The organism is Nonomuraea sp. NPDC052634 (assembly GCF_040678535.1).
Classification (GTDB): Bacteria; Actinomycetota; Actinomycetes; order Streptosporangiales; family Streptosporangiaceae; genus Nonomuraea; species Nonomuraea fastidiosa.
This window is the reverse complement of record NZ_JBFATY010000021.1, coordinates 1-53,951: the sequence shown is the minus strand read 5'-3', so window position 1 is coordinate 53,951 and position 53,951 is coordinate 1. Positions and strand designations below refer to the sequence as shown.

59 protein-coding genes (1 of these 59 running past the window's edge) are annotated in these 53,951 nt (G+C 72.4%); 34 read left to right on the top strand and 25 right to left on the bottom strand.

Annotation, left to right across the window (positions count from 1 at the left end; translation table 11 throughout):
• From murF to AB0K67_RS40090, 4 genes are all read right to left on the bottom strand, one after another.
• On the bottom strand, positions 1–1,421 hold the 5' portion of the coding sequence (gene murF, locus AB0K67_RS40105; protein WP_364070773.1) for a UDP-N-acetylmuramoyl-tripeptide--D-alanyl-D-alanine ligase. 49 nt of this gene lie to the left of the window's left edge; only the first 1,421 of its 1,470 coding nucleotides appear in the window; the start codon lies at positions 1,419–1,421; the stop codon falls past the left edge of the window.
• Between the two features lie 34 nt (positions 1,422–1,455).
• Complete coding sequence (locus AB0K67_RS40100; protein WP_364070770.1) at positions 1,456–2,412, bottom strand: D-alanine--D-alanine ligase family protein; 957 nt, start codon at positions 2,410–2,412, stop codon at positions 1,456–1,458.
• A 117-nt stretch (positions 2,413–2,529) separates the two neighbouring features.
• Positions 2,530–3,195 carry a response regulator transcription factor gene (locus tag AB0K67_RS40095; protein WP_364070768.1) on the bottom strand — a complete coding sequence of 222 codons (666 nt, stop codon included), beginning with the start codon at positions 3,193–3,195 and terminating at the stop codon, positions 2,530–2,532.
• Positions 3,192–4,313, bottom strand: a complete 1,122-nt coding sequence (locus tag AB0K67_RS40090; RefSeq protein WP_364070766.1) for a histidine kinase — start codon at positions 4,311–4,313, stop codon at positions 3,192–3,194. Before AB0K67_RS40090 ends, AB0K67_RS40095 begins: the two co-directional genes overlap by 4 nt.
• Positions 4,314–4,430: 117 nt before the next feature.
• Here AB0K67_RS40090 and AB0K67_RS40085 point away from each other — a divergent pair, with 117 nt between their 5' ends.
• The 6 genes from AB0K67_RS40085 to AB0K67_RS40060 all read left to right on the top strand — a co-directional run bounded on the left by AB0K67_RS40085 (position 4,431) and on the right by AB0K67_RS40060 (position 11,701).
• A complete protein-coding gene (locus tag AB0K67_RS40085) occupies positions 4,431–5,129 on the top strand; it encodes an ABC transporter ATP-binding protein (RefSeq protein WP_364070763.1) in 699 nt (232 codons plus the stop codon).
• Complete coding sequence (locus AB0K67_RS40080) at positions 5,126–7,429, top strand: FtsX-like permease family protein (RefSeq protein WP_364070761.1); 2,304 nt, start codon at positions 5,126–5,128, stop codon at positions 7,427–7,429. The genes AB0K67_RS40085 and AB0K67_RS40080 overlap by 4 nt, the downstream gene beginning before the upstream one ends.
• Positions 7,430–7,573: 144 nt before the next feature.
• Positions 7,574–8,296 (top strand): polyprenyl diphosphate synthase, encoded by a 723-nt coding sequence (gene uppS, locus AB0K67_RS40075; RefSeq protein WP_364070759.1) that lies wholly within the window; start codon positions 7,574–7,576, stop codon positions 8,294–8,296.
• Positions 8,293–9,705 carry an oxygenase MpaB family protein gene (locus tag AB0K67_RS40070; RefSeq protein ID WP_364070756.1) on the top strand — a complete coding sequence of 471 codons (1,413 nt, stop codon included), beginning with the start codon at positions 8,293–8,295 and terminating at the stop codon, positions 9,703–9,705. The genes uppS and AB0K67_RS40070 overlap by 4 nt, the downstream gene beginning before the upstream one ends.
• Positions 9,706–10,069: 364 nt before the next feature.
• The gene (nhaA, locus tag AB0K67_RS40065; protein ID WP_364070753.1) at positions 10,070–11,317 is read left to right on the top strand and encodes a Na+/H+ antiporter NhaA; all 1,248 of its coding nucleotides are present in this window, start codon (positions 10,070–10,072) and stop codon (positions 11,315–11,317) included.
• Between the two features lie 27 nt (positions 11,318–11,344).
• Positions 11,345–11,701, top strand: a complete 357-nt coding sequence (locus AB0K67_RS40060) for a metalloregulator ArsR/SmtB family transcription factor (protein WP_364070751.1) — start codon at positions 11,345–11,347, stop codon at positions 11,699–11,701.
• A gap of 100 nt (positions 11,702–11,801) precedes the next feature.
• On the opposite strand, the gene AB0K67_RS40055 is transcribed toward AB0K67_RS40060, so the two are convergent.
• The gene (locus AB0K67_RS40055; protein WP_364070749.1) at positions 11,802–13,181 is read right to left on the bottom strand and encodes a pyridoxal-dependent decarboxylase; all 1,380 of its coding nucleotides are present in this window, start codon (positions 13,179–13,181) and stop codon (positions 11,802–11,804) included.
• 96 nt (positions 13,182–13,277) lie between these two features.
• Positions 13,278–13,652, bottom strand: a complete 375-nt coding sequence (locus AB0K67_RS40050) for a VOC family protein (RefSeq protein WP_364070747.1) — start codon at positions 13,650–13,652, stop codon at positions 13,278–13,280.
• 126 nt (positions 13,653–13,778) lie between these two features.
• On the opposite strand from AB0K67_RS40050, the gene chrA reads away from it, so the two are divergent.
• The 4 genes from chrA (at position 13,779) to AB0K67_RS40030 (ending at position 16,864) form a co-directional block, all read left to right on the top strand.
• Entirely contained in the window at positions 13,779–14,933 is a 1,155-nt protein-coding gene (gene chrA / locus AB0K67_RS40045; RefSeq protein WP_364070745.1) for a chromate efflux transporter, read from the top strand.
• 36 nt (positions 14,934–14,969) lie between these two features.
• The gene (locus AB0K67_RS40040) at positions 14,970–15,716 is read left to right on the top strand and encodes a MarR family transcriptional regulator (protein WP_364070743.1); all 747 of its coding nucleotides are present in this window, start codon (positions 14,970–14,972) and stop codon (positions 15,714–15,716) included.
• Between the two features lie 34 nt (positions 15,717–15,750).
• Entirely contained in the window at positions 15,751–16,107 is a 357-nt protein-coding gene (locus tag AB0K67_RS40035; RefSeq protein WP_364070740.1) for a MerR family transcriptional regulator, read from the top strand.
• A 142-nt stretch (positions 16,108–16,249) separates the two neighbouring features.
• The gene (locus AB0K67_RS40030; protein WP_364070738.1) at positions 16,250–16,864 is read left to right on the top strand and encodes a TetR family transcriptional regulator; all 615 of its coding nucleotides are present in this window, start codon (positions 16,250–16,252) and stop codon (positions 16,862–16,864) included.
• A 133-nt stretch (positions 16,865–16,997) separates the two neighbouring features.
• On the opposite strand, the gene AB0K67_RS40025 is transcribed toward AB0K67_RS40030, so the two are convergent.
• From AB0K67_RS40025 to AB0K67_RS40010, 4 genes are read right to left on the bottom strand one after another with little or no spacing between them, the layout of a single operon-like run.
• Positions 16,998–18,266: a phosphotransferase gene (locus AB0K67_RS40025; RefSeq protein WP_364070736.1), complete on the bottom strand. Its 1,269-nt coding sequence runs from the start codon at positions 18,264–18,266 to the stop codon at positions 16,998–17,000.
• 28 nt (positions 18,267–18,294) lie between these two features.
• The gene (locus AB0K67_RS40020; protein WP_364070734.1) at positions 18,295–18,546 is read right to left on the bottom strand and encodes a hypothetical protein; all 252 of its coding nucleotides are present in this window, start codon (positions 18,544–18,546) and stop codon (positions 18,295–18,297) included.
• Between the two features lie 56 nt (positions 18,547–18,602).
• Positions 18,603–19,262, bottom strand: coding sequence for a response regulator transcription factor (locus AB0K67_RS40015; protein WP_364070731.1), 660 nt, complete (start codon positions 19,260–19,262; stop codon positions 18,603–18,605).
• The gene (locus AB0K67_RS40010; RefSeq protein ID WP_364070729.1) at positions 19,259–20,452 is read right to left on the bottom strand and encodes a sensor histidine kinase; all 1,194 of its coding nucleotides are present in this window, start codon (positions 20,450–20,452) and stop codon (positions 19,259–19,261) included. Before AB0K67_RS40010 ends, AB0K67_RS40015 begins: the two co-directional genes overlap by 4 nt.
• Here AB0K67_RS40010 and AB0K67_RS40005 point away from each other — a divergent pair.
• Genes AB0K67_RS40005 through AB0K67_RS39995 form a run of 3 tightly spaced genes read left to right on the top strand, consistent with a single transcriptional unit; the run spans position 20,451 to position 21,447 of the window.
• A complete protein-coding gene (locus AB0K67_RS40005; RefSeq protein ID WP_364070727.1) occupies positions 20,451–20,621 on the top strand; it encodes a hypothetical protein in 171 nt (56 codons plus the stop codon). The two genes, AB0K67_RS40010 and AB0K67_RS40005, sit on opposite strands and share 2 nt — an antisense overlap.
• A gap of 50 nt (positions 20,622–20,671) precedes the next feature.
• Entirely contained in the window at positions 20,672–21,052 is a 381-nt protein-coding gene (locus AB0K67_RS40000) for a DUF6223 family protein (protein WP_364070724.1), read from the top strand.
• Positions 21,053–21,093: 41 nt separating this feature from the next.
• Positions 21,094–21,447, top strand: a complete 354-nt coding sequence (locus AB0K67_RS39995) for a DUF6223 family protein (protein WP_364070722.1) — start codon at positions 21,094–21,096, stop codon at positions 21,445–21,447.
• Between the two features lie 71 nt (positions 21,448–21,518).
• Here the strand turns inward: AB0K67_RS39995 and AB0K67_RS39990 are convergent, their stop codons facing one another.
• Positions 21,519–22,103, bottom strand: coding sequence for a hypothetical protein (locus AB0K67_RS39990; protein WP_364070721.1), 585 nt, complete (start codon positions 22,101–22,103; stop codon positions 21,519–21,521).
• On the bottom strand, positions 22,100–22,444 hold the full coding sequence (locus tag AB0K67_RS39985) for a helix-turn-helix domain-containing protein (RefSeq protein WP_364070719.1): 345 nt from the start codon (positions 22,442–22,444) through the stop codon (positions 22,100–22,102). The genes AB0K67_RS39990 and AB0K67_RS39985 overlap by 4 nt, the downstream gene beginning before the upstream one ends.
• Before the next feature lie 85 nt (positions 22,445–22,529).
• Here AB0K67_RS39985 and AB0K67_RS39980 point away from each other — a divergent pair, with 85 nt between their 5' ends.
• Entirely contained in the window at positions 22,530–23,714 is a 1,185-nt protein-coding gene (locus AB0K67_RS39980; protein WP_364070717.1) for an MFS transporter, read from the top strand.
• Between the two features lie 14 nt (positions 23,715–23,728).
• Positions 23,729–24,187: a hypothetical protein gene (locus AB0K67_RS39975; RefSeq protein WP_364070714.1), complete on the top strand. Its 459-nt coding sequence runs from the start codon at positions 23,729–23,731 to the stop codon at positions 24,185–24,187.
• 185 nt (positions 24,188–24,372) lie between these two features.
• Here AB0K67_RS39975 and AB0K67_RS39970 read toward each other — a convergent pair whose 3' ends face one another.
• Positions 24,373–25,458, bottom strand: coding sequence for a bifunctional NAD(P)H-dependent oxidoreductase/GNAT family N-acetyltransferase (locus tag AB0K67_RS39970; protein WP_364070797.1), 1,086 nt, complete (start codon positions 25,456–25,458; stop codon positions 24,373–24,375).
• A gap of 37 nt (positions 25,459–25,495) precedes the next feature.
• Here AB0K67_RS39970 and AB0K67_RS39965 point away from each other — a divergent pair, with 37 nt between their 5' ends.
• Positions 25,496–25,960 (top strand): MarR family transcriptional regulator, encoded by a 465-nt coding sequence (locus AB0K67_RS39965; protein ID WP_364070712.1) that lies wholly within the window; start codon positions 25,496–25,498, stop codon positions 25,958–25,960.
• A 5-nt stretch (positions 25,961–25,965) separates the two neighbouring features.
• On the opposite strand, the gene AB0K67_RS39960 is transcribed toward AB0K67_RS39965, so the two are convergent.
• Together AB0K67_RS39960 and AB0K67_RS39955 are read right to left on the bottom strand one after the other, a co-directional pair.
• A complete protein-coding gene (locus AB0K67_RS39960) occupies positions 25,966–26,670 on the bottom strand; it encodes a YoaK family protein (RefSeq protein WP_364070710.1) in 705 nt (234 codons plus the stop codon).
• 79 nt (positions 26,671–26,749) lie between these two features.
• The gene (locus AB0K67_RS39955; RefSeq protein ID WP_364070707.1) at positions 26,750–27,214 is read right to left on the bottom strand and encodes a hypothetical protein; all 465 of its coding nucleotides are present in this window, start codon (positions 27,212–27,214) and stop codon (positions 26,750–26,752) included.
• Positions 27,215–27,355: 141 nt separating this feature from the next.
• On the opposite strand from AB0K67_RS39955, the gene AB0K67_RS39950 reads away from it, so the two are divergent.
• Positions 27,356–27,670 (top strand): hypothetical protein, encoded by a 315-nt coding sequence (locus AB0K67_RS39950; RefSeq protein ID WP_364070705.1) that lies wholly within the window; start codon positions 27,356–27,358, stop codon positions 27,668–27,670.
• 30 nt (positions 27,671–27,700) lie between these two features.
• Here AB0K67_RS39950 and AB0K67_RS39945 read toward each other — a convergent pair whose 3' ends face one another.
• Complete coding sequence (locus AB0K67_RS39945; RefSeq protein ID WP_364070703.1) at positions 27,701–28,309, bottom strand: helix-turn-helix domain-containing protein; 609 nt, start codon at positions 28,307–28,309, stop codon at positions 27,701–27,703.
• 219 nt (positions 28,310–28,528) lie between these two features.
• Here AB0K67_RS39945 and AB0K67_RS39940 point away from each other — a divergent pair, with 219 nt between their 5' ends.
• Complete coding sequence (locus AB0K67_RS39940; RefSeq protein WP_364070701.1) at positions 28,529–28,753, top strand: hypothetical protein; 225 nt, start codon at positions 28,529–28,531, stop codon at positions 28,751–28,753.
• Between the two features lie 11 nt (positions 28,754–28,764).
• Positions 28,765–29,721, top strand: a complete 957-nt coding sequence (locus AB0K67_RS39935; RefSeq protein WP_364070699.1) for a DJ-1/PfpI family protein — start codon at positions 28,765–28,767, stop codon at positions 29,719–29,721.
• A gap of 12 nt (positions 29,722–29,733) precedes the next feature.
• Here AB0K67_RS39935 and AB0K67_RS39930 read toward each other — a convergent pair whose 3' ends face one another.
• The 3 genes from AB0K67_RS39930 to AB0K67_RS39920 all read right to left on the bottom strand — a co-directional run bounded on the left by AB0K67_RS39930 (position 29,734) and on the right by AB0K67_RS39920 (position 31,844).
• Positions 29,734–30,291: a hypothetical protein gene (locus AB0K67_RS39930; protein WP_364070698.1), complete on the bottom strand. Its 558-nt coding sequence runs from the start codon at positions 30,289–30,291 to the stop codon at positions 29,734–29,736.
• A 441-nt stretch (positions 30,292–30,732) separates the two neighbouring features.
• On the bottom strand, positions 30,733–31,020 hold the full coding sequence (locus AB0K67_RS39925; protein ID WP_364070695.1) for a hypothetical protein: 288 nt from the start codon (positions 31,018–31,020) through the stop codon (positions 30,733–30,735).
• Positions 31,021–31,094: 74 nt separating this feature from the next.
• Positions 31,095–31,844, bottom strand: a complete 750-nt coding sequence (locus AB0K67_RS39920) for a hypothetical protein (protein ID WP_364070693.1) — start codon at positions 31,842–31,844, stop codon at positions 31,095–31,097.
• Here AB0K67_RS39920 and AB0K67_RS39915 point away from each other — a divergent pair.
• On the top strand, positions 31,837–32,343 hold the full coding sequence (locus tag AB0K67_RS39915; protein ID WP_364070690.1) for a hypothetical protein: 507 nt from the start codon (positions 31,837–31,839) through the stop codon (positions 32,341–32,343). The genes AB0K67_RS39920 and AB0K67_RS39915 overlap by 8 nt on opposite strands.
• Before the next feature lie 22 nt (positions 32,344–32,365).
• On the opposite strand, the gene AB0K67_RS39910 is transcribed toward AB0K67_RS39915, so the two are convergent.
• Complete coding sequence (locus AB0K67_RS39910; RefSeq protein ID WP_364070688.1) at positions 32,366–33,871, bottom strand: MFS transporter; 1,506 nt, start codon at positions 33,869–33,871, stop codon at positions 32,366–32,368.
• A 105-nt stretch (positions 33,872–33,976) separates the two neighbouring features.
• On the opposite strand from AB0K67_RS39910, the gene AB0K67_RS39905 reads away from it, so the two are divergent.
• Positions 33,977–34,840, top strand: a complete 864-nt coding sequence (locus AB0K67_RS39905; protein ID WP_364070686.1) for a helix-turn-helix transcriptional regulator — start codon at positions 33,977–33,979, stop codon at positions 34,838–34,840.
• A gap of 6 nt (positions 34,841–34,846) precedes the next feature.
• On the opposite strand, the gene AB0K67_RS39900 is transcribed toward AB0K67_RS39905, so the two are convergent.
• Complete coding sequence (locus AB0K67_RS39900) at positions 34,847–35,446, bottom strand: DUF1707 domain-containing protein (RefSeq protein ID WP_364070683.1); 600 nt, start codon at positions 35,444–35,446, stop codon at positions 34,847–34,849.
• Positions 35,447–35,597: 151 nt separating this feature from the next.
• Here AB0K67_RS39900 and AB0K67_RS39895 point away from each other — a divergent pair, with 151 nt between their 5' ends.
• The 8 genes from AB0K67_RS39895 to AB0K67_RS39860 all read left to right on the top strand — a co-directional run bounded on the left by AB0K67_RS39895 (position 35,598) and on the right by AB0K67_RS39860 (position 41,694).
• Entirely contained in the window at positions 35,598–36,806 is a 1,209-nt protein-coding gene (locus AB0K67_RS39895) for a cytochrome P450 (protein ID WP_364070680.1), read from the top strand.
• A 221-nt stretch (positions 36,807–37,027) separates the two neighbouring features.
• Positions 37,028–37,708, top strand: coding sequence for a CBS domain-containing protein (locus tag AB0K67_RS39890; protein WP_364070678.1), 681 nt, complete (start codon positions 37,028–37,030; stop codon positions 37,706–37,708).
• 5 nt (positions 37,709–37,713) lie between these two features.
• Complete coding sequence (locus AB0K67_RS39885) at positions 37,714–38,319, top strand: CBS domain-containing protein (RefSeq protein WP_364070794.1); 606 nt, start codon at positions 37,714–37,716, stop codon at positions 38,317–38,319.
• Positions 38,316–38,999, top strand: coding sequence for a CBS domain-containing protein (locus AB0K67_RS39880; protein ID WP_364070676.1), 684 nt, complete (start codon positions 38,316–38,318; stop codon positions 38,997–38,999). The genes AB0K67_RS39885 and AB0K67_RS39880 overlap by 4 nt, the downstream gene beginning before the upstream one ends.
• 41 nt (positions 39,000–39,040) lie before the next feature.
• Positions 39,041–39,931 carry a phosphotransferase gene (locus AB0K67_RS39875; protein WP_364070674.1) on the top strand — a complete coding sequence of 297 codons (891 nt, stop codon included), beginning with the start codon at positions 39,041–39,043 and terminating at the stop codon, positions 39,929–39,931.
• A gap of 113 nt (positions 39,932–40,044) precedes the next feature.
• Positions 40,045–40,464, top strand: a complete 420-nt coding sequence (locus AB0K67_RS39870) for a hypothetical protein (RefSeq protein ID WP_364070671.1) — start codon at positions 40,045–40,047, stop codon at positions 40,462–40,464.
• A gap of 54 nt (positions 40,465–40,518) precedes the next feature.
• A complete protein-coding gene (locus AB0K67_RS39865) occupies positions 40,519–40,905 on the top strand; it encodes an SHOCT domain-containing protein (protein ID WP_364070668.1) in 387 nt (128 codons plus the stop codon).
• Between the two features lie 147 nt (positions 40,906–41,052).
• Positions 41,053–41,694 (top strand): response regulator transcription factor, encoded by a 642-nt coding sequence (locus AB0K67_RS39860; RefSeq protein WP_364070666.1) that lies wholly within the window; start codon positions 41,053–41,055, stop codon positions 41,692–41,694.
• Between the two features lie 75 nt (positions 41,695–41,769).
• Here AB0K67_RS39860 and cydB read toward each other — a convergent pair whose 3' ends face one another.
• Together cydB and AB0K67_RS39850 are read right to left on the bottom strand one after the other, a co-directional pair.
• Positions 41,770–42,762 carry a cytochrome d ubiquinol oxidase subunit II gene (cydB, locus tag AB0K67_RS39855; protein ID WP_364070664.1) on the bottom strand — a complete coding sequence of 331 codons (993 nt, stop codon included), beginning with the start codon at positions 42,760–42,762 and terminating at the stop codon, positions 41,770–41,772.
• Positions 42,763–42,778: 16 nt separating this feature from the next.
• Entirely contained in the window at positions 42,779–44,152 is a 1,374-nt protein-coding gene (locus AB0K67_RS39850) for a cytochrome ubiquinol oxidase subunit I (RefSeq protein WP_364070661.1), read from the bottom strand.
• 225 nt (positions 44,153–44,377) lie between these two features.
• On the opposite strand from AB0K67_RS39850, the gene AB0K67_RS39845 reads away from it, so the two are divergent.
• Genes AB0K67_RS39845 through narI form a run of 4 tightly spaced genes read left to right on the top strand, consistent with a single transcriptional unit; the run spans position 44,378 to position 50,974 of the window.
• On the top strand, positions 44,378–48,022 hold the full coding sequence (locus tag AB0K67_RS39845) for a nitrate reductase subunit alpha (protein ID WP_364070658.1): 3,645 nt from the start codon (positions 44,378–44,380) through the stop codon (positions 48,020–48,022).
• Positions 48,022–49,659 (top strand): nitrate reductase subunit beta, encoded by a 1,638-nt coding sequence (narH, locus tag AB0K67_RS39840; protein ID WP_364070655.1) that lies wholly within the window; start codon positions 48,022–48,024, stop codon positions 49,657–49,659. Before AB0K67_RS39845 ends, narH begins: the two co-directional genes overlap by 1 nt.
• Positions 49,656–50,264: a nitrate reductase molybdenum cofactor assembly chaperone gene (narJ, locus tag AB0K67_RS39835; protein ID WP_364070653.1), complete on the top strand. Its 609-nt coding sequence runs from the start codon at positions 49,656–49,658 to the stop codon at positions 50,262–50,264. Before narH ends, narJ begins: the two co-directional genes overlap by 4 nt.
• Positions 50,261–50,974 (top strand): respiratory nitrate reductase subunit gamma, encoded by a 714-nt coding sequence (narI, locus tag AB0K67_RS39830; protein WP_364070651.1) that lies wholly within the window; start codon positions 50,261–50,263, stop codon positions 50,972–50,974. Before narJ ends, narI begins: the two co-directional genes overlap by 4 nt.
• 47 nt (positions 50,975–51,021) lie before the next feature.
• Here narI and AB0K67_RS39825 read toward each other — a convergent pair whose 3' ends face one another.
• Complete coding sequence (locus AB0K67_RS39825) at positions 51,022–52,221, bottom strand: MFS transporter (RefSeq protein ID WP_364070649.1); 1,200 nt, start codon at positions 52,219–52,221, stop codon at positions 51,022–51,024.
• A gap of 693 nt (positions 52,222–52,914) precedes the next feature.
• Between AB0K67_RS39825 and AB0K67_RS39820 the strand changes: the two genes are divergently transcribed.
• On the top strand, positions 52,915–53,673 hold the full coding sequence (locus AB0K67_RS39820) for a peptidase inhibitor family I36 protein (protein WP_364070646.1): 759 nt from the start codon (positions 52,915–52,917) through the stop codon (positions 53,671–53,673).
• 55 nt (positions 53,674–53,728) lie between these two features.
• Here AB0K67_RS39820 and AB0K67_RS39815 read toward each other — a convergent pair.
• Positions 53,729–53,951: hypothetical protein (locus AB0K67_RS39815; RefSeq protein WP_364070643.1), on the bottom strand; the 223-nt coding region annotated here is incomplete at its 5' end.

Here is a 53,951-nt window from a genome sequence, read left to right as displayed (position 1 = left end):
AGATTGTCTGATGCGGTGGCGAGGGCCCGGGCGCAGGCGCCGAGCCCGTACTCGCTGGACGCCTTGACGAAGACCACGTCTCCCGGGTGCAGCAGCGCACGGGCCAGCTCGGCGGCGGCGCTCGGGTCGGCGGCGGTGCGGACGCATGCGCCGCCCGCCCGCGCGGCCTCGGCCATCGCGTGCACGTCGCCGCTCGCCGCCCGCGCGACCTCCTCGGTGACGCGCGCGCCGCCGGGGCCGACCGCGATGAGCAGGTCGAAGCCAAGCTCGGCGACGAGCGCGCCGATCTCGGCGTGCCGGGCGCGGGAGGCGCCGGCCTGCTGCCCCATGCCGCCGAGCACGGCGACGGTACGGCGGGCGCCCGCCAGCGCCCGCGCCGCCCGCAGCCCGGCCCGCATGGAGTCGGGGTTGGCGTTGTAGGAGTCGTCCACGACGGTGACGCCGTCGGGGCGTTCGACGATCTCCAGGCGTCCGGCGGAGCGCCGCCTGGCCTCGGTCAGCCCCGCGGCGATCTGCGAAACGTCCAGGCCGAGCGCGGTGGCGACCGCGGCGGCGGCCAGCGCGTTCGACACCTGATGCGCGCCGATGAGGCTCAGCCTGACCGGGGCCCGGCCGGACGGCGTGACCAGCTCGAACGCCGCCCGCGCCGCCTCCATGCGCACGTTCTCGGCCCGCACCCGCGCCTGCGGCGAGCGCCCGTACAGCAGCACATGCGCCTTGGTGCGGGCGGACATGGCGAGCACGTGCGGGTCGTCGGCGTTGAGCAGCGCGTGCCCGTCCGGCGGGAGCGCCTCGACCAGCTCGCCCTTGGCCTCGGCGACGTCGGCGATGCCGCCGCCCATGCGCTCGACGTGCGCGACGCCGACGTTCAGCACCAGCCCGAGCCGGGGCGGCGCGATGCCGGTCAGGTACGTCAGGTCGCCCTTCCTGGTCGCGCCCATCTCCAGCACCAGGTAGCGGGTGCCGGCGTCGGCGTGCAGCACGGTGAGCGGCAGGCCCAGCTCGTTGTTGAACGACTTGGCGGTGGCGACCGTCGTCCCCTGCCGTTCGAGCACCTGGGCCAGCAGGTCCTTGGTCGTGGTCTTGCCGACCGAGCCGGTCATGCCGATCACGGCCGGGCCGATCCGCCGCAGTACGTGCCCGGCGAGCAGGCCGATCGCGTGCTGGACGTCGTCCACGACGAGGGCGGGCACGCCGACCGGCCGCGACGCCAGCACGGCGGCGGCGCCGCCCGCGACGGCCGAGGCCGCGAAGTCGTGACCGTCGACGTTGGCACCCGCCGTCGCGACGAACAGCCCTCCCCGCGGCACCTCGCGGGAGTCCACGGCGGCTGGTGCGGTCACCAGGGCCTCCGGGTCGTCCGCGTCGTGCAGGCGCGCGCCGACGACCTCGGCGATCTCGCGCAGCGTCATGGGGATCATGCGGCGCTCCTGGCGAGCGCGAGGTCGATGCGGATCATGCGGCGCTCCTGATGAGCGCGAGGTCGATGAGGCGGCGCAGCAGCTCCGGGTACGCCACCCCGCTCGCCTCCCACACCCTGGCGTAGACGGAACGCGCGGTGAAACCGGGCATGGTGTTGATCTCGCCCACGTACAGGCGGCCCTCCTGCTCGTCGTAGAAGAAGTCGACCCGGGCGAGCCCGTAGCCGCCGATCGCGCGGAAGGCGCGCAGAGCCAGCTCGCGCACGTCCTCGGCGATGCGTTCCGGCAGTTCGGCGGGGATGGCGGCGATCTCCGCCCGGCCGAGGTATTTGGCCTCGTAGTCGAGCCACTCGCCGGGCACGATCAGCTCGCCCGGCACCGACGCCTCCGGCGTGTCATGGTCGCCGAGCACCCCGCAGACGATCTCGCGCGCCGTCACGCCCTGCTCGACGACCACCACCCGGTCGTAGGTGAGCGCGAGCTCCACGCCGGCGCGCAGCTCGTCCATGGTCGTGACGCGCGAGACGCCGATGGAGGAGCCCATGTTGGCCGGTTTGACGTACATCGGCCAGTCGAGCGGCTTCACCAGCGCCCACGGGTCGGTGGTGGCGCGCCACTCGTGGGCGGTGAACCACACGTGCGGGGTGACCGGCAGCCCCTCGGCGATGAACGCGCGCCGCATCGCCACCTTGTCCATCGCCACGGCCGAGGCCAGCACGCCGCACCCCACGTACGGCAGGCCCAGCGTCTGCAGGTGCCCCTGGACGACGCCGTCCTCGCCGAACGGCCCGTGCAGCGCGGGGAAGACGACGTCCACCAGGTCACGCCGCAGCTCCACCGGCCACCGGCCGTGCCGGTCGATGATCACGGGCACGGGCTCGTACAGGTCGGCGGGCAGCGCGTCGAGCACGGCCTGGGCCGACTGCAGCGACACCTCGTGCTCGGCGGACGGCCCGCCTCCCAGCACGGCCACGCGCAGGCGTTTCGTCACGATCCATCAGCCTTCTTCTCAGCGGTACGAGGCCGGCACTCGAGCCGGCTGCGTCCACTGTGGTGCGGCGATGTCCGCGGGACGTCAGCGTGATGTCATGAGCGTGTCACGGCGCCGCTAGCCGGATCCTGGTGTGACCAGGCCGGTCTCGTACGCGACCACGACCGCCTGGGCCCGGTCGCGCAGGCCGAGCTTGGTGAAGATGCGGGCCACGTGCGTCTTGACCGTCGCCTCGCTCAGCGTCAGCGCCTCGGCCAGCTCGGCGTTGGACAGCCCGCGGCCCACTAGCGTCAGCACCTCGATCTCGCGTGCCGTCAGCGCGCTCAGGTCGGCGGGCACGCGGGTGGCGGGCGGGCCCGCGTACCGCTCGACGAGGCGGCGGGTGATCGACGGGGCGAGCAGGGCGTCGCCGGTGGTGACCAGCCGCACGGCGCTGGCGAGGTGCTCGGCGGTGACGTCTTTGAGCAGGAAGCCGCTCGCGCCGAGCGCCAGCGCGGCGTAGACGTACCGGTCGAGGTCGAACGTGGTGAGCATGAGCACGCGGCAGTCCGGGTCCTGCGCGAGCACCCGCCTGGCCGCCTCCAGGCCGTCGAGCCTCGGCATGCGGATGTCCATCAAGACGACGTCAGGGCGCAGCTCCCGCGCCGCCGCCACCGCCTCCAGGCCGTCGGCCGCCTCGCCCACCACGTCGATGCCGCGCGTGGTGAGGATCAGCCGGAATCCGGTCCTGATGAGCCGCTGGTCGTCGACGATCAGGACGCGCGGCGCGGGCTCGGCGCTCATCGTCCGCCCTGCCGGAGCCGGGAGCCGGGGTCGGAGGGGGACGGCTCGGGTGGGCGGGGCGGATCGCCCGCAAGCGGGCCGGACGGGTCGGCGGCGCGCGGGACGGCGTCAGGCGTGCTGGACGGGCCGGCGGCGGTGCCGGTCGGGCCGGACGGGTCGGGCGGGTCGGGCGGTGGGAGGGGGATGCGGGCGCGGACGCGGTAGCCGCCGCCCAGGCGCCGCCGGGCGTCCAGGTGCCCGCCATAGACGGCGACCCTTTCGCGCAGCCCGAGCAGGCCGCGCCCGGCCCCGCCGGCACGCCGCTCCCTCAGAACAGGGCTCGCGTCGTCGCGCCGCTCCCCCGGAACAGGGCTCGCCTCGTCACGCCGCTCCCCCGGAACAGGGGGCCCGCCGGCACGCCGCTCCATCGGAGCGGAGGTCCCGTCGGAGGTGAGCACGCTGGGTCCGGTGTTGAGCACCTCCACCCGTACGTGGTTACCGGCGTACCGGATCGTCACCTCGGCCTTCGTGTCGGGCTCGGCGTGTTTGAGCGCGTTGGTCAGCGCTTCCTGGACGATCCGGTAGACGGTCGCGCCGATGCCGGGCGGCAGCGGGCGCGGCTCGCCCAGGATGCGGCTCTCCACGTTCAGCCCGGCGAACGCGAACCGGTCGATCAGCCGGTCGAGGCCGCTGAGGTCGGGCGACGGGGCGAGGCCGGCGCCGGCGGGTTCGGCGGGTCCGGCGGGTTCGTCGGTGCCGTCAGGTGAGGGCGCCAGCAGTCCCAGCAGGTGGCGCAGCTCGGACATCGCGGAGCGACCGGCGTTCTCGACCTCTTTGAGCGCCTCGGCGCACTCCTCGGGCTGGACGGTCATCACCTCGCGTGCCGCGCTCGCCTGGACGACCATGAGGCTGACGTTGTGGCTGACGATGTCGTGCAGCTCCCTGGCGATCCTGGCCCGCTCGGCGTCCACCGCCGCCCGCGCCGCCCTGGCGGACTCCCGTTCCAGCATGCGGCCGCGTTCTTCGACGACCGCGCGGTAGCGGCGGTGTGCCCGTACGAGTGCGGCGCCGAGTGCCAGCGCGGCTGCGAGCAGCACCACGACGATGGCGACCAAGCCGTACGTCCACTCCGCACCCACCCCTCTACCTTGGCGCAAGCGCGTGCGGGCCCGCACTACCTCCTGAGGATGACATCGGGGCCGGATTACATCCGCAGGCCGATGCCCGCCCGGCCGGGCCGTTTGTAGCCTCCTGCCATGACAGCCGGACGCGAGGTCGTCGTAGAACTCGACCAGGTACGCAAGCACTACGGCGAGACGGTGGCGCTGGACGGCGTCTCGCTGGAGATCCGCGCCGGTGAGGCGGTCGCGGTGATGGGACCGTCCGGCTGCGGCAAGTCGACGCTGCTCAACCTTATCGCCGGGCTCGACCGGCCCAGCTCGGGCCGGGTCGTCGTGCACGGCGAGGACCTGGGCGCCATGAACGAGACCGGCCTGGCGCTGTTCCGGCGCCGCCGGGTCGGCATGATCTTCCAGTTCTTCAACCTGATCGACGACCTGTCCGCGCTGGACAACGTGGCGCTGGCCGCCCAGCTCACCGGCACGACCGCCGCCCAGGCGCGGCGGCGGGCGCTCGACCTGCTGGACGAGCTGGGCATCGCGGGCCGGGCCCGGATGTATCCGGCGGTGCTGAGCGGCGGCGAGCGCCAGCGGGTGGCCGTGGCGCGCGCCCTGATGAACCGCCCGGCCGTGCTGCTGGCCGACGAGCCGACCGGCGCGCTGGACAGCCACTCCGGCGAGCAGGTCATGGACCTGCTGCTCGACCTGCACCAGATCGGCCAGACCCTGCTGCTGGTGACCCATGACGAACGGCTGGCCGAGCGGTGCGCGAGCCGGGTGGTCGAGCTGGCCGACGGCAGGGTCACCGCCGAGCGGACGCTGGAGTCGTCCCGGTGAGCGCGGTCTGGGGCATCGCGCTTGCGGCGGTGCGGCGGCGCAGGTTGCAGAGCGCGATCCTGGCCGTGGTGGTGCTGTGCTCCACGGTGGCGATCGTGGTGGCGCTCGGCCTGCTGGAGGCGTCGTCGGGGCCGTTCGACCGGACGTTCGCCGCGCAGCGCGGGCCGCACGTCGTGGCGACCTTCGACCGGGCGGCGGTCTCCGACGCACTGCTCGCGGAGACGGCGCGCAGGCCGGGGGTCGAGGCGGCGGCGGGGCCGTACGGGCAGAGCGTGGTAACGGTCGCGGACACCCGGCAGAGCCTGCCGCCTGGACCGCTCACGGTGGTCGGACGTCCGGGGCCGGGCGGCCCGGTGGACCGGGTCGAGCTGTGGGCGGGCCGGTGGGCCGAGCGGCCCGGCGAGATCGTGGTGAACCGGCCGGTCGATCCGGTCTTCGGCGACCTCGTCGGCGCCGCCGTCCAGACCGTCGAGGGGCTGCGCTTCACCGTCGTCGGCCTGGCCTCCAGCGTCACCAGGACGGCCGAGGCGTGGGTCGCGCCCGCGCAGATGGAGGCGATGAAGCCCGCGTCCGCCCAGATGCTGTACCGGTTCGTCGCGGCGGAGACGGCGGCCGAGGTGCGCGCGGCCACGGCGGCCGTCACCGCGGGGCTGCCGCCGTCCGGTGTGCTCGGCACGCAGTCGTATCTCACGGTCAAGCGGGACGTCTCGCGCGCGGCCGAGGCGTACCTGCCGTTCCTGGCGGGGTTCGGCCTGCTGGGGCTGCTGGTGGCGGTGCTGATCGTGGCCAACGTCATCAGCGGCGCGGTCGTCGCCGGGCAGCGGCAGATCGGCGTGCTCAAATCCCTGGGGTTCACCCCCGACCAGGTCATGGCCGGCTTCCTGATGATGGTGCTGCTGCCGGCGTTCGCCGGATGCCTCGCCGGAACGGTGCTCGGGGCGCTGGTCTCGCAGAAGCTGCTTGACCTCGTGTTCGCCGGGATCGGCGCGGCCATCGGGCTCGGCATCGGCTGGCCGGTGTACGTAGCAGCGCTGCTCGGCGTGCCGGCCGTGGTCGTGCTGGCCGCGCTCGTGCCCGCCTCCCGCGCCCACCGGCTGCCGGCCGCCGAGACCATCCGCGCCGGCAGCGCGCCCAGGCCGGGACGCGGGCAGGCGGTCCAGCGCCTGCTGTCCGGCAGCCGGCTGCCCCGGCCGGTGAGCCTGGGCCTGGGCCTGCCGTTCGCCCGTCCGGGCCGTTCGGCGATGACGCTGGCCGCGATCGTGCTCGGGGTGGCGGCCGTGACGCTCGCCACCGGGCTGTTCCAGACGATGACCGCGTACGGCGACACCGCGCAGCGCGTCGGCCGCGTCCACTCCATCGTCCATGTCGGACGCCCCGGCCAGGTCAGGCCCACGCTGGACGACGCCGCCATCGAGGCGCTGCTGCGCTCCCGGCCCGGCGTCCGCCACGTCACCGCCAACGCCTGGATCGACGTGCGGCTCCCCGGCCTGACCAGCCGCAGCATGGCCCAGTTCCTGCGCGGCGACGCCGCGAGCCGGGGCGACGTGGTGGTGGCGGGCCGCTACGTAGCCGGACCGGGCGAGGTCGCCGCGCCCTCGGCGTTCATGAGGCGCTTCGGGCTGCGCGTCGGCGACCGGCTCACGCTCGCGCTCGGCGGCGCCCGCACCCAGGCCACGATCGTGGGCGAGGTCATGGACGCCGCCGACGACCTGATCATCGCGAGCTGGTCCACGCTGACCGCGCTCGACCCCGCGGGCCGCGCCACCCAGTACGAGGTGGGGCTCGCCCCCGGCACCGACGTCGAGCGGTTCAACGCCGCGGTCAAGGCGGCCGAGCCCGGCCTGTATCCGCGGGCGAAGTCGCAGGCCGATCAGCACAGCGTGGCCGTCATCGGCGCGGCGGCCCTGTTCACCGTGCTGCTGGGCACGGTGGCGACGCTGGGTGTCTTCAACACCGTCGTGCTCACCACCCGCGAGCGCCGCCGCGACCTGGCCATGCTGAAGTCGATCGGGATGACGCCGCGCCAGGTGACGCTGATGACGGTGACGTCCATGGCACTGCTGGGCGTCGTGGGCGGCCTGGCCGGCCTGCCGATCGGTGTGGCCTCGCATCGGGTCGTCGTGCTGGCCATGCTGGATGCGGCCGGGCTGGGCGCGCCCGCGATGCTGCTCGACGTGTGGCGGGTCGCGGCGCTGGCCGCGCTGCTGGTGGCGGGCGTGGCGATCGCGGTGCTGGGCGCGTTCCTGCCCGCCCGGCGGGCGGCCCGGCTCACCATCGCCGGCGCGCTGCGTACCGAATGAGCGGGGCCGGCTTCCCTGCTCGGTTGCGCGGCACGGCGGCCAGGACTCGCCGATACCACCTTCCCGGCCGGGATCGAGGATATGCCGGACCCCCGCCGAACACATACAGTATTGGCGAGGTAACGTTCGGCTATAGGGGTGGTCATGGGTGTGCCGCGTCACGTGACGTGCGTGATGGATGGGAACGGCCGCTGGGCCGAGCAGCGTTCGCTGCCGCGCACCGCCGGTCACGAGGCCGCCGAGGCGGCCGTGATGGACGTCATCGAGGCGGCCCGCGCCGCCGGTGTCGGCTGGCTCAGCCTGTACGCGTTCTCCACGGAGAACTGGCGGCGGCCCGCCGGTGAGATCGACACGCTGATGCGGCTCGTCCGCCGCGCCATCCGCAAGCACGCGCCGGCGCTGCACGCGCGCGGCATCCGCTGCCGGTTCCTCGGCATGACAGATCCGCGCATCCCGGCCCCGCTGGTGGCCGACATCGCCGACCTGATGACGCTCACCCGCGACAACAGGAGCATGACGCTGACCGTCGCCTTCGACCACGGCGGCCGCCGCGACATCGTGCAGGCAGCCCGTTCGCTGATCAGGTCCGCGACGCCCGCCGACGAGGTCACCGAGGCGAGCTTCGCCGCGCACCTGCCCTACCCCGACACCCCCGACGTCGATCTCGTCATCCGCACCTCCGGCGAGCAGCGCATCTCCAACTTCATGCTCTGGCAGGTGGCCTACGCCGAGTGGGTCTTCCCCCAGGTGCTCTGGCCCGACTTCCGCGCCGCCCACTTCTCCGAGTGCCTCGACGTCTACATGCGCCGCCGGCGCCGCTTCGGCGACGTCCGCCCCGCCACCATGACAGGAAAGGACCCGCGATGAGCCACACCTCCACGCGGCGGGACGCCGACGTCTTCGGCCCAGACTCCCTGCTGCGCCCCCTGGTCCACGAGGCGCGCTGGGGCCTCGCGGTGCTCAGGGCCACCCTGCTGGAGGCCGCCCATCCGCAGATCGGCGCCGCGCTGATGGAGAACTCCACGTTCCTCACCCATCCGTGGCGGCGGCTGCGCAACACCGCGATGAGCGCGCGGCGGCTGCTCGACCCCGACCCGCGCGTACGCGACCGCGAGGCGGCCAGGATCAACCGCCTGCACGCCCGCATCGCCGGCACCGACGCTCAGGGCCGCCCCTACGACGCCTCCGACCGCGACGCGCGCGCCTGGGTGGTGGCCACCCTGTTCGACTCGACGGTGACGATGTGCAGGCTGAGCGGCGACGCGCTCGACGCCGATGCGATGCGGCGGCTCTACGACGAGCACCGCACGTTCCTCGCGCTGATCGACGGCACCGCCGACCACCTGCCCGCGACGCTGCGGGAGTTCTGGCCCTACTACGATCACGTGGTCGAGCACGTCCTGGAGAACAACGAAGCGGTGGGCGTCATCCTCTACCGCCTGTTCACCGGCATGCCCGCGCCTCCCGTGCTGCGCGGCCATCCGGCGATCTGGGCGGCGGGCCGGGCCGTGGCGAGCCCGCTGGCCACCGCGATCACCATCGCGTCGCTGCCCGAGGCGTTCAGCCGCCGTGTCGCGCTGCCCGACCTGCCCGGGGCCCGCACGCTCATGCAGACCACCTACCTCGGGGCCGCGCTCGCCACCCGGCACCTGCCGCAGAGCTGGACGCGGGTCGACTTCCTCATGGGGCTGCTCGACCCCTCCCACGACGGGCCGTGGGAGACGCTCCGGCGGCAGGCGGGCAAGGCCGCCGCGCTCGTCCGGCTGCTCACCCCGGCCGGCGACGACGGCGGCTCCCAGGCGACCAGGTCGGCCGACCGGTTCTTCACCGAAGTCCTCGATCAGACCGGCGACGGCTGCCTGCGCTGGCCCGACCTCGCCGCCATGGCGCGCGAGATCGCCACCCGGCTCGACCTGGGCGAGCGGGACGAGGAGCGGCTGTTCCAGGCGTACGCGGCGTGGTGGAGCGAGCTGCAGGCGGCGCTCGACAGCGACGGCGACGGCCGGATCACCCGCGACGAGTACGCCGCAGCGGCGGCCCGCCTGCCCGGCACCGGCCTCATCAAGATCGCCGACGTGCTGTTCGACGTCACCGACACCGACGACGAGACGATCGATGCCGAGGAGTACCGCGCTCTGTTCCGCACGGCCTTCCACCGCGACCTCGAGGGCGGCGGCGACGGCTGTTCGCGCAGCGCGTTCGTCCGGCGGTTCGTCTCCTTCATGTCCGGCCAGCAGCACTCGATCGCCTACACGTCGCTGCTCGCCTCGGGCTGATCAGGGAGGGGTGGAGAAAGGCCCGGCGCGGGCGGATCTGGGCGATCCCCGCACCGGGCAGCCGGTGACCACGGCCGGTGCCGCGGCCCGGGGTGGATCGGCGCGGGCCGGACGCGGCCGAGGCTCGCGCGCGGTGGTCACCGGCTGCCCGGTGCTGCGGCCCGGGTGGATCGGCGCGGGCCGGAGGCGTCTCAGGCTCGCTCGCGCGCGGTGGCCGGGGCAGCGGCCGGTTCACCGGCGGGCGTGCTCGCCCGGGAGCCGACCTGATGTTTACGTTTTGCGCGCTTTGGTAGGTTCTTGGGTGGTGTGCCGGGAAGCCTGGTCGGCGATTGTCCGACCTGTCCCCTGCCACGAGCGGAGTTTCATGCCCGGCACCCCGACCACGTCATCCCGCCCTGCCCGCAAACTGCTCGACCGCAGCACCTGGCCCGAAGCCCGTCGCATCGCCGCCATCCTCCGCAAGGAGACCATCGGCGGCGCGCTGCTGCTGGTGGCCGCCCTCGCGGCGCTCGTCCTGGCCAACTCTCCGTGGGCGCGAACCTACGAGGAGCTGCGCGCGTTCGAGGTGGGCCCCGCCGCGCTGCACCTGCGGCTCGACCTGGCCACCTGGGCCGCCGACGGGCTGCTGGCGATCTTCTTCTTCGTGGCGGGGCTGGAGCTGAAACGCGAGTTCGTCGCGGGCGACCTGCGCGACGCGCGGCGGGCCGCGGTGCCGGTGGCCGCCGCCTTCGGCGGCGTGCTGCTGCCCGCGCTGGTCTACCTGGCGATCGCCGGCGGCGCGGGCGGCGCTCAGGGCTGGGCCATCCCGACCGCCACCGACATCGCGTTCGCGCTCGCGGTGCTGGCCGTGATCGGGCGTTCCCTGCCGGAGGCGCTGCGGACGTTCCTGCTGACGCTGGCCGTGGTGGACGACCTGATCGCCATCGTGGTCATCGCCCTCTTCTACACCTCGCACCTCGCGGTGCTGCCGCTGCTCGCGGCCCTGGTGCCGCTGGCGGTCTTCGCGCTGCTGGTACGGCGCGGGGTGCGGGCCTGGTGGCTGCTGCTGCCGGCGGCGTTCGCCACGTGGGCGCTGGTGCACGCCTCGGGGGTGCACGCCACCGTGGCCGGGGTGCTGCTGGCGCTGACCGTCCCCGTCGCGGCACGTGACGGAGCCGAGGCGACCGGGCCCGCCGAGCATTTCGAGCACCGCTTCCGGCCGATATCGGCGGGCGTCGCCGTGCCGGTCTTCGCGTTCTTCTCCGCCGGGGTGTCGCTCGGCGGGCTCTCCGGGCTCGCGGACACGCTGACCGAGCCGATCGCCCTCGGCATTCTGGCCGGCCTGCTGGTCGGCAAGCCGCTCGGCATCCTGGGCGCGACGTGGCTGGTGTCCCGCTTCACCCGTGCCACGCTGGACGAAGGGCTCGGCTGGATCGACATGGCGGGGCTCGCCGTGCTGTCCGGCATCGGGTTCACCGTGTCGCTGCTGATCGGGGAGCTGGCCTTCGGCGCGGCCGGGGCCGAGCAGGTGAAGGTCGCGGTGCTGACCGGGTCGCTGGCGGCTGCGGTGGTGGCCATGGTGATCCTGCGGTTGCGGGCCCGCGTTCACGCCGCCGCGTCTCCTATCATTTAGACCGTCATCGAAACAGAGGGGGGAGCCATGACCGCGTGCTGCGCGCCCATCACCCGCGAGCCGATCTCGGAGGGTGCGGCCGCCGAGGCCGCGGTCCTGCTCAAGGCCGTCGCCGACCCCGTACGGCTGCGTCTGCTGTCGATGATCGGCTGCCATCCGGGCGGCGAGGCGTGCGTGTGCGATCTCACCGGCGCCTTCGATCTGACAGCGCCGACGATCTCGCACCACCTCAAGGTGCTGCGCACCGCCGGGCTCATCGATGGTGAGCGGCGCGGCACCTGGGTCTACTACCGGATCGCGCCCGAGACGGTGAGCAAGCTGGGGGCGCTGTTCACTCCGCTGGCCGAAGCCGCTCAAGCACGAACGGAAGCCGCCCCGGCCTGAGCCAGGCCGGCCCCGCTTGAGCCGGGTCCCCGTCCTGGCGCGAGGTCGCCTCCGCCCGAGCTGATACCTGCTCGGGCCCAGTCCGCTCACGTCCGAGCGGTCAGCCCGCCGCGCGTTCCAGGGCCTTGGCCACGCGGTCCACGTCGGCCTCGGTCGTCCGCCAGTTGGAGAACGCCGCCCGCAGCGCGGGGACGCCCGCGTACTCGGTGGTGGTGAGCAGCGCCTCGCCGGTTTCGGCGACCGCGCGCGCCACCTCCGCGATGCGCTCCGGGGCGGAGGCGAGCGTGAAGCAGACGACGTTCAGCCGGACCGGGGCGAGCAGCCGGTAGGCGGGCATGGCGGCCAGCCGTTCGCCGAGCCGGGCGGCGAGCGCGATGTCCCGCCGGACGATCTCCGCGTGCCCCTCCCGCCCGTACGCGGCCAGCGTGAACCAGGCGGGCAGCGCCCGCAGCCGGCGGGAGTTCTCCGGCGTCAGGTGCAGGTAGTCGGGCCGGTCGCCGAGCGGGCCGAGGTAGGCGGCGGAGTTCCGAAAAACGCGCGCCTGCAGGTCGCGGCGGCGGGTGAACTGCACCGCGCTGTCGTAGGGGACGTTCAGCCACTTGTGCAGGTCGAGGCAGATCGAGTCGGCCGCGCCCAGCCCGTCGACCAGGTGGGCGTGCTCGGGCGAGAGCGCCGCGAACGCGCCGAACGCGGCGTCCACGTGGAGCCAGAACGGATACCGCTCCCGCAGCGCGGCGACCGCCCGCAGGTCGTCGAAGTCGGCGGTGTTGACCGTGCCGGCGTTGGCGACCACGATGGCGGGCTCGCCGTCCAGCTCGCGCAGCGCCGCTTCAAGCCGTTCGACGTCCACCGCCTCCCTGCCGGGCAGCGCGCCGACCCGCCGCAGCGCCGACCTGCCGAGCCCGAGCACCGACAGCGCCTTGCCGACGCTGGAGTGCGGCGTGCCGGACAGCACCCGCACCGGACCGAGCGCGGCCAGGCCCTGCTCGGCCACCGAGACGCCGCGCCGCTCGCCGATCCACTCGCGGGCGATGGCCAGGCCGGTGGCGTTGGACATGGTGGCGCCGCTGACGAACGCCCCCTCCTGCTCGGCGGGCAACCCGAGCAGGTCGCGCAGCCAGGTGACGGTCTCGCGTTCGAGGTCGGCGGCCGAGGAGTCGCCGCCGCTCGCCGCGTTCTGGTCGTAGGCGCTGGTCAGCCAGTCGCCGGCGAGCGCGGCGGGCGTGCTGCCGCCGGTGACGAAGCCCAGGTAGCGGGGGCCGGGGCTGGCCGAGAGGCCGGGCTCCCAGCGGCGTTCGAACGCCTCCAGCGCGCCCCGCGTCCCCTGGCCGCGCTCGGGCAGCGCGACGGGCTCGCGCGGCGCAGGCGGCGGCCCGACCGGCCGCTCCCCCACCCCTGCCAGGAACCGGGCGGCGCGCTCGCGCGCCTCGTGCAGCAGGACGGGCAGGTCGGCGAGGTCGTCACTCAGTCGCTGGTCCATGAGGACAGCGTAAGGACGCGACCGCGACGGCGATCGGGAGGGCGGTCGGGCAGGCCGAAGCGGGGCGGAGGGCCGACGGACCGGCGAGGCGGCGGGTCAGCGGGGCTCGAACAGCTCGACGAGGTTGCCCGACGGGTCGGCGAGCAGGATCTGCCGCCCGCCGGGACCCGAGACGACCTCACTGCGGAACGGCACGCCGCCCTCGCGCAGCCGCTTGATCTCGGCGTCGAGGTCGTCACAGACGAGGTGGATGCGGTTGCGCCCCGCCGGGGTGCCTTCCGGGGTGGCGCGGGCGCCGGAGCTGGACGGCCCGGACAGCAGGAGCCGCAGCGGCCCGCGTACGACGTCGGCGAACGCGGGCACGACCGCGATGCGGACGGTGAAGCCGAGATGGGTCGTGTAGAAGTCGACGGCCGCCTGGACGTCGTCGACGAGGTAGCGGACGCCGGCGTACTGCTCGGGTGCGGCCATGACGGTGCCTCCTGACGAGGGTCCGACGCGGTGGGGCGGCGCCCGGCCGGGGCCGCCGGTTGAGACAGTACATCAATCTGGTTTGATGTACTAGCAAGCGCCGATGCAAGGGAAGGACGGGCAGGGGTGGACGAGCACTCCGGCGGGGACCGGACGGGGCGGGCCGGGGAGGTGGCCCTGCTCTTCCTGAAGCTGGGCACGATCGCCTTCGGCGGCCCGGCCGCGCACACCGCGATGATGCGCGATGAGCTCGTACGCCGCCGCGGCTGGGTGACCGACGAGCGCTTCGCCGACCTCATGGGCGCCACCAACCTGATCCCCGGCCCCAACTCCACCGAGCTGGCCATCCATCTGGGCCACGACCGGGCGGGCAGGCGTGGCCTGATCCTGGCGGGGGCGTGCTTCATCCTGCCCGCCGCGCTCATCGTCACCGCGCTGGCCTGGGCGTACGTCACCTACGGCGGCACCCCGGCGGTCGAGGGCATCCTGTACGGCGTCGTCCCCGTGGTGATCGCCATCATCGCCCACGCCCTGTTCGGCCTGCTGAAGACCGTGATCAAGTCCTGGTGGCTGGGTGCGGTGTCGGTCGCGGCGCTGGCGGCGTACCTGCTGGGCGTCAACGAGCTGCTGATCCTCGCGGCCGGCGCGCTGCTGGCCGCCGCCGCGCACCTGCCGCGCTCGCGCGAGGGCCTGCAGGGGCTGCTCGCCGCGCCCGTGCTCGCGCTCGGCGGCGCGCCCACGTTCCCCGACCCGGCCGGGGGCCAGCTCGCCCAGCTCTTCCTCACCATGCTGAAGATCGGCTCGGTGCTGTACGGCAGCGGCTACGTTCTGCTGGCCTTCCTGCAGGGCGACTTCGTCGAGCGGCTCGGCTGGATCACCTCGCAGCAGCTCACCGACGCCGTCTCGGTCGGCCAGGTGACGCCGGGTCCGGTCTTCACCACGGCCACGTTCGTCGGCTACCTCGTCGCCGGGCCGGCCGGCGCGTTCCTCGCGACCGTGGCGATCTTCCTGCCGTCGTTCGTCTTCGTCGGCCTGCTCACCAGGATCACGAGCAGGCTGCGCGCATCACGGTGGACGTCCGCGCTGCTCGACGGCGTCAACGCCACCGCGCTGGCGCTCATGGCCGGGGTGTCCCACGAGCTCGCGCGCACCGCGCTCATCGACCTGCCGACCGCCGCCATCGCGTTGATCAGTCTGGTGCTGCTGTGGCGTACCCGGCTGAACAACGCCTGGCTCATCGCGGGCGGCGCCGCGATCGGCCTGGCGCACTCCCTTCTCTGACTGATCGAATCATTTTGATGTATGTTGAGACATACGATGAGTGACACTCCCCCGCCGCCGGACTTCCTGCGCCTGACCGGCCACCCGGTGCGGTGGCGGCTGCTGAGCGAGCTGGCGCGCGGCGACCGGCAGGTCCGCGAGCTGACGGCGCTGGTCGGCCAGACGCAGGGCCTGACGTCGTACCATCTCGGCCGGCTGCGCGCGGGCGGGCTGGTGACCATGCGGCGCAGCTCGGCCGACAAGCGCGACACGTACTACAGCCTCGACCTCGCCGCCTGCCGCGACCTGCTCGTACGGGCCGGGGCGGCGCTGCACCCGGGCCTGCGCATGATCCCGGCCGCGCCGCCCCCGCCGCCGGACGGCTCGGCCGCGCCGCCGCCCGTCCGGGTGCTGTTCCTGTGCACCGGCAACAGCTCCAGGTCGCAGATGGCCGAGGCGATCCTGCGCCATCTCGGCGGCCCACGGGTCGAGGTCGCCAGCGCGGGCAGCGCGCCCAAACCGCTGCACCCCGACGCCGTCCGCGTCATGCACGAACGCGGGCTCGACATGACCGGCCACCGCCCCAAGCACCTCGACGAGCTCGCCGGCCGGCGCTTCGACCGGGTGATCACCCTGTGCGACCGGGTGCGCGAGGTGTGCCCCGAGTTCCCGGGGGCCCCGGAGGTGACGCACTGGAGCCTGCCGGACCCGGCCGGCGAGGGCGGTCATGCGGCGTTCGTCCGTACGGCCGACGAGCTCACCACCCGCATCCGGTTCCTGCTGCACACCTTCTCCGCCGTTTGACGTGGAGTGCACTCCAACACCTAGCGTTCGTCCCATGAGCGACGGACATGCACTCAAGCAGGAGCCGCCGGCCCTCACGATCACCCAGGTCGCCGCACGTACCGGCCTCTCCGCCGACACACTGCGCTATTACGAACGGGCCGGGCTGATCGAACGGGTCGCGCGCACTCCCCACGGCCATCGCAGCTACGCGGCCTCCGACCTCGGCTGGCTGGAGTTCCTGATCCGGCTGCGCGAGACCGGCATGTCCATCAGCCGTATGCAGCAGTACGCCCGGCTGCGCAGCAGCGACGCCAGCGCCACCTGCTGCGGCGAGGCGCCGAGGCGGGCGGCGACGTCGCTCAGCGTCCGCAGCGGGGTGAAGCCGCCGAGCGGGAAGAACGCGGCGTAGGCGGTGATGCCCAGCTCGACCACCTCGCGCGGCACGACGATGGCCGCGTCGGGCTCCTTGGGCGAGCAGAAGACGCCCGGGCCGGCCGGCTGGCGCTCACGACGTAAATCAAAAGTTAGTTACTTGCGCTAGAGTGATCCGCATGGCCACGAACGCCTCGCGATCTTCACGCCCCCGCGACAGCGCCGCCACCAAGGAGCTGCTGCTCGCCGCGGCCACCACCGAGTTCGCCGAGCACGGCCTGGCCGGCGCCCGCATCGACCGTATCGCCGAGCGGGCCGGCGCCAACAAACGCCTGCTGTACGTCTACTTCGGCGACAAGGAGCAGCTGTTCGACGCCGTGCTGCGGCGCCAGATCGGCGAGCTGGCCCGCGAGACGCCGCTCATCGACGGCGACCTCGTCGCGTACGCCGGCGCCCGATTCGACTACATGCTCGCCCACCCGCAGACCGCCAGGCTCGCCGCCTGGCGCCGCTTCGAGCAGGGCGAGCCCGGCGAGGCCGAGATCGAGGGCTACCGCGCGAAGGTGGAGGCGGTCGCCGCCGCGCAGCGCGAGGGCCGCATCGACGACCGCCTGCCCGCGGTGGACCTGTTCGCCATGGTGCTGCGCCTGACCGAGAGCTGGCTCGACGCCCCACCCGCGCTGGCGGCGGTCGCGGGCGACGATCCCCGCTCGGCCGGACGGCTCCGCGAGCATCGCGCCGCGCTCCTCGAAGCCGTCCGCCGCATCACCGCGCCACGCCCGAAGAACGCCTGACCGCACGGCGTCTTCAGGACGCGTCACGTTCCGGCCTGAAGGACGCTTGACACCGCCGCGTTCCAGAGCCGCCTGCAGCCCCGCGTCTCAGAGACGGCCGGCGCCCCGTGCCCCGGGAACGCCTGAGCGCTGGTCAGGGGCTGAGGCGGTGGAACAGCTCGACGCGGATGCGGTGATATTCCAGGTCCTCCTCGTCGTGCCGCACGCCCGCCTGGACGGCCTTGTGGAAGTAGGCGTACTCCCTGCGGAGCTTGTGCCGTACGAGCTGGGCCGGCGACTCCTCATCCAGCGGCCGCGCCGTGCCGCCCGCCTCGTGGTAGGCGGCCACGAACTCCCTGCTCGGCCCGGCCACGTCGTCGCCCCACTCCAGAGCGGCGGCGCCCAGCTCCAGCTCGGGGGCGCCGACGAACGCCTCGTCCCAGTCCAGCACCGCCACGAGCCGGCCGTCCCTGGCCAGGGTGTTGCCGGTGTAGTAGTCGCCGTGCAGGGGGTGGCGGGTGGGGTGGCGGGCGCGGAAGCCGGCGAGCCAGCGGTCCAGGTCGGGGTCGCGCAGCTCGGCGGCGTCCCGGGGCGGGTCGCCGTACAGGCCGGACTCCTGGAAGGCGGGCACCGGGCGCGGGCCGGGACGTACGTCGGCCAGGGCTCTGTGCAGCCTGGCGAGCAGGCGGGCCCCGGCGTCGCGCTGGGCGGGGACGTCGGCGTCCGGCCATTCGCCCTCGACGTACGGCCGGCACGAGATCGGGCGGCCCGCCACGACGATGACCGTCGTCCCCTCGGAGGTCGGCAGCGGCGCGACGGCCTCGGGGAGCCCGGCGGCGGCGTGGCGGGCGATCGCGTGGCACCATTCCAGCTCGGCGGCGGCGCGCCCGGCCGGGCCGATGCGGATGACGTGCCCGTCGAGGCGGTAGGCCGCCGACTCCTCCCCGCCGTGCAGCCGCTCGCCATCGCCTGTGACGCCCCAGGTCCGCTCGACGGCCTCGCGGATCTCCCGGGTCAGGGGCGTCTTGACGTGGCTCGCCCGGTCGATCGGGTCGGTCGGAAAGATCGCGACCAGCAGAATACCGACCGCCCACGCCACCAGCAGCGCGATCCCGGCACGTGACTGACCGCCGCCGGCCGGCAACCTGGCACCGGCACGCCGCCGACCGGCGCCGGCCGGCGGCGCAGTACTGGTACGCGACCGGCCGGTTCCGGCCAGGAGTGCGGCCAGCGCGAGCGAATCCAGCCCCCAGGCCGCGCATCCCACGGTGAACGGCCACCCGCCAGAGCCGAGCACGTACTCGCTGACCGTCACGCTGACCGGATCCAGCTCCGGCTGCAGTCCGTGAAGCGTTAGAGCGGCGGCGAGAAAGGCGAGGGTGCCGACGGCGCTGAGCAGAGCCAGCGCCTGGGACCCGACCATCGGCGAGCCACCCGGGCGCGGGACCGGATCATCGGCGGGCCGACCGGACGTGGCGGGCGAAGCGCTGGTGGGCGGCCTGCCTGCTGACGCCGAAGGCGGCGCCGACGTCCGTCCACGACGCCTGCGCCGTGATGCAGGCCGCCGCGACGGCGCGCTGTGCGGCGTCGCGCGCGAGGGCTTCGGCCTGCGCCGCGGCCCGCATCGCCGCGATGGGGTCGTCGCGGATCAGCTCGTCCAAGGTGTCGCGCAACGTTCGAAGCGCTCGATCCAAGTCGCTCATGGTGTCAAGGATCCTTGACACACCATGCACGCCTGTCAAGGATCCTTGACAGGTGCTTACGGGCTGACCAGGCCGGTCTGGTAGGCGATCACGACGAGCTGCGCGCGATCGCGGGCGCCCAGCTTGGTCATCGCCCGGCTGACGTGCGTACGCGCGGTGGCCGGGCTGAGGAACAGCCGGGCGCCGATCTCCTGGTTGCTCAGCCCCTCCCCCACCAGCGCCAGCACCTCGCGCTCGCGCTCGGTCAGCACCGCCAGCCGGTCCTCGGCGGCCTTGGCGGCGGCCCGGCTCGCGGCGAAGTGGCCGATGAGGCGGCGCGTGATGCGCGGCGCGAGCAGCGCCTCCCCCGCGGCGATCACCCGGATGGCGTGCAGCAGCTCGGCCGGTCCGGCGTCCTTGAGCAGGAAGCCGCTGGCCCCGGCCTGCAGGGCGTCGAAGACGTACTCGTCGGTGTCGTACGTGGTGAGGATGAGCACGCGGACCTCTTCCAGCCCGCGCGTCCCGGCGATCTCGGCGGTGGCCTGGATGCCGTCCACCTTGGGCATGCGGATGTCCATGAGCACGACGTCGGGACGGGTGGCGCGGGCACGTTCGACGGCCTCCGCACCGGTGGTGGCCTCCCCCACCACCGTGATGTCGTCCTCGAGGTCGAGCAGGACCTTGAACCCGGACCGTACGAGGCCCTCGTCGTCGGCGATCAGCACCTTGATGGTCACAGGCGCGCTCCCGTCGGCGCGAGCGGCAGCCGTGCTCTGACCTCGAACCCGCCGCCCGGCCTCGGACCGGCGTCGAACTCCCCGCCGAGCAGCAGGCAGCGCTCGCGCATGCCGATGATCCCGCGACCGGGCTCGGAGTACGCCTCCTGGACGGGAGCCTCACGGCGGCCCTCGTCGGTCACGCGGATCTCCAACGCGTCCGGCCCGGAACGCAGCGCCACCGTCACCCGGGTGGGGCCGACGTGGCGGACCACGTTCGTGATCGACTCCTGGACGATCCGGTACGCGGCGCCGCCGACCGCGCTGGGCAGCGGCGCGACCGGCGGGTCCTCCTCGATCGTGATGTCCAGCCCGGCGTCACGGGCCTTGGCCGCCAGCTCGCCGATCTGGTCAAGCCCCGGGTACGGCACCCGCCCCTCCTCGTCGTCGCCGCGCAGCACGCCGAGGATGGCCCGCATCTCGTGCAGCGCGCGGGAGCTGGTCTGTTCGATGGTGCGCAGCGCCTCGCGCGCCACGTCGGGCCGCTTGTCGAGGACGTGCGCGGTCACCCCTGACTGGACGTTGATGATGGCTATGGCGTGCGCGACGGTGTCGTGGACCTCGCGGGCGATCCGCAGCCGTTCGGCGTCGACGCGCGCCCTGGCCTCCTCTTCGCGGGTGCGTTCGGCCAGCTCGGCGCGGCGCTGGGCCTCGGCGGCGATGACCTGCCTGGTCCGTACGGACTCGCCGAGCGCGACGCTCATCACCGACGCGCCGATCCTGAAGTACACCCAGCCGATCGCCGCGCGCGGCTCGATGTCGGCCGCGGCGACCAGCCAGCAGGCGGAGAGCACGGCCATGCCTCCACCGGCGATCAGCAGCGAGCGGCGTCCGTCGCCGTAAGCGGCGACCGTGTAGAGGGCGATGAAGAGCCCGAGCCAGCCGGACCCGTCGGGGTAGCCGAGGACGTAGTACGCCGCACTGGCGAGCGCGGCCACGGCGAACACCGGCACCGGCCAGCGGCGGCGCACGGCGACGGCCAGGCCGCTCACGATGAGCAGGGCGTACGCGAGGCCGTCGAGCGGGCGCTGCACGACCTCGCCGGCGTTGCGCACGATCGTGCCCTGGACCTGCATGACGGCGATGAAGAGCGCGAGCAACGCGTCCTGCACCGCAACCGGCAGGCGCAGCGACGGCACGCGGTGTTCCATGCCGAGATCCTACGATCGCCGCAGGCAGGACCGCCTCAGCCCGCAGTCCCGGCCCGTCTACGTCGGCGGGCGTACCGAGGGAGCGGATGTGTACGCGCGATTGCGTACCGGCCGCCGTCCGCTGCCCGAGGCGGCGGCCCCCTCATCGGCGCGACGCTCGATCACGTGAAGCCCGCAGAACGCTCGCGGGCACCCGCCACCCGACCGAAAGGACGTCCGATGTCCCTCCTGCTCGCACTCGCATCGCCGGTCTGTACGTCGCCCGCGGAATGCGCGGGCCAGGGGATCGACACCTTCATCGGCACTCCCGCGCGCGTCTGGGCGAGCGTGGCCGCCCTGGTGGCGCTGGCCGGCGCGATCACCGGCTGGCTGGCACTGCGCTCCGCCCGCCGTCCCGGCACCGGTGGCAGAAGGCTGTCCGTCGCGGCCCTGACGCTGGGGCTGATCGGCGGGGTCAACGGCGCGGTGAAGCTGGCCGTCGCCGATGGCGGTCTCGGCACCGGTAACGGCGTTTTCGGGGCGGCCGTGGCCCTCGCGCTCGGCCTGGCCGGCGCCTTCCTCGGCGGCCTGGCTCGGAACCGGGCCGCCGCGTCGAGCTGAGCGGCTGATCACAACGAACCCGATCGACCGAAAGGATCACCATGTTCATTTCGCACGCGCTGAGCGCAGCCGCCGCGCAGGTTCTGGCCCAGCCTGTCGGTGCGTACGACCTGACCACCGGTCGCCTCTGGTCGGTGGTGGGCGGGGTGCTGGGCGTTGCCGGCATCGTCATCGGGGGCCTGGCCCTCGTCCGTTCCACGAGGAGGGGTGCCATCGTCGCCCTGGCCGCGGGGCTGGGTGCCGCGGTCATCGGCGGGCTGGTCGTGGCCGCCGCCGAGGGCGGTCCCGGCACCGGGTACGGCATCGTCGGCGGCTTCGTGGACCTGGTGGTCGGCCCGATCGCCATGCTTCTCGGCGGTCTCGCGCTGGCCCGGTCGCGCCGCCGCGCCTCCTGAACTCGTGCCGTCGGGTTCGGCCCGATCCCGCCGCCGCGCCTCCTGAACTCGCGCCGGCGCGTCCTCTGAGCTCAACCCGCCGGGATCGGTGCGGTGACCAGCGCGGCCGACCAGAAGTACACCTTGGGCTCCCCGAGCCCCGAGGCGGTGAGCCATTGCGCGGCCCTGCGCGCCTGCTGCTCGTCGAGGATCAGCCCGCCGGAGCCGGGCCGGATGCGGGTGGCTCGGGCGACGTCGGTGACGAGGCCGCCGATGCAGGTCCAGGAGTGCCAGATCCCGCCGCCGTAGCCGACCGGCTCGAACCCCAGCCGCCGCTCGCCGGGGCCGGGGAACGGCTCGCGCCGCTCCAGCCGTTCCGGGAGGGTGTCGCCCGCCGCCTTCGCGCCGTCGGCCATGTCGGCCAGCAGCTCGGGCAGGTCGGCGGCGGCGAACCCGACCCCGAGCACGTGCCATCCGGGACCCGCCCGCCGCCTGGCGCTCTCGGCCTCCTCCGGGTCGGCGAACCAGTGGTCCCAGCCTGCGGAGTCCGAGGCCACCAGCTCCACCATGCAGTCGCTCAGCGACACCAGCCGGGGCACGGTGAGCCCGGCATCCCACCAGTCCTGCCGCTCCGCGCGGGCGGCGACCCGGTAGCCGGCGCGGACGTACCCGGTCACCAGGTCGCGAGGATGGCGCGGCCCTGCGGAACGGCGATGTCGAGCAGGCCGGGGAAGCGGGCGTCGAGGTCGTCGCGGCGCAGGCTGTTGAGCCTGCGGGTGCCCTCGTCCCGCTGCCGGATCACGCCGGCCTCGCGCAGCACCTTGAAGTGGCCGCTCTGGGTGGACTTGCTGACCGGCAGCGCGAACGTCGTACACGCCAGCTCTCCGTCGGGCCACACGTCGGCGAGCCGGGCGACGATGGCCAGCCGCACCGGGTCGCTCAGGGCGGCGAGCACGGTGGTGAACTCCAGGTCGGCGCGGTCGGGGTGGACGAGTGCGGTGGCGGTCCTGCTGGCCATGGGTCCAGCCTACCAACCATGTTCAGGATTCATGAACATGTGTTATGTTCGGCGAACCCGAACATAACCTGTCACTGGAGGACCCATGTCCGTGGATCGCCGTGCCCGCTGGAAGTTCTGGGGCACCGCGTACGCGATGCTGGTCCTGCTGACCGGCACGAATCTGCCCACGCCGCTGTATCGCGGCTATGAGGAGCGCTTCGGCTTCTCGCCGCTGGTGGTGACGCTGATCTTCGCCGTGTACGCCGCCGTGCTGATCCCGTCCCTGCTGGTGGCCGGGCCGCTGGCGGACACCGTGGGCCGCCGCACGGTGCTCCTGCCGGCGGTGGGCGTGGCGGCGCTGGGGTCGCTGGCGTTCGCGCTGGCCGAGAGCACCGCGTGGCTGTTCGCCGCCCGCGTTTTGCAGGGCATCGCGCTCGGCACGGCGTCGGGGGCGCTGACCGCCGTGCTCGCCGAGCTCGAACCCACCGGCGACCGCCGCAGGGCCGCGCTGGTGTCCACCGTGGCCGCCGCAGCCGGGCTCGGGCTCGGGCCCGTGCTGGCGGGGCTGCTGGCCGAGTACGCCCCGGCCCCGCACGTCCTGCCGTACGTGCTGGAGATCGCGCTGCTGGTCCCCGCGGCGGCCGTGATCCTGGCGCTGCCCAAGGCGGAGGCGACGAGCCGCTGGCGGCCCCGCCGCCCGGAGGTGCCCGCCGAGGTCCGGCCGGTGTTCGCGACCAGCGGGACGGCGGCCTTCCTCGCCTTCGCCGTGGTCGGCCTCTTCCTCTCGCTCGTCCCCGCGTACGTCGCGACGCTCTCGGGCAGCCGCAACCTGTTCCTGAGCGGCGCGGCCGTCGCGCTGATGCTGCTGTGCTCCGCGCTCGCCCAGCTCGCCGGGTACGGCAGGCCGGCCCGGCGCCTGGAGCGGGCCGGACTTCCGCTCCTGGCCGCCGGGCTCGTCCTGCTGGCGCTGGCCGGGGCCGTCTCGTCGCCGCCCCTGCTGCTGGCCGCCACCGTGGTCGGCGGCGTCGGGCAGGGCCTGGTGTTCCTCGGCGGCCTCACCGCCGTCAGCCAGGCCGCCCCGCGCGACCGGCACGCCGAGGTGCTGTCCGGCTTCTACGTGGTCGTCTACCTCGGTGTCGGGCTGCCGGTGATCGGCGTCGGCCTGCTCGCCACGGTCACCGGCCTGCTCGCGGCCGTGCAGTGGTTCGCCGCCGCCGTCGCCCTGCTCTGCCTGGTGCTGCCGGCCGCGCTGGCCCGCGTACAGCGCCGCCGCCCGATCCCCGCCTGACTCGAAGGAACGCCATGGACACCACAGCACTGGAAGCCGCCTACACCGACCTGATCGCCGCCGCGCGGGCGATCGGCGAGCCGACACCCGAGGCCGACTGGACGCTGAGCCACATAGCGCTGAGCGACCGCATGCTCGCCACCGCCGCCCGCCGGCTGCACGCGAACCTGCCCGTCACGATCGACAACCGCCCCGCCATGGACGCGAACGCGATCGCCGCGCTCATCGCCTCCACCACGCACGCCGAGCGCATCGACCTCGTCCGCCGCCACGGAGCCGACCTCGTGGCCGCGATCGGCGAACTGCCGGAAGCCGCCGCCACCGTTGCCGTGCGCCTGCGCCTGGTCACGCGGGGCGGCGAGCCGGTGCCGGACCAGGACCTGACCTGGGGCGACCTGGTACGGCTCCGGGCGCGCGATCACCTTCCCGGGCACGCCGCCCGGCTCAGCGGAAGCAGCACGAGGTCCTGCTGATCGAGGCGCCGGCACCTCTTCTGGCCTTCTCCACGCAGGCTGAAACACGTCATTCGTAGCCCCCTCTGCCGTGATTCGTCGGTTGTGGCGATGAACGCAAGGAACGTTACGGATGACCGGTATGTTTTCGGTATGTTCTGCAGCCACTCCGGGCCGGCAGCCTCGAACATCGGTGTCGCGGCAGGTCAGCTCGCCATCGCCGGCTCGTCACCGGCATACGCGGAAACGGCTTTGGCCAGGACCGTCGAAAGACCGTCCGACGACTCCACCCGGTAGCCCTGGGCCTGGTAGAGGCGGAGGTTGCGGGCGCTGCGCGCGCCGGTGGACAGCACGATGCGGCGGCAGCCCGGCTCGGCGGCGGACTCGGCCTCGTGCAGGAGGTGGCGTCCTGCGCCCTGGCCGCGCAGGTCGGGGACGACGGCGAGGCGGCCCACGTGCCAGTCGTCGCCGACGCGGCGCGTCCGCACCATGCCGAGCAGCCGGCCGTCCCGCCACAGGCCGAGCGCCTGCCAGGCCGCCAGCCAGGCGCGTACGTCCTCCAGCGACTCCCCCAGGGCCGTGATGTCCAGGGTGTCGTTGGCCAGCGCCTCATCCACCCAGCAGCAGCGCTGCAACACCAGGACGTCCGGGGCGTCGTCCGGGGTCAGCGGCCTGACGTACGCGCCGGGCAGCGGCGCGGGCACGGCATCGGGGCGCAGGCGCTCGCGCATCGGCCGCAGGGCGTGGGCCAGGCGGACCAGCTCGTCCAGCATCCCGGCGGCGGCCCGATCGCGGGCGGGGTCCGGGCGCAGGCTCCCGCCCTCGACGGCGTCCCCGATGCGCAGGGCGACCGTCGCGCCCAGCGGCACCAGCCGCAGCGTGGTGACGACCTGCTTGGCGTGCTGGACCGACCGGGTGCCGGCCGAGGTGTTGCCGTAGCTGACGAAGCCCATCGGCTTCCACGCCCACTCCCTGCTCAGGTAGTCGAGGGCGTTCTTGAACGCGGCCGGCATGCCGTAGTTGTACTCGGGGGTGACCGCGATGAAGCCGTCGGCGGCGTCCACCATGGCGCTCCACCGCCGGGTGTGCTCGTTGCGGTAGCGGCCGCCGGCGGGCGGCTCCTCTTCGTCGAGGAACGGCAGGTCAAGGTCGCTCAGGGCGACGGGTACGAGCTCGGCGCCGAGCTGCGCCGCCCGTTCGGCGAGGGCGCCGGTCAGCCACCGGGTCACGACCGGGCCAAGTGCGCCGGGACGGGTGCTGCACGTGATCACGAGAATCCGCAGGGAAGTCATTGACACGTAAACGAACGCTAGCTGCTATCTTGTTTACATGTCAACGAAACGGTCCGGCGAGACGGTGCGCTGGCTCGACACCGACGAGGAGCGCGCCTGGCGCGCCCTGCGCCGCATGATGATCGCGATCCAGTCACGCACCGCGGCGGACCTGGCCGCGATCGGCCTGTCCGACCCCGACTACGAGGTGCTCAGCACACTGTCGGAACGGCCGGGCCACTCCGCGACGCTGCGCGATCAGGCCGCCAAGATGGGCTGGTCGCGCAGCCGCCTCTCACGGCACGCCACCCGCATGGAGGAGCGCGGCCTGGTACGCCGCGAGCCCGATCCCGACGACGGCCGCGGCTGCTTTCTCGTGCTCACCGAGCACGGCCTGCGCACGCTCGAGGACGCCGCCCCCGCCCACCTGGAGTCGGTGCGCCGCCACGTGATCGACCGGCTCTCCCGCGAGGACCTGGCCGCGCTGGAGGCCATCGCCCGCAAGCTGGAAGAACCCGCCTGAAGCCGCTACCGCTGCACCGGGCGCGGCATGAGGTCGCGGGCCACGTACGCGATGAGGGCGAGCAGGACGAAGTCCGCCGCCAGCGGCGCGGCCATGCCGGCGGCCAGGTAGAGCCCGGTGCCCACGAGCGCGCCGGCGAACAGGGCGGCGACCGCGCACGCCCGGCGCCGCCACGCGTGCTCGGCCTTCTCCGACACCAGCCGGGTGACGATGCTCGTGACGACCGTGATGTTGACCAGGTCGGGCACCGCCATGCGGAGCGCGACGGCGTTCTGCATGCCCATGCCGTAGCCGAGCAGCACGATCAGCGCCGCCTGCGGGCCGGGGCCCCGCTCACCTGTCAGCAGGACCACGGCCAGCGCCGCCGCTACCAGGATCGCGTGCGTGGCCGTGAGGTGGAACAACCGGCGCCGGGGTTCTGCGATCTTTCTGGCCACGCGGCCCTCGCTCCACGCCCCGGCGGCGAAGGCCGCCAGGGCCAGCAGGTGCGCCCAGAGCTGGTGCCGGGGCGAGCCGGAGATCGCGAAGCCGGAGAAGACGACGTTGCCGGTCATGTTGGCGACGAAGACGTGGTTCAGGCCGAGGAAGGTGACGGCGTCGACGAGGCCGGAGGAGACCATCAGCATGACGAGCAGCGCCGGCAGGGGGCCGTGCTTGTTCGTGCCATGCGGGAACAGCGCATCGGAGAACCAGTGCGCCGGCCTGTTCACGGTCGACCTCCCAGACGTTTCACCCGATGCCGACTACTCGTACCCGGACGGGCGGGCATTCATCCGGAAACGTCAGGTCTTAAGGGGCCTCGCCCAGCTGCTCGGCGAGCCGTTCCAGACCGCCCCTGATGAGACGGCCATAGTCGTCGTCGGCGAGTACGCCGATCTCCTCCCGCGCCCGCCGCAGGTGCTCGCGGGCACTGCCGAGATCGCCCAGCTTGCGGTAGCACTCGGCCAGGTTGAGGTGCAGCGACGGATACAGGCCCGCCACCGAGAGCGGCACGCCCGCCTCGGCCACCCGCTCATCGGTGATCCGATCGGCCGCCGCCAGCGCCCGCAGGTCCCAGGTCAGCTCTTCGCGTACATCGTCCTGCACGTCGGCCATGGAGTGGGCGAGCACGCACACGTGCAGCGGGTCGCCCCGCTCGCCGCCGATGTCATCCCAGATGCGGGCGAACAGCTCGCGGGCGGCCTCCCGCTGCCCGCGCTGGTGGTGCAGCTCCACACCCTCGCCGATGCGTGCCATCGTCGGGTCGGGGTACATCGGCGGCTCCCTCGCCTCGGCTCCCGGTGCACCCGTACTCAACAGTGAGATCCGGCTTGACGCAACCGGGCTTCCTACAATGGGACGTGTCAGGCAGCATCCTCCGGTTGGAGCACGTACGGGGTGACGAGGAGGTGTCTGATGAACGCTTCCGTTCTCAACGCCGCTCTCAACACCGCCGATGCCGGCGAGACCTTGCCGGAAGAACGCTCGCGGCCCGAGCCGTCGCCGGGCCCGCAGGTGGTGGCGCTGCTGTCTCCCACGCCGGTTCCCGGGACGCCGCCCGGCTCGTTCCTGCCGGGCGTCCAGGCCACCGGTGCGCAGAGCCGTGACGGGCGCGTCGTGGCGATCACACGGCTGGCGAACGCGGCGCCGGGCAGGCCGGACGGTGAGGTCGACACCCGTCCGCTGCGTCCCATCTGGGAGCCGGACGACACCGAGTGGCCGGAGCCATGAGACCGGCCCGATGAGCGGGAGGGCGTCGCGTCAGCCGCCCGCCGCGGCGGCGTCGCCGGTGGCGGTGTAGACCTCCAGCAGCCGTTCGACCCCGTGCAGGAACGTCTCGCTGACCAGCTCGGGGTCGAACAGGCAGCCGGCCGCCATCGCGCCGTCGCGCAGCATCACGTAGTGGCGCGCGGCGGGCTCGGCACCGTCGTGGCGGATCTGAGCGAGCAGGTCCGTGATCGTGTCGAGGAACCACTGGCGGTGGGCGATCACGGCCTTGCGCACCGGCGACTCGGGGTCGGGATATTCGGCGGCGGCGTTGAGGAAAGCGCAGCCGCGGAAGCCCTGCGACTGGATGCCCTCGGCGATGGAACGGCTGATGGCCAGGATCGCCTCGGCGGGCGGCAGCCCGGCCGCCTGGGCCTCCTCGGCCGGGGCCCGCATGGCCTTGTCGACCCCGCTCAGGTAGGCGAGGACCAGCTCCTCCTTGCCGGGGAAGTGCCGGTAGAGGGTGGCACGGGTGACCTGCGCCTCGTTGACGATGCGATCGATGCCGACGGCGTGGATGCCCTCCCCGTAGAAGAGCCGGGTGGCCGTTTCGAGGAGCCGGGACCGCGCTTCGGACGGCCGGCCTTCGGTGTCGGTACGCATGCTGCCATCCTAGTGGATCGACCGTTCTGTCTTGGCGGCCGATTTCCGCTGGCGGCCGGGCGATCCTCATGGTTGAGTGATCGCGTGACCACCTTAGGTAGACGGGCGCGCCCGCTGATCCCGGCCGCCACCCTCCTGCTGGCGGCCGCGTGCGCCGGCGACGAGCCTCACACGCTCACCCTCGACCTCCAAGGCGAAGGAACGTACTCTCTCACATACGTGATCAACGGCAAGTCCACGACCGAACCCCAGGTGACGCTCCCCTGGCGCAAGGACATCACGCTCGACGCGCCCGGCAAGGACACCTGGCGCCTGACCGTCAAGCGCCTGACCGACGGCTCCATGACAGCGGTTGCCTATGTCGACGGCCGCGCGACCTCGATGAGTTCGAGCGCCGGTTCGGGCGGCGGCGGCAGCAGCGAGCTCAGCGGCTCCATCGGCTGACGGCCTCCCCCATGAGCGATGTCGTCTTCGCCGTGTCGGACGGCGTGCTGCTGCTCGATGTCGCCGGGCCCGTCCAGGTGTTCGGCAGCGCCGGGGGCTACCGGGTGCGGCTGGCCTCGGTGGACGGACGGCCCGTCCGCACCGACGTCGGCATCTCGCTCAGCGTCGACCTCGCGCTCGGCGCGCTGGACGGCGACGTGGACACCCTGGTCGTGCCGGGATACCCCCGGGACGAGTTCGCCCGCGTGCCGCCCGAGCTGGTGGACGCCGTACGACGGGTGGCGGCCCGCGCGCGGCGGGTGGTCTCCGTGTGCACAGGAGCGTTCGTCCTCGCGCGGGCGGGGCTGCTCGACGGGCGGCGGGCCACGACCCACTGGCTGGCCTGCGCGGCGCTGGCGGAGGCGTTTCCCCAGGTACGCGTGGAACCCGACGCCATCTACGTACGGGACGGCCCGATCGTCACGTCCGCCGGGGTGACCGCCGGGATCGACGTCGCGCTCGCGCTCGTCGGCGAGGACCGGGGCGAGGACCGGGCGCGCGCGGTCGCGAAGTACCTGGTCGTGTTCCTGCAGCGGCCCGGCGGCCAGTCGCAGTTCCGCGCCCGCGACGCCATGGCCGGTCCGCGCAGCGCGACCCTGCGCCGCGCGCTGGACCTCGTGGCCGCTGATCCGGCCGGTGACCACCGCCTCCCGACGATGGCGGCCAAGCTCGCGGTGAGCGAGCGCCAGCTGAGCCGGCTGTTCCGGCGCGAGCTCGCGATGACGTGCGGCCAGTTCGTCGAACGCGTCCGGGTCGAGGCCGCACAGGCACTCCTGGAGTCCGGCGACGACCCGGTGCCCGCCGTCGCGCGGTCCTGCGGGTTCGGCTCGGATGAGACGATGCGGCGGGCGTTCCTGCGCGTTCTCGGCGTCTCGCCGTCCGCCTACCGGCACCGCTTCCGGCTCGCCGGCCGGCGGAACGCGCCCTGACCGGTCCCCGGCTCAGCCCGCGAACGCGAGGACGATGGCTCCGAGGCCCAGGGGCACGTCCAGGAACATGCAGGCTTCGGCCAGCGACGGGGCGACGACCAGCCTGCGGCGAAGGTGGATCGCGTCCCAGACCGCGTGGCTCGCGAGCGCGAGCCCGGCCACGACCAAGCCCACCCGAGGTGTGACGAGAACGGAGATCGCGACGGCGCAGCCGAACCCGGCCACGGCGAAGGCCTGGGCGAGCAGCGCCGATCGCGGCGCCCGCAGGGCGAGGCCGACGATGACGAGGACGGCGGACGTACCGCCGAGGCCGGCCCACCAGGCGATCCCGATCAGCTCGCCGATGACGACGACCAGGCTCGCGCCGAGGACGGCCGGCCACACGGTCCACGGCCTGCCCAGCGCCGCTGCGGCGAGGTAGCACCCGACGGCGGCGGACAGCGTGATGGCCAGGCTTTCGCGGTCGCCGCCGGTCGCCAGGGAGAGGATCGCGACCGCCACTCCCAGCGCGGCGGGCCAGCGGCGGAGGACGAGGTGCCGGCGGTCGGCTGTCGACGTTGGGGCGCTCATGCCGGGGAGGCTATGAGCGCGGCTCGCGGCCGTGAAGGGGTTTGCCGGAGTCGTGGGATGCATGGCCGGATGCGTGGGAAGCCGAGGCCCACGGGGTCGCGCCGGCCGTCGTACCAGCGGGGCTTTGGTAGATCTTTCTCCGTCATTCGGGTCGGCCTGAGCAGCGGCAGTGCCTCTCCGGCTTGGGCTTCTCTCTCCGCAGCGCCGTCGATCGCGTCTTCCCGAGCGTGTGACCTGCAAGAACTTCATGTACGCTCGCTCCACCCACAGGCTTCCGGTTTATCCCCTTAAGCCGTTCATGATCCTCTTCATCATGGTCTGAATGGTTTCGTCCGGAATGGTCCCGGGAGGTCCCCCACTGCCATGACGCCAGACATCCAGAAGTCCTCTCAGAACGACGCGGAGATCACCGCTCGGCAGGCCCCCGATGGCCACGCGGGCTCACCGGGCGACCCGCATGACGGGCCGCGTACCGGCATGGACGGCTCCCAGGACGGTCAAGGGAGGTATCAGGGCTCTCACGGGAAGGGCCGGGACTCTCAGGAGTTCGGCCACGGTTTCCGGAACGAGCCGTCGTTCCCGTCCGGCCCGGACCGGGACGGCTTCGGCCACGGCGGCATCGGCCGGGACGGTGTCGGCCGGGACGGTGTCGGCCGAGACGGTGTCGGCCGAGACGGTGTCGGCCGGGACGGCACCGGCCAAGGCGGCCCGGACCGGCACGGATCTCATGACGGCGACTCCCGCCACGACGATGGCGGCCCGTCACCTGTGAAAACCCGTCCCGCGCCGGAGCCGACCCACGCTCAGGACGCGCCCACGCACGACGGCACCCCGCCCCACCACAGCGCTCCTCCGCACGAAACGGCACCGCCGCAGGAGACCACGCCGCCGCACGAGACCGCGTCGCCATCGCACCCCCCGACGGCCACGCCCACCGCGACGCCAGGCGAACCCACCGCCACCCCCACCGCGACATCGGGCGAACCCACCGCCACCCCCACCGCGACGCCAGGCGAACCCACCGCCACCCCTACCTCCGACACACCGACGTCCACCGAGACGCCGTCGGCCACCCCGACCCCCACCGTGTCGGAGTCGCCCGCCCCCACCGAGTCTCCCTCGGCCACCCCAACGACATCCGCATCGCCCTCGCCCACGGAAACCGCCACGGCATCCGCATCGCCATCCCCCACGGAGACCGCCACAGCGTCAGAGCCGCCGCCCGCGGAGTCGCAGGCACCCGCTGAGACCGAGTCCCCAGCCCCCGAGGAGACCGCGACGACGTCGGAGCCGTCAGAGGCCGCTTCCTCCAGCGACGAAGCGGAATCGTCCGCCAGCACTTCAGCAGCGGAGGAGGAGGAGGAGGACACCGCGAACTCGTCCTCGAAGTCGACGGTGACCTCAGCCGCGCCGGATGACGCCGCCGACGAGGAGGAGGCCGCCGCAACCACGCCGTCGGGCGCCGGCACCACGGCCACCACCGCCGCACCGACGCACATCAACACCGCGGCGTCCAGCCAGCAGCGGGACTTCTCCACCACGGCGATGGTCACCTCGGCCCTGCTGCTCGTGGCGGCCCTGCTGACCGTGTTCGCGGTGCTCGTGGCCAGGTCCCGCCGGGCCCGCCTCGCCGCCGTGGACCACGCGGAGCCCGTCGACCTCGTTCCCCCGGCTCCGGCTCCGGCCCCGAGCCCGAACCCGCTGCCCGTCAGGCCGCCCGTTCAGGAGGACAACCCGTTCACGCGGCAGCTCATCGAGGCCCTCGAGAACATGATCGAGCTCGAAGAGCGGGATGGCGCCAAGCCCGACGCGGAACAGCAGCGCCCCGAGGCTGACGCATCCGCGCAGGACCCCGACGCCGACCCTGAGGCGACCGCCGCCTGGACGCCGCCCTTCGCGCCCTCCGACCCGCCCGAGCCGCCGGGCTCCCTCTTCGAGCCCACGCCACCCGAGCCGGCCGACGATGTCCCCGGAGACGAGCCGCTCGATGAGGAACCGGCCTCCGACGAGGACGACGCCCGTCCAGGAGACACCGGCGACTCGACCCCGTAGCAGGCGGCCGGACGCACGACGGCTACTGAGCCGGCGGGTTCGGGTTCTCCTGCTGACGGTGTGCACGTGAGCCGCCGTTCCTGAGCCAGCGCAGGGCCAGGGCTCCGAGCACGACGTGCAGGACGGCGGCCGCGGCGGCGGCCGCGTGCAGGCCGGTGACGAACGCCGTCTTGGCCTCGGCGGCGAGCACCGGCGTGAGGTCCGGAAGCTGCAGGGTCTCGTCGAGGGTGGGGGCGAGGTCCGGCCCCTGCAGGCGGAAGACGAGGGCGGCGAGCGAGCCGAGGAGCGCGATGCCGAGCGCGTTGCCGATCTCGTTGCTGGTCTCCGCGATCGCCCCCGCCGAGCCGGCCCGCTCGACGGGTACGGCGTCCACGGCGGTGTCGGCGACGACGCTGAAGCAGATGCCGTAGCCGACGCCGGCGACGACCGTGGAGGCGACGTACCAGCCGATCCCTCCCGTGATGGCGGTGGGCAGCAGGAGCAGCAGGCCGGCCGCGATGGAGAAGTGGCAGGCGACGAGTGCGGCCCGCTTGCCGATGCGATCGACGACGTGGGGCGTGACGACGCAGGTCACGGTGAGCACGGCGGCGCCGGGGACGGCGAGCAGCGCCGCGTTCAGCACCGGCAGGCCGAGGACGGACTGGAGGTAGACGCCCGCCAGGTACGCGCTCGCCGACCAGGCCGCCAGCGGCACCAGACCGGTGACGATCGCCAGCGTGAAGACGCGGTCGCGGAAGAGCGAGAAGTCCATCAGGGGATGCGCGAGGTGCCGTTGCCTGCGGGCGAACCACGCCAGCAGTACCAGCCCCGCGGCACCGGCGACGGCCGCGCCGCCGGACGGGCCGTCAGCGGCCACGCGCTTTACGGCGTAGATCACAAGTAGCAGCCCGATCGCGGAGGTCACGACGCTCGGCACGTCGATCCGGCCCGGACTCGTCGCGCGCACCTCGCGCAGCAGGGCGGGCGCGAAGATCAGGAACAGGGCGGTGACGGGCAGGTTGATCAGGAACACCGAGCCCCACCAGAACCGCTCCAGCAGCACGCCGCCCGCGATCGGCCCGATGGCGAACCCGGCCGCGAACGCCGCGGCGAAGATGCCGATGGCCTGTGCCCGCCGCCGCGGGTCGGTGAACAACTCGCTCAGCACCGCCAGGGCCGACGGCAGCAGGGTCGCGCCCGCCACGCCCATCAGCGCGCGGGCCACGATCAGCAGTTCGGCGCTCGGCGCGAAGGCGGCCGCCGCCGAGCCGATGCCGAAGACCGTGGTGCCGATCATGAGGAGTTTGAGCCGGCCATACCGGTCGCCGAGGTTGCCGAACGCGATCAGCAGGGAGCCGACGGCGAAGCCGTAGACGTCGAGGATCCACAGGGCCTGGCCGGCGGTCGGCGTCAGGTCCTGGCTGATCCGGGGCATCGCCAGGAAGAGGATGGATCCGTCCATGGAGACCAGCAGGACGGGTCCGAGGATCACCGTGAGGCCGAGCCAGGCCCGCAGCCCCGGTGACGAGTGCACATGCTGTGTGGTCATGGCCCGCACTGTCCGCCGGGAGCGGCCCGCACAGCCATCTCCCTGCTGTGGGTGCACCTGACAGGTACACCCACGAGGGCGATTCCTCCGCCTACGATCGCTGGTGTGGAGAGTCTCGGAACGTTCCTCAAGCGGCGGCGCGACCAGGTGACACCGGCCATGGCCGGGCTGCGCACCTACGGCACCACGCGCCGCGTGCCGGGCCTGCGGCGCGAAGAGCTGGCGCAGCTCGCGGGCGTGAGCGTCGGCTACTACACCCGCCTGGAGCAGGGCCTGGCGGAGACCGCGTCCAAGCAGGTGCTCGACGCCATCGCGCGGGTGCTACAGCTCGATCCGATCGAGACCGTGCACCTCCACAACCTCGCCAGGCAGCCCTCCGCCTCCGGCCTGTCAGAGCCTCCCGAGGAGCAGCCGCACCCGAGGGTCATCGCGCTGCTGGAGTCGCTGGGCGAGGCGATGCCGGCGATCGTCCTGGGCCGCCGGGGCGACGTGCTCGCCTGGAACCGCACCGGGCACGCGCTCATGGCCGAGCACGTCCCGTACGACGCCCCGCGGGATCCGGCGCGCCGCCCGTCGATGCCGCGGATGTTCTTCCTCGACCCGTTCACCCGCGACCTGCACCGCAACTGGGACGAGCTGGCCCGCATCCACGTCGCCTACCTCCGGCTCACCGCCGGGCGCTTCCCCACGGACGCCCGCCTGGCGCGGCTGATCGGCGAGCTGACCATGCGCAGCTCCGAGTTCGCCACGATGTGGGCGATCGGGGAGGTCGCCGACTGCACCGTCGGCACCCTTGACCTGCGGCATCCCACCGTCGGTGCCGCCAACGTCACATACCAGGTCTGGCTCCAGCCCGACAGCCCCGACCACCGGCTCGAGGTCTATACGCCGAACGACCCGGGCTCCGCCGACGCGCTGCGCCTCCTGGCCCACCAGAGCAGCCGTCCGGCACCCGCCGAGCAGCACTGAGGGACGTCAGCGCCGTTCTTGGAGGCGGCGCAGCTTGCGGCGTTCCCAGCTGTTGGGATGGCGGACGACCACTCCCCCGGCGCCGCCGTTGCCGGACAGGCGGACGAGCGGCGTCCTGGGCTGCCGTTCGGGGGTGGTCTTGTCGCGGAAGCCGCCGAGCCCGGAGCTCATGCCGGACGTCTCCGTGCCCCAGTCGTCGGGGATGACGATCGTGACGCCGCCCATTTCGCCGTGCGCCTCGATGGCGATCTCGGGCAGGCGGCTCTCGACCTGGGTGAAGTCGAGCTTGACGGAGCCCATGCCGCCGTACGCGATGATGCGGGGCGGCACGTCCCAGCGGCCGGTACGCGTCTCGCCGTGCATGCCGCCGCTGAGGACCAGCGGCTCCTGGTTCACCCTTACGTCCGGCGGCAGGTCGGCGGTGAGGGCGTCGAGGTCGGCGTACGTCTTGGCGGTCAACGCCTTGCTCAGGCGCACGTCCAGTTCGTCGAGGTCGAGCCGGCCCTCGGCGGCGGCGTTGTTCAGCCGTTCCACCACCGCTTCGCGCTCGTCGTGCGAGACGCGCCACTGGTCGCGGCGGACGGGTTCCGGGTGCCCCTGAGTCATGACTCGATATTACGGGCATAAAGCGATCTGGCAGGCGCGTCCGGGATCGATTGGACTATTCAGCGTTGCTAGGTACCGGTAGTCAGTGTTACTTTCTACCAGTACTTAGCATCACCAAGTAGCCACGCCCCCGATTCCCCTAAGGATGACCGTGACCGCATCCCCGCACGTCCTCACCACCATGCCCGCCGAGCCCCCGCCGGGCTGCCCGTTCGACCCGCCCGCCGGACTGATCGCGGCCCGCACGCATGGCCCGGTCAGCCGGCTCACCTTCGCCGACGGCCACGAGGGCCTGGTCGTCACCGGCTTCGACCTGGCCCGCGCGATCCTCGCCGACCCCCGCTTCAGCTCCCGCAAGGAGCTCATGCGCCACCACCCGACCGTCGACTACGGCGACATCGAGGTCCCTCCGGCACCGCCCGGCGAGTTCCTGCTCATGGACGAGCCGCAGCACGGCCGCTACCGCAAGCCCCTGGCCGGCAAGTTCACCGTACGCAGGATGCGGCTGCTCACCGAACGCGTGGAGCAGATCACCGCCGAACACCTGAACGCCATGGAACAGGCGGGCCCGCCGGCCGACCTGGTGACCGCGTTCGCCAAGCCCGTCCCGGCCATGGTCATCTGCGAGCTACTGGGCGTGCCCTACGCCGACCGGGACCGCTTCCAGGAGAACATCGACATCTTCCTCGGCGGCGAGGCGAGTGACGAGAAGCTGATCGCCGCGTACGTCGCGACCCGGCAGTACCTCGCCGAACTGGTCGCCGCCAAGCGCGCCCACCCCACCGACGACGTGCTCAGCGACCTGCTCGACACCGACCTGACCGACGAGGAGCTGCAGGGCATGGCCCTGATCCTGCTGTCGGCCGGTTTCGACACCACCGCCAACATGCTGTCGCTCGGCACGTTCGCGCTGCTGCGCAACCCGGACCAGCTCGCCGCCCTGCGCGCCGACCCCGCCCTCATCGACCAGGCGGTGGAGGAGCTGCTGCGGTACCTGTCCGTGGCCAAGCAGTTCTACCGGGTCGCGCTGGAGGATGTGGAGATCGCGGGCCACACCGTCCCGGCCGGCACCACCGTCATCCTGTCGCTCGCCACCGCCAACCGCGACCCCGAACGCTTCCCCGACCCCCATAGGCTCGACCTGCACCGGCGGGACGGCGGCCACCTGGCCTTCAGCCACGGCGTCCACCAGTGCCTCGGCCAGCAGCTCGCCCGCGTCGAGATGCGTGTCGCGCTCCCCGCGCTGCTCGCCCGCTTCCCCACGCTGCGCCTGGCCGTACCGGAGAACGAGGTCCCGCTGCGCCCGGAGACCTCGGACATCCGCGGCGTCAAGAGCCTCCCCGTCACCTGGGACGCCTGACCGCCACCAGGCCTTACGAGCCGTACGCGGTGGCGATCGCGCGATCTCCACCCTGGGGTGGAGATCCGCCGCGAGCGGACGGCGCTGAGAAGGTCCGGGTCACGTCGCCCGCGCACATCACGCACACGGCTGACCATCGTCCGGCCGGGCCGGGACCTTCGACTCTGCGCGGCGCAGCCCGTACGGCATGTGATGGAGGTGGGCCGACGAGGGAGGACGACATGCGCATGACCGTGGCGGACGTGATGACGGAGAAGGTCGTCGCGGTGTCCGCCGACACGCCGTTCAAGGAGGTCGCCGAGACGCTCATCCAGGCCGGCGTGAGCGCGGTGCCGGTCGTCGGCGACGACCGGCGCGTGCTCGGCATGGTGTCGGAAGCCGACCTGCTGCGCAAGGAGGAGTTCCGGGAGCAGTTCTACCGCGAGGGCTACCGGCCACCGCTGCGCGCCCGGCTGCGCCACCCCAAGGGCAGGCGGAAGGCAGAGGGCGACACCGCGGCCGAGCTGATGACCAGCCCCGCCGTCACCATCACCCCGGCCTCGACCACGGTGGAAGCCGCCCGGCTGATGGACGAGCGGGACGTCAAGCGGCTCGCGGTCGTCGACTACGACGGCCGTCTCGCCGGCATCGTCAGCCGCCGCGACCTGGTGAAGGTGTTCCTGCGGCCGGACGAGGACATCGCCCGCGAGATCCGCGACGAGGTGCTCGACAAGACCCTGTGGGTGAACACCGACGGCGTCCGGGTCGAGGTGGAGCGGGGCGTGGTGACACTGTCGGGCCGGATGGAGCGCCGGACGGAGGCCGCGATCGCCGCGCGCATGGCCGCCCGGGTCAACGGCGTGGTCGACGTCGTCGACAAGCTGTCCTGGAGGCAGGATGACGCGGCCTGGGTGGGCAGGTGACCGTCATGCTCGTACGCGAGGTCATGACCAGCCCGGCCGTCACCGTCCACCGCGCCGACCCGGTGCGGCGGGCCATCCGCGTCCTGTACGGCAACGACATCACCGCCGCCCCGGTCGTGGACGAGTCCGGCCGCCTGGTGGGCGTGGTCAGCGAGCTGGACCTGCTGCGCGGGGAGTTCGAGCCCGATCCCCGCGCCGCCCTGCGTCCGGTGCCGGCGGCCGGTGAGCCGCCGCCCCGCCGCGTCCTGGAGGTGATGACCCGGCGGCCGGTCACGGTCACGCCGGCGACGGACGTCACCGCCGCCATCGGCCTCATGGTGGGCGAGCGGATCAAGAGCCTGCCCGTGGTCGAGGGCGGCCGGGTCGTCGGCATGGTGAGCCGGCGCGACCTCATGGCGATGCTGGCCCGTTCCGACGACGACCTGCGCCGGGACGTCGTCGACGCGCTGCGCGAGCAGTATCCGTTCGGGCCGGGCTGGGACGTCACCGTGCGCGACGGCGTCGCCGAGCTGAGCGGCCCGCCCCACGAGCACGCCGACAAGATCGCCGACGTGCTCGCCCGCACCGTCCCCGGCATCGTCCGGGTCAAGCACATCAGGAGGTCGCCATGACCGCTCTGGTCGGGAACGTGATGACCACCGACGTGGCCGCCGTCCGCGAGACCGACTCCTTCCACAAGGTCGCCGAGCTGCTCATCGAGCGGGGCGTCAGCGGCGTTCCCGTGGTGGACGGCGAGGGCCGCGTGCTCGGCGTCGTGTCCGAGGCCGACCTGCTGGCCAAGGAGGAGTTCAAGCAGCGCTACTACGGCGACGACTACCGTCCGCCGCTGCGCGCCCGCATCCGCCACGCGGCCGGCAGCGAGGGCAGCGGCCTGCGCAAGGCGCGGGGCGAGACCGCGGGCGAGCTGATGACCGGCCCCGCCCACGTCACCACCCCGGACGCGCCCGTGGTGTCGGCCGCCCGGCTGATGGACCGGCACGGCGTCAAGCGGCTGCCCGTCGTGGACGCGGACGGCCGCCTGGCCGGCATCGTCAGCCGCCGCGACCTGATCAAGGTGTTCCTGCGTCCCGACGAGGACATCGAGCGCGAGGTACGCGAGGCCCTGCAGGGCCAGGCGGGCGTCGCCGTGCGGGACGCCGTCGTCACCCTGACCGGCATGTACGAGGAGCGCAGCCAGGCCATGACCGCCGTCCGCCTGGCCGAGAACATCGACGGCGTCGTGGCCGTGCGCGACGAGCTGAGCTGGAAGCACGACGACGTCGCCGACCTGCCCGTTTGGGGCGGGGCATAACCCCCTGCGCCTTGACACCGGGCCGGATCCGGATCACGTTTGTGCAGTGGGGGAAGGATGACAGGCGCGGCTCAGGTCCGGCGGAGCCGCTGCGCGCGTGGGTCGAGGATCGGCTCGGTGATCGGATCGGGGCGGTAAGGTCCCTGCACGACGGGGAGAGCCCCTGGTGGGTCGATCTGGCAGCCCCTGGCGGGGCGACGTCATCGGTGGTGCTGCGGGCGCCGAGCAGCCGCATCGGGCCGGAGCTCATAGCGACGAACGCGGCGGCGCTGCTCGTCGCCGAGAAGCACGGGCTGACGGCTCCGCGTCTGCTCGCGGCCGATCTCGACGGCCGCGCGGCCGGGGTACCGGCGACCTTGGAGACCGTCATATCCGGGACCAGCGCATGGCCCGCGACGGTCTCCCCTGAGCTGCTCCTGGCGGCGGGCGCGGCGCTCGCCCGCGTGCACGCGGTCGCCCTCGATCCGCAGCCGGATCTTCCGTTCCGGCCGCGCCCCATCGCGGTCGACGACTTCGCCCGGGACCGCCGGGAGGGCAGGATGCCGACCACGGCGCTGCTGCAGAAAGCCGACGAACGCGTCCAGGCGATCAAGCTTCCGGCCACGCCGAACGTCTTCGTGCACGGCGATGTGTGGCCCGGCAACACGGTGCTCGCCGGCAGCGGGGTGCGCGCGCTGATCGACTGGAAGACGGCCGGCGTCGGCGATCCCGGCGTGGATCTCGGCGAGCTGCGCAAGCAGGCCGCGATCCTGTACGACGACGACGCGCCCGCCTATGTGCTGGCGGGCTGGGAACGTGCCACCGGCACGCGGGCCGAGGACGTCCCGTACTGGGACGCCGTGGCCGCGCTCAACACGCCGACCGAGGGCCACAGCCCTCACGTCACCCGCCGGCGCGACCGGTTCCTCGAGGCCGCGATCGCGCGGTTGTGATCGGCGACGGACCCTCGCCGATCCGGGAATCGTTGCTGGTTTGGTGGTCGGCCTGCGGGTAGCTGGACGGCGTCCGTGCGTTCATCGCGCGTGCCCGAGGACGAGGAGTCGAGATGTCCTCAACGACAACCGGTCATCGCCCGTCCGGCTGGGTGGTGGGACTGGCCTACTTCGCCGGAAGCATGATGGTGCTGAGCGGGCTGTTCGGCGCGCTCTCCGGAATCGCCGCCATCTTCCGGAACGACGTGTACGTCTTCCGCGGAGACTATGTCTTCAAATGGGACCTGACCGCGTGGGGCTGGGTCCACCTCGCCATCGGCGTCCTCATCTTCCTGGCCGGCCTGGCCGTGTTCGCCGCCCAGGCGTGGGGGCGCGCCGTGGGCATCGTGCTCGCCGTGCTGAGCGCCGTGGCGAACTTCCTGTTCCTGCCCTACTACCCGCTCTGGAGCGTGCTGATCATCGTGCTGAACGTCCTGGTCATCTGGGCCTTGACGATGTACAACCGCCGGGCCGGGGGCTCGGCGGCCCAATGACGACGGGGGCAGGCCGCTCCCGTCGGGCTCGGCCCCATAGGAGGGACGGCTGACATGGACGACTATCCGCTGCTGAACATCTTCCTCACCATGATGTGGTTCTTCCTCTGGGTCGTCTGGCTGATGCTGGTCTTCCGCGTCATCGTGGACCTCTTCCGCGACGACACCGTGAACGGCTGGGCCAAGGCGGGCTGGTCGATTCTGGTCATCGTCCTGCCGCTGGTGGGCGTCCTCCTCTACCTGATCGTGCGCGGCAAGGGGATGGGCCGCCGCGAGGCCGCCGCGGCGATCGAACGCGAGGCCCGCTACTACGAGGCCGCCGGACGGCGGACGGCCACCGGCCAGGCCGATGAGCTCGCGCGGCTGGCCGATCTCAAGAACCACGGGGACCTCACGCCGGAGGAGTACGAGCGCGCCAAGACCAAGGTCCTGGCGGCGTAGGAGGCCGGCGCAGGTGAGCGGGCGGCCCGTGGGGGTGATCGCCCGCGCCGGCACGGAGGCCACGTCGCGACCGCGGGGGACCTTCGCCGGTCCGACTCGGGACCTTCGTCCTTTGACCCGGGTCGCCGGTTGGGTAGCGTCACTTCCATGATTCGTGTGTTCCTCCTCGACGATCACGAGGTCGTCCGCCGGGGTGTCGCGGCGCTGCTGGACTCGGAGGACGACATCGAGGTGGTCGGCGAGGCGGGCACGGCCGAGTCCGCGATCGCGCGCATCCCCGCGCTCAGGCCCGACGTGGCGATCCTGGACGTCCGGCTGCCCGACGGCAGCGGCGTGGACGTCTGCCGCGAGGTGCGCTCGCGGGTGCCGGGGCTGGCGTGCCTGATGCTGACGTCGTTCGCCGACGACGACGCGCTGTTCGACGCGGTGATGGCCGGGGCCGCCGGTTACGTGCTCAAGCAGATCCACGGCTCCGACCTGGTGGGCGCGGTCCGTACGGTGGCGTCGGGACAGTCGCTGCTCGACCCGCAGACGACGGCCGCCATGCTGCAGCGGCTGCGCGACCAGGCCGCCAAGAAGGACCCGCTCGCCGCGCTGACCGAGCAGGAGCGCCACATCCTCGACCTCATCGGCGAGGGGCTCACCAATCGGCAGATCGGCGAGCGCATGTTCCTCGCCGAGAAGACCGTGAAGAACTACGTGTCGAACCTGCTGTCCAAGCTCGACATGCAGCGCCGCACGCAGGCGGCCGCGCTGGCGGCGCGGCTGCGCGCCGGCCGCAAGGACTGACCGGGTTCCGCCGGCGTGACCGCCGCGCCGCCGGCTCGGGTCAGACGCCGTGGTTCCCCGGGAGAGGGGGCCTTCTCACCGGGAGCCGGCGGGCGGCCCGGTGAGCCGGCGGCGGAAGACCCAGTACGTCCACGCCTGGTAGGCCAGCACCACGGGCGTGAAGATGGCCGCCACCCAGGTCATCACCGTGAGCGTGTACGGCGTGGAGGCGGCGTTGGTCACGGTCAGGCTGTTGGTCGGGTCGAGCGCGGGCAGCACGTTCGGGAACAACCTGACGAACAGGCCGGCCACCACCGCGACCACGGCGACCGCGCTCGCGGTGAAGGCCCAGCCGTCGCGGCCGCGCAGCGTCGCCGCCGTCGCGCCCAGCAGGCCGAGCGCCGCCAGCGCCACCGCCGCCCACCAGGCGCCCTCCAGGACGGGCCGCGGTCCGCCGATGGTGAGCAGGAACGCCATCACCACCACGATCGTCGCCGGCGCCAGGCTCCTCGCCGCCCGCGAGGCGGCCGCACGCAGCTCGCCGGTGGTGCGCAGGGCGAGGAAGACCGCGCCGTGCGAGGTGCACAGCAGCAGCGTGGCGAGCCCGCCGAGCAGCGCGAACGGGTTGAGCAGGGTGAACAGGGTGCCAGTGTACTCGTGGCGGGCGTCCAGCGGCACCCCGCGCACGATGTTGGCGAACGCCACGCCCCACAGGAAGGCCGGGCCGAGCGACCCCCAGAAGAAGGCCCGGTCCCAGCCGCGCGGGCTGCCGGACTTGCCGCGATACTCCAGCGCCACGCCACGCGCGATGAGCGCCAGCAGGATGAGGAACAAAGGCAGGTAGAAGCCGCTGAACAGGGTGGCGTACCACTCGGGGAACGCGGCGAACGTCGCCCCGCCCGCCACCAGCAGCCACACCTCGTTGCCGTCCCAGACGGGCCCGATCGAGCGGACGATGACGCGCCGGTCCGCCTCGTCCCTGCTCAGGAACGGCAGCAGCACGCCGACGCCGAAGTCGAAGCCCTCCAGCAGGAAGTAGCCGGTCCACAGCACGGCGATCAGCACGAACCAGACGGTGGTCAGTTCCATGACGGTGATGTCCTTGTCAGTAGCTGAGTGCGGGGACGGAGGTTTCCTGTTCTGCCTGCTCGTCCGGCCCGATGCGGATGAACTTGATCAGCAGCCGCACCTCGATCGCCGCGAGCACGGCGTAGACCAGGGTGAAGCCGGCGAGCGTGATGGCCACCGACGTGACGTCCGCGGTGGGCGAGACCGCGGCGGCGGTGCGCATGATGCCGAAGACCGTCCACGGCTGGCGGCCCATCTCGGTGAAGATCCACCCCAGGGTGTTGGCCAGGAAGGGCAGCCCGATCCCGGCGATGGCCAGCCGGTAGGCCCAGCGGCCTGACGGGAGCCTGCCGCGCCGGGTCAGCCAGAGCCCGGCGGCCGCGAGCAGCGCCGACAGCGCACCGAACCCGATCATCAGGCGGAACGACCAGTACGCCAGGCCCACGACCGGCCGGTAGTCGCCGGGACCGTAAAGGGCCTGGTAGCGGGCCTGGATGTCATTGATCCCCTCGACCTTGCCGTCCAGGCTGTCGGTGGCCAGCAGGCTGAGGCCGTACGGGATCTGCAGGTTGACGTGGTTGCGGCCGTTCTCCACGTCACCGATCGCGAACAGCGAGAACCCGGCCGACGTCTCGTCCTCCCACAGCGCCTCGGCGGCGGCCATCTTCATCGGCTGCTGCTCGGTCATGATCTGCGCCTGCCAGTGGCCGGAGAACGCCACGCCCACGGCCGAGACGAGCGCGACGACGAGCGCCATCCTGGCGGAGGTGCGAAAGAGCGGCTGGTCGCGTTTGTGGAGCAGGAACCAGGCGCTGACACCGAGCACGAAGGCCGCCGCGGTCAGGAACGCGCCGAAGATGACGTGCGGGAAGGTGACCAGGGTGGTGGAGTTGGTGAGCACCGCCCAGATGTCGGTCAGTTCAGCCCGCCCACCGGCGATCCGGTAGCCGACGGGATGCTGCATCCAGGAGTTGGCGGCGAGGATGAAGTACGCCGAGATGTTCGTGCCGATGGCGGCCAGCCAGATCGTGGCCAGGTGCACCCGGCGCGGCAGCCGGTCCCAGCCGAAGATCCACAGGCCGAGGAAGGTGGACTCCAGGAAGAAGGCCAGCAGCCCTTCCATGGCCAGCGGCGCTCCGAACACGTCACCGACGAACCTGGAGTAGGCGCTCCAGTTCATCCCGAACTGGAACTCCTGCACGATGCCGGTCACCACGCCCATCGCGAAGTTGATGAGAAAGAGCCGGCCCCAGAACCGGGTCAGCTTCAGGTACTCCGGTCTCCCCGTCCGGTGCCAGGCGGTCTGCAGCCCGGCCACGATGATCGACAGCCCGATGGTGAGGGGCACGAACAGGAAGTGGTAGACGGTCGTGACGCCGAACTGCCAGCGGGAGAGATCAAGGACGTCCATGCCGGTCAGGCTGCTGCACGGCCCGGCCCGCTCCCCAGGGGCGTCAGGCCCCGCCCGAAGGGACCTTGGTCCTCCACCGGGAGGCCCTTCGGCCGCCGTGCCCGCCGCCCTGATCGGCAAGGGTGAGGAGAAAGGCATCCGCGAGGATGGCGAGCCACGTTTCTCCCGCCGCCGGCGGGCTAGGTAACGGAACGTGTCGGATCGGTGACGGCAGGGGCGAAAGACATGGCGGGGATGGATGGACCGGTCAGCGACGCGCTGCTGCGGATGGGCCGCCACCTGCGGCCGGGCACGGTCTCGCCGGACCTCCGCGCCCTCTACCAGGTGGGCGGCAGGCAGGCGGACGACTTCTACCGGGACCGGTGGAGCCATGACAAGGTGGTCCGCTCCACGCACGGCGTGAACTGCACCGGCTCGTGCTCGTGGAAGGTGTACGTCAAGGACGGCATCATCACCTGGGAGGCGCAGCAGACCGACTATCCGAGCGTGGGCGGCGACCGGCCGGAGTACGAGCCGCGCGGCTGCCCCAGGGGCGCGGCGTTCTCCTGGTACACCTACTCCCCCACCCGCGTGCGCTACCCGTACGCGCGCGGCGTCCTGGTCGAGCTGTACCGGGAGGCGAAGGCGCGGCTGGGCGACCCGGTCGCGGCGTGGGCGGAGATCACCTCCGACCCGGACAAGCGGCGCCGCTACCAGTCCGTCCGGGGCAAGGGCGGGCTGGTCCGGATCACGTGGGACGAGGCGTGCGAGATCATCGCGGCGGCGCACGTGCACACGATCAAGACGTACGGACCCGACCGGATCGCGGGCTTCTCCCCGATCCCGGCCATGTCGATGGCCTCGCACGCGGTCGGCGCCCGGTTCATCTCGCTGATCGGCGGCGCGATGCTGTCGTTCTACGACTGGTACGCCGACCTGCCGGTGGCCTCGCCGCAGGTGTTCGGCGACCAGACGGACGTGCCGGAGTCGGCCGACTGGTGGGACGCGGCGTACCTGATGCTGTGGGGCTCCAACGTGCCGGTCACCCGCACACCCGACGCCCACTACATGGCCGAGGCGCGCTACCGCGGGCAGAAGGTGGTGGTGCTCGCGCCCGACTACAGCGACGCCGCGAAGTTCGCCGACGAGTGGCTGGCCCCGCGCCCCGGCACGGACGGCGCGCTGGCCATGGCGATGGGCCACGTGATCCTCAAGGAGTTCTTCGCCGACCGCGCCACGCCCGCGTTCACCGAGTACGTCAAGCGCTTCACGGACCTGCCGTTCCTGGTCAGGCTGCGCGAGCGCGGCGGGACGTACGTGCCGGACACGTTCCTCACCGCGGCCGACCTGGACCGGCCGGAGGGGGCGTTCGCGACGGTGCTGCTGGACGCGCGCACCGGCGCGCCGGCCGTGCCGAACGGCTCGCTCGCCTTCCGCTACTCCGAGCGGGGTGAGGGCCGCTGGAACCTCGACCTGGACGGCGTGGACCCGCTGCTGAGCGTCTACGGGGGCGAGGCGGTGCCGGTCGCGCTGCCCCGCTTCGACGACGGCGGCGGCGTGCTGGAGCGGGGCGTTCCGGTACGGCGGGTCGGCGGCCACCTCGTCACCACGGTCTACGACCTGCTGCTCGCCCAGTACGGCGTGGCCCGCGACGGGCTGCCGGGGCGCTGGCCGTCGGGGTACGAGGACGCGGCGGAGCCGTACACGCCGGCCTGGCAGGAGCAGATCACCGGCGTGCCGGCGCGGGCGGCGGCCAGGATCGCCAGGGAGTTCGCCGCGAACGCCGAACAGTCGGGCGGCCGCTCGATGATCATCATGGGGGCGGGGACCAACCACTGGTTCCACTCCGACACCATCTACCGGGCCATGCTGGCGCTGACCACGCTGACCGGCTGCCAGGGCGTCAACGGCGGCGGCTGGGCCCACTACGTCGGGCAGGAGAAGTGCCGGCCGATCACCGGGTGGGCGCAGCTCGCGTTCGGGCTGGACTGGCAGCGCCCGCCCCGGCAGATGATCGGCACCGCCTACTGGTACCTGCACACCTGCCAGTGGCGCTACGACACCTACAGCGCCGACGCCGTCTCCTCGCCGCTCGCCGACGGCGCGTTCGCCGGGAAGGCCACCGCCGACCTGCTGGCGCAGTCGGCCAGGCTCGGCTGGATGCCGTCGTATCCGACGTTCGACCGCAACCCGCTCGACCTGGCCGACGAGGCCGGCGCAGCCGGCGACGGCCCGGCGGCGTACGTGGCGGGTGAGGTCGCGGCCGGGCGGCTCGGCTTCGCCTGCGAGGACCCCGACGCGCCGGGCAACTGGCCGCGCGTGCTGACGGTGTGGCGGGCGAACCTGCTGGGCTCCTCGGCCAAGGGCAACGAGTACTTCCTGCGGCACCTGCTGGGCGCGGACTCCGCCGTACGCGCCCAAGAAGCCCCGCCCGACCGGCGCCCCGGCGACGTTGCGTGGGTGGACGAGGCGCCGCGCGGCAAGCTGGACCTGCTGCTGTCGCTGGACTTCCGGATGACGTCCACGACGCTGTTCTCCGACATCGTGCTCCCGGCCGCCACCTGGTACGAGAAGCACGATCTGTCCTCGACCGACATGCACCCGTTCGTGCACGCGTTCACCCCCGCCATCGACCCGCCCTGGCAGACCCGTACGGACTTCGCCGCCTTCCACGCCATCGCCCGCGCGTTCAGCGACCTGGCCCGCACCCACCTGGGCACGCGCAACGATCTGGTGGCCCTGCCGCTGCTGCACGACACCCCCGACGAGCTGGCCACCCCGCACGGCCGGGTCCATGACTGGCGCGCCACCGGCCGGCCGCCCACGCCGGGCCGGGACTTCCCCAAGGTGGTCGTGGTGGAGCGCGACTACGGGGCGGTCGCGGAGAAGATGGCCTCGCTGGGCCCGCTGCTGGAGCGGCTCGGCGCGACCACCAAGGGCCTGACGTACGACGTGTCCGGCGAGATCGACCGGCTGGCCCGCATGACCGGCACCGCACCCAACGGCCGCCCGTCGCTGGCCCGCGACCGCGACCTGTGCGAGGCCATCCTGGCGCTGTCGGGCACTACCAACGGCCGCCTGGCCGCCCAGGGCTTCGCCACGCTGGCCCGGCGGACCGGCACGTCGTTCGACGGGCTGGCCGACGAGCACCGGCAGATCACGTTCGCCGACACCCAGGCCAGACCCGTCCCGGTGATCACCTCGCCGGAGTGGTCGGGCAGCGAGAGCGGCGGGCGGCGCTACGCGCCGTTCACCATCAACGTCGAGCACCGCAAGCCCTGGCACACCCTCACCGGCCGCCAGCACTTCTACCTCGACCACCACTGGATGCACGAGGCGGGCGAGGCGCTGCCCGTCTACCGGCCGCCGCTGAACATGACCGCGCTCTTCGGCGAGCCGCCGCTCGGCGAGCAAAGCGAGCAGGGCGTCGTCGAAGGTGTCGTCGTCCGCTACCTGACCCCGCATTCCAAGTGGTCCATCCACTCCGAGTACCAGGACAACCTGCTCATGCTGACGCTGTCGCGGGGCGGGCCGACGATCTGGATGAGCCCGGCCGACGCCGCGAAGGCCGGCATCGGCGACAACGACTGGGTGGAGGCGGTCAACCGCAACGGCGTCGTGGTGGCCCGCGCGGTGGTCTCGCACCGCATGCCGGAGGGCACGGTGTACATGTACCACGCCCAGGAACGCGTGGTGGACGTGCCCAAGAGCGAGACGTCCGGGCTGCGCGGCGGCATCCACAACTCGCTCACCCGGCTCCTCGTCAAGCCCACCCATCTGATCGGCGGATACGCCCAGCTCAGCTTCGCCTTCAACTATCTGGGCCCGACCGGCAACCAGCGCGACGAGATCACCGTGATCCGCCGCCGCGGCCAGGAGGTCGACTACTGATGCGCGTGATGGCACAGCTCGCCATGGTGATGAACCTCGACAAGTGCATCGGCTGCCACACCTGCTCGGTCACCTGCAAGCAGGCGTGGACCAACCGGGCGGGCACCGAGTACGTCTGGTTCAACAACGTCGAGACCCGGCCAGGACAGGGCTATCCCCGCCGCTACCAGGACCAGGAGCGGTGGAAGGGCGGCTGGGAGCTGAACCGGCGCGGCCGCCTCACGCTCAAGGCCGGCGGCCGGTTCAGAAAGCTCCTGACGATCTTCGCGAACCCGCTCATGCCGTCCATCCAGGACTACTACGAGCCCTGGACGTACGACTACGACCGGCTCTTCTCCGCTCCCCTCCAGGACGACACCCCGGTGGCGCGGCCCCGCTCGCTCATCAGCGGCAAGCCCATGAAGATCGGCTGGAGCGCGAACTGGGACGACGACCTGGCCGGCGACCCCTCGCCCGACCCGGTGCTGCGCAAGGTGTCGGAGCAGGTGAGGCTGGAGTTCGAGCGGGCGTTCATGTTCTACCTGCCGCGCATCTGCGAGCACTGCCTCAACCCGTCCTGCGTGGCCTCCTGCCCGTCGGGGGCGCTGTACAAGCGGTCGGAGGACGGCATCGTGCTGGTCGATCAGGACCGCTGCCGGGGGTGGCGGATGTGCGTGACCGGATGCCCGTACAAGAAGGTGTACTTCAACCACCGCACCGGCAAGGCGGAGAAGTGCACGTTCTGCTTCCCGCGCGTCGAGGTCGGCATCCCCACGGTCTGCTCGGAGACGTGCGTCGGGCGGCTGCGCTACATCGGCCTGGTGCTGTACGACGCCGACCGCGTCGCCGAGGCCGCCTCCGTGCCCGACGAGCGCGACCTGTACGAGGCGCAGAAGGGTGTGCTGCTCGACCCGCGCGACCCCGCCGTCATCGCCGCCGCCCGCGACTCCGGCATCCCCGACGACTGGCTGGACGCCGCCCGCGAATCGCCGATCCACCGGCTGATCTTCGAGTACGGGGTGGCGCTGCCGCTGCATCCGGAGTACCGCACGATGCCGATGGTCTGGTACATCCCGCCGCTGTCCCCCGTCGTGGACGTGCTCGCCGCCACCGGGCACGACGGCGAGGACGCAGGGAACCTGTTCGGCGCCATCGACGCGCTGCGCATCCCGGTGGGCTACCTGGCCGAGCTGTTCACCGCCGGCGACCCTGCTCCGGTGCGCGCGGTGCTGCGCAGGCTGGCCGCGATGCGCTCGTACATGCGACGGCTCAACCTCGGCCAGGAGCCCGACGAGTCGATCGCGCGCGCCGCCGGCATGACCGGCGCGCAGGTCGAGGGCATGCACCGGCTGCTCGCGCTGGCCCCGTACGCCGAACGGTACGTCATTCCCACGGCGCACGCCGAGCAGGCCGCCGGGCTGGAGGAGCTGGGGTGCAGCCTCGACTACGAGGGCGGCCCCGGCATGAACGGCCCCTTCGGCGAGGCGTCCGGGCGGCCCGCCCCGGTCGCGGTGGAGAGCTTCCACGCCCTGCGCGAACGTCAGCAGGGCGACGACCTGGACGACGCCGACGAGCTGCGCGGCCGGGTGAACCTGCTCAACTGGGACGGCAAGGGCACCCCGGACGGCCTGTTCCCCAAGAGGAGGAGGAGGAAATGAGCGCGCGGACCGTCCACATGGTGGCCTCGGTGCTGCTCGGCTATCCCGACGAGCGGCTCCGCGACGGGCTCGGCGTGCTGCGCGAGGCCGTCTCCTGGCTGCCGTCCGGCGAGGCACGCGACCGGCTGTCGGCCTTCCTTGCGTATGTGGCGGGCACGGACCTTCGTGCGCTGGCGGCGCACTACGTGGCGACGTTCGACCTCAAGCGGCGCTGCTGCCCGTACCTCACCTACTACGCGTACGGCGACACCCGCCGGCGCGGTCCGGCGCTGCTGCGGTTCCAGCACGCGGTGAAGGCGGCTGGGTTCGAGCTCGACGGCGGCGAGCTGCCCGATCACCTGGCCGTGGTGTGCGAGCTGTGGGCGCGCGGCGCGGAACGCGAGGCCCGGCGGCTGCTGCTGGAGCATCGGGCGGGCGTGGAGGTGCTGCACGCGGCGCTGCGCGAGGAGGGCTCGCCGTACGCGGACGTGGTGGCCGCCGTGCTGGCCACGCTGCCCCCGGCGGGCGCGCGCGAACGGCAGGCCGCGCTGCGGCTCGCCGCCGAAGGCCCGCCCGCCGAGGCGGTCGGACTGGAACCCTACGCGATCATGGAGGCGGGCCGATGAGCGTCCTGCTGTGGGTGGTGCTGCCGTACGTGGCGCTGACCGTGTTCGTGCTCGGCCACCTCTGGCGCTACCGCTACGACAAGTTCGGCTGGACGACGCGCTCGTCCCAGATGTACGAGTCGCGGCTGCTGCGCATCGGCAGTCCGCTGTTCCACTTCGGCATCCTCATCGTGGCGCTGGGCCACGTCGGCGGCCTGGTGATCCCGAAGACCTGGACCGAGGCTGTGGGTATCAGCGAGAGCCTTTATCACCTGCTCGCCGTCGTGCTCGGCACGATCGCGGGCATCGCCACCGTGGGCGGCCTGGCCATCCTCATCTACCGCCGCCGCACGGTCGGCCCCGTCTTCACCGCCACCACCCGCAACGACAAGCTCATGTACGCGGTGCTCGCGCTCACCATCGCCCTCGGCCTGGCCGCCACCGTGCACGCCAACCTCGTCGGCGGCGGCTACGACTACCGCACCACCGTCTCGCCCTGGTTCCGGTCCATCTTCCTGTTCCAGCCGCGGCCCGACCTGATGGCGGGCGCGCCCCCGCTGTTCCAGCTGCACGCGCTCAGCGCGCTGGTGCTGTTCGCGATCTGGCCGTTCACCCGGCTCGTGCACATGCTCACCGCGCCCCTCGGCTACCTCACCCGGCCGTACATCGTGTACCGCAGCAGGGACGAGAGCCGGCCTGCGGTCCGGCGCGGCTGGGAACCGACCCGCTGACGATCACGTGCTCCACGGCCTGGAGGCGACGAGGGGCGCTTTGACGCTCAGGTCGTGGACGCGTGCCGGACCGCGAGACTGCGCACCGCGGTCAGGGTCAGAACCACCGCCAGCCCGGCGGTGACCGCCAGCAGCGCCAGGCCCAGCCCGTACGAACCGAGCCGCCCGTAGATGAACCCCATGACCAGCGGCGGCACGAACCCGCCCAGCCCGCCGGCCGCCCCCACCAGCCCGGTGACCGATCCGACCTTGTCGGCCGGAGCCACCTGCGCCACCAGCGCGAACGTGGCCCCGCTGCCCGCGCCGAGCGCCGCCGCCATCGACAGGAACGCGACCGTGCCCACCGGCAGCAGCGGCGGCGTCAGCGCCTGGACCGCCGCCATGACCGCGACCACCGCGAACACCCCCGCCAGCACCCGTACCGGGCCGAACCGGTCCGACAGCCATCCGCCCAGCGGCCGCGCCAGGACCGCGAGCACCACGAACCCGGCCATCCGGTAGGCGGCGTCCGCCTGCTCCAGGTCGTACTCGGTCTCCAGGTAGGTCGGCAGGTAGACGGAGAAGGCGACGTACCCGCCGAACGCGACCGCGTACAGCAGGCACGCCTGCCAGGTGATCGGCAGCCGCCCGGTGTCCGCCAGCCGCTTGACCAGCGGCTGCACTGTGGCGCTGCGCCCCGGCGCATCCCGCAGCAGCAGCCACGCGACGACCGCGTACACCGCCAGCACGACCGCCGTGATGACGAACGGCGCCGCCGCCCCGCCCCACTCGACCAGCCCCACCGTGGTCAGCGCGCTGATGGCCGTACCGCCCATGCCCGCGCCGAAGATTCCGACCGCGAACCCGCGCCGCTGCGGCGGAAACCAGGCGTTGACGAACGGCACCCCGATCGCGAACGCCGTACCCGCGACCCCCAGAAAGAACCCGCCGATGAGCAACGCCGTGAACGACGCCTGCCCGGCGAGCCCGATGAACAGCACCGGCACAATGGTCACCGCCGACACCAGCGGAAACATCACCCGCCCGCCGTACCGATCGGTCAACGCGCCCACCGGAATCCGCCCCAGCGACCCGACGATCACCGGCACCGCGACCAGCAACGCCTGCTGCGGCGCCGACAGCCCGAGCAGCTCCTTGTAGCGCGGGCCGAGCGGACTGAGCAGCGCCCAGGCCCAGAAGTTGACCGCGAACCCCACCGTGGCCAGGCCCAGCATCAGCTTCGCCCGACCACCCACCTCATCCGTCATCGAACCCCGCCTCGCTTCATTACTCAGCGTCATCGTATGGCTTCGACTCGTGGACACCCGCGCCCGGGTACCCGAGCCAACCGCCATCCGACCCCAGCTGAGGACGTACGAGTAGGGCCGGAAGCCCCCATGACCCCGACACCACGTAACCGCTGAGCAGGGACCAACGCCCCTGCCGGCCGCAGCGAGAATGCACCTGATACGTCTAGTGACATCATGGCGGCATGCCGTCCCGCTCGAGCTGAGGCTCGATCAGCCACACGACTCCTACGACATGGACGAGTGGGGCAAAGTCATCGTCGGTCCCGCCCCGGCGGACTTCCTGATGAGCCGCTTCCTCGGCCGACCGGTCCGGGCGGTTCACCGCATCATCGACCGCCATCCAGACGGAGGTCGGTATCCGGCTGGTGTTCGATCGCGGCGAGGTACGCATACTCAACCTGGGCGACGACCTGTCATCACCGACGCTGCCCTGCCGGAAGCACTCGAAGCCGAACTCGTCGAGTCGTCCGGCGACCGCTCACCCGAATGACGCCGCCAACGGCGGCTTTCGCTCGGAATCGACTGCAAGGAGCGCCTTTTCCAGTTCGGCGCTTGATCTCACCTTATGAGCACAACCCCAAGATAAAGGTAAGGCAAAGTCTCGATCAGCGGGGCGCAGATCGCCCATGCTGCTCACCACAATATGGCCGCATGAAAGTGCACCTTAATCAGCATCAACGATGGATTGTCGTCCTCATCATCGCTCTCGCCACGGTCATGACGGCAGTGAATTGCAGCAAGATCTTCGGCGAGAGCAAACTGGCCTCTCTGTGGTTCATTCCGGCAATCGGCTATGCGATCCTAGGGGTCGTTTTCGGCTCCTTCCTGGCTTCATCCGTCCCCGCCGATGAAGCCACCACGCGCGCCGGAGCCATCTCCGTTTCGATAGGAGCCGTGGCGGTCCTGGCCCTCGGCTCCACCTCCGCAGCTCTGTACACACTTGACGAACCTTCCAACACCACGCGGGGAGCCACGGCCAACCGGAACCCCGCCCCCATAGCCAGCGATGTTCCCAAGGGGAACATGGCAGCGCAGGGTAGCGTGGCCGGCCAAGGTAACGCGGCGGGTAACGGCAACATCATCGGCGATGGCAATGTGATCGAAGAGACCCACATTTACCAAAACACCGGCATCAATCCGCACCCGCCCTGCACAGAAGGGGCCATCTGCCTCTGGCCCGGTAAGGGCTTCACGGGAAAGATGTGGAAGTGGACTCCTGGAGAGGATAAAGACGGCCCTCTCCCTGACTATCTACAAGATCACCTCGGTTCGTTTGTTTCCGAGGCATACGGTTGTTTCGTGGACAGCGATGGGGACCAGGCCCCGCGCGAGGTGAAACCGACCCACCATCGCGGCAGGTACATCGAAACTTACGGCGCCGCGATCGACACCATCAAAGCACGCTGCTGATCCGATCGCAGATCGCGACGACAAGAACGGCCTCTGGCGCCACCAGGGGCCGTTCTCATGTGCGATGTGAGCCAAAAGCGGGCGGTTTGCCAAGGAGGGTCGCGTTCAGGGCCGCCCTGAAGCCGCCCAGCTCCACGTGGTAGAGGGCAAGATCGGGCCCGTCCTCGTAGGCCGCACGCAGGCTAGTACTCCAGCCGCACTTCGAGATCTCGATCTGGTCGAGGCTGAGACGTGAGACGGCCACCGCAGTGATCATGTGGGTGTGTGGAATCCAGATG

What these genes read in the sequence shown, in the direction of transcription:
- AB0K67_RS40095 (WP_364070768.1), bottom strand. Translation starts at nt 3,195, where the DNA reads ATGAGCGCCGAGCCCGCGCCGCGCGTCCTGATCGTCGACGACCAGCGG.
- AB0K67_RS40085 (WP_364070763.1), top strand. Translation starts at nt 4,431, where the DNA reads ATGACAGCCGGACGCGAGGTCGTCGTAGAACTCGACCAGGTACGCAAG.
- uppS (WP_364070759.1), top strand. Translation starts at nt 7,574, where the DNA reads ATGGGTGTGCCGCGTCACGTGACGTGCGTGATGGATGGGAACGGCCGC.
- AB0K67_RS40070 (WP_364070756.1), top strand. Translation starts at nt 8,293, where the DNA reads ATGAGCCACACCTCCACGCGGCGGGACGCCGACGTCTTCGGCCCAGAC.
- nhaA (WP_364070753.1), top strand. Translation starts at nt 10,070, where the DNA reads ATGCCCGGCACCCCGACCACGTCATCCCGCCCTGCCCGCAAACTGCTC.
- AB0K67_RS40060 (WP_364070751.1), top strand. Translation starts at nt 11,345, where the DNA reads ATGACCGCGTGCTGCGCGCCCATCACCCGCGAGCCGATCTCGGAGGGT.
- AB0K67_RS40055 (WP_364070749.1), bottom strand. Translation starts at nt 13,181, where the DNA reads ATGGACCAGCGACTGAGTGACGACCTCGCCGACCTGCCCGTCCTGCTG.
- AB0K67_RS40050 (WP_364070747.1), bottom strand. Translation starts at nt 13,652, where the DNA reads ATGGCCGCACCCGAGCAGTACGCCGGCGTCCGCTACCTCGTCGACGAC.
- AB0K67_RS40040 (WP_364070743.1), top strand. Translation starts at nt 14,970, where the DNA reads ATGAGTGACACTCCCCCGCCGCCGGACTTCCTGCGCCTGACCGGCCAC.
- AB0K67_RS40035 (WP_364070740.1), top strand. Translation starts at nt 15,751, where the DNA reads ATGAGCGACGGACATGCACTCAAGCAGGAGCCGCCGGCCCTCACGATC.
- AB0K67_RS40030 (WP_364070738.1), top strand. Translation starts at nt 16,250, where the DNA reads ATGGCCACGAACGCCTCGCGATCTTCACGCCCCCGCGACAGCGCCGCC.
- AB0K67_RS40025 (WP_364070736.1), bottom strand. Translation starts at nt 18,266, where the DNA reads ATGGTCGGGTCCCAGGCGCTGGCTCTGCTCAGCGCCGTCGGCACCCTC.
- AB0K67_RS40020 (WP_364070734.1), bottom strand. Translation starts at nt 18,546, where the DNA reads ATGAGCGACTTGGATCGAGCGCTTCGAACGTTGCGCGACACCTTGGAC.
- AB0K67_RS40005 (WP_364070727.1), top strand. Translation starts at nt 20,451, where the DNA reads ATGCCGAGATCCTACGATCGCCGCAGGCAGGACCGCCTCAGCCCGCAG.
- AB0K67_RS40010 (WP_364070729.1), bottom strand. Translation starts at nt 20,452, where the DNA reads ATGGAACACCGCGTGCCGTCGCTGCGCCTGCCGGTTGCGGTGCAGGAC.
- AB0K67_RS40000 (WP_364070724.1), top strand. Translation starts at nt 20,672, where the DNA reads ATGTCCCTCCTGCTCGCACTCGCATCGCCGGTCTGTACGTCGCCCGCG.
- AB0K67_RS39995 (WP_364070722.1), top strand. Translation starts at nt 21,094, where the DNA reads ATGTTCATTTCGCACGCGCTGAGCGCAGCCGCCGCGCAGGTTCTGGCC.
- AB0K67_RS39985 (WP_364070719.1), bottom strand. Translation starts at nt 22,444, where the DNA reads ATGGCCAGCAGGACCGCCACCGCACTCGTCCACCCCGACCGCGCCGAC.
- AB0K67_RS39980 (WP_364070717.1), top strand. Translation starts at nt 22,530, where the DNA reads ATGTCCGTGGATCGCCGTGCCCGCTGGAAGTTCTGGGGCACCGCGTAC.
- AB0K67_RS39975 (WP_364070714.1), top strand. Translation starts at nt 23,729, where the DNA reads ATGGACACCACAGCACTGGAAGCCGCCTACACCGACCTGATCGCCGCC.
- AB0K67_RS39970 (WP_364070797.1), bottom strand. Translation starts at nt 25,458, where the DNA reads ATGACTTCCCTGCGGATTCTCGTGATCACGTGCAGCACCCGTCCCGGC.
- AB0K67_RS39965 (WP_364070712.1), top strand. Translation starts at nt 25,496, where the DNA reads ATGTCAACGAAACGGTCCGGCGAGACGGTGCGCTGGCTCGACACCGAC.
- AB0K67_RS39955 (WP_364070707.1), bottom strand. Translation starts at nt 27,214, where the DNA reads ATGTACCCCGACCCGACGATGGCACGCATCGGCGAGGGTGTGGAGCTG.
- AB0K67_RS39950 (WP_364070705.1), top strand. Translation starts at nt 27,356, where the DNA reads ATGAACGCTTCCGTTCTCAACGCCGCTCTCAACACCGCCGATGCCGGC.
- AB0K67_RS39945 (WP_364070703.1), bottom strand. Translation starts at nt 28,309, where the DNA reads ATGCGTACCGACACCGAAGGCCGGCCGTCCGAAGCGCGGTCCCGGCTC.
- AB0K67_RS39935 (WP_364070699.1), top strand. Translation starts at nt 28,765, where the DNA reads ATGAGCGATGTCGTCTTCGCCGTGTCGGACGGCGTGCTGCTGCTCGAT.
- AB0K67_RS39930 (WP_364070698.1), bottom strand. Translation starts at nt 30,291, where the DNA reads ATGAGCGCCCCAACGTCGACAGCCGACCGCCGGCACCTCGTCCTCCGC.
- AB0K67_RS39925 (WP_364070695.1), bottom strand. Translation starts at nt 31,020, where the DNA reads ATGAGATCCGTGCCGGTCCGGGCCGCCTTGGCCGGTGCCGTCCCGGCC.
- AB0K67_RS39915 (WP_364070690.1), top strand. Translation starts at nt 31,837, where the DNA reads ATGGTCACCTCGGCCCTGCTGCTCGTGGCGGCCCTGCTGACCGTGTTC.
- AB0K67_RS39910 (WP_364070688.1), bottom strand. Translation starts at nt 33,871, where the DNA reads ATGACCACACAGCATGTGCACTCGTCACCGGGGCTGCGGGCCTGGCTC.
- AB0K67_RS39900 (WP_364070683.1), bottom strand. Translation starts at nt 35,446, where the DNA reads ATGACTCAGGGGCACCCGGAACCCGTCCGCCGCGACCAGTGGCGCGTC.
- AB0K67_RS39890 (WP_364070678.1), top strand. Translation starts at nt 37,028, where the DNA reads ATGCGCATGACCGTGGCGGACGTGATGACGGAGAAGGTCGTCGCGGTG.
- AB0K67_RS39885 (WP_364070794.1), top strand. Translation starts at nt 37,714, where the DNA reads ATGCTCGTACGCGAGGTCATGACCAGCCCGGCCGTCACCGTCCACCGC.
- AB0K67_RS39880 (WP_364070676.1), top strand. Translation starts at nt 38,316, where the DNA reads ATGACCGCTCTGGTCGGGAACGTGATGACCACCGACGTGGCCGCCGTC.
- AB0K67_RS39870 (WP_364070671.1), top strand. Translation starts at nt 40,045, where the DNA reads ATGTCCTCAACGACAACCGGTCATCGCCCGTCCGGCTGGGTGGTGGGA.
- AB0K67_RS39865 (WP_364070668.1), top strand. Translation starts at nt 40,519, where the DNA reads ATGGACGACTATCCGCTGCTGAACATCTTCCTCACCATGATGTGGTTC.
- AB0K67_RS39860 (WP_364070666.1), top strand. Translation starts at nt 41,053, where the DNA reads ATGATTCGTGTGTTCCTCCTCGACGATCACGAGGTCGTCCGCCGGGGT.
- cydB (WP_364070664.1), bottom strand. Translation starts at nt 42,762, where the DNA reads ATGGAACTGACCACCGTCTGGTTCGTGCTGATCGCCGTGCTGTGGACC.
- AB0K67_RS39850 (WP_364070661.1), bottom strand. Translation starts at nt 44,152, where the DNA reads ATGGACGTCCTTGATCTCTCCCGCTGGCAGTTCGGCGTCACGACCGTC.
- AB0K67_RS39845 (WP_364070658.1), top strand. Translation starts at nt 44,378, where the DNA reads ATGGCGGGGATGGATGGACCGGTCAGCGACGCGCTGCTGCGGATGGGC.
- narH (WP_364070655.1), top strand. Translation starts at nt 48,022, where the DNA reads ATGCGCGTGATGGCACAGCTCGCCATGGTGATGAACCTCGACAAGTGC.
- narJ (WP_364070653.1), top strand. Translation starts at nt 49,656, where the DNA reads ATGAGCGCGCGGACCGTCCACATGGTGGCCTCGGTGCTGCTCGGCTAT.
- narI (WP_364070651.1), top strand. Translation starts at nt 50,261, where the DNA reads ATGAGCGTCCTGCTGTGGGTGGTGCTGCCGTACGTGGCGCTGACCGTG.
- AB0K67_RS39825 (WP_364070649.1), bottom strand. Translation starts at nt 52,221, where the DNA reads ATGACGGATGAGGTGGGTGGTCGGGCGAAGCTGATGCTGGGCCTGGCC.
- AB0K67_RS39820 (WP_364070646.1), top strand. Translation starts at nt 52,915, where the DNA reads ATGAAAGTGCACCTTAATCAGCATCAACGATGGATTGTCGTCCTCATC.